A 55269-nucleotide genomic window follows, 5' to 3' on the forward strand; every position below is an offset into this window, starting at 1 on the left:
CCGAGTCGGGCTGGCGAATTCTCCGCACTCCCCAGCGGCGAGAACTGCTACCGCGGTGATCGCGCATGGCTCGATGCGCTTCCGGAGGTGCATGCGCCGACTCCCCACACATGGGGAGTCGGTGTTCAATGTCACGTCAATAGACTTCGACCCGGTGAGCGGCCCCCACCGTTGCCGACCCGGGGTCGGCGGGATGCACCCGGCATCCCAGAGCTGGCCAGATCGTAGGAGGCCACCATGAGAGCCGTCGAAAACGGTGCGCAGGTACTGGATATCGTGCGTGGCGATGCGGAATTGCTGGAAGCCGACCTGAGAGTCTTCCTGGCCGAGCTCACGGTCACAGCCGCTCGACTGGTCGGCTCGGTCGCCGGACCCGGCGAGCTGGACACCGCCGTGCGTCGGGCATTTCACGACCCGGTTCTCGACGCGCTCGGCTCGAAGGTGGGACAGGAGGCGCTGCGCCAGGCCGGAGGTCCCGGCTTCCGCCCCTCGCTGGTCTACTGGGTCTTCCGTAACTATCGTGGCTTCACCAACACCGGCGAGGCGGCCACCGACCTGCAGGTAATCCGCCGGGTGGCGGTCGCGGTCCGGATGCTGCTGAAGGCAGCGGTCGTCCTCGACGACATCGAGGACAGCAGCGCGGTGCGCTACGGCGAGCCTGCGCTGCACACCACCCACGGTGTGCCGCTCGCCCTCAACACCGGCGCCTGGATGGTGCTCGCCGCCCTGCGCCACGCCGAATCACCTGCCGTCGTGGCGTATCTCGTGCAGGCCGTGGAGAACGGCTTCATCGGTCAGGCACTGGATATGTCCACCCGGCTCGCCGAGATCCGGCGCGACCTGCTCGCGGCCGACGAACACGACCGCGTGACGTTCTGGGAATCGGTGGCCACGTTGAAAACCGCAACACTGTTCCGCATGCCTCTGCACGCGGCGGCAACTGCCCTGCGCGTGCCCGACGACGAGCTGGCCGTCCTGGACGACGCGATGCGACAGTTGGGTTCGGCGAGCCAGATCTTCAACGACCTCACCGATTTCGTCCCCGAATTCGGCGGAGCCAATACCCACGAGGACTTCGATGGGCTCACGAACCGCGTGTGTCTCGAACTGCTCGGCTCCGAGCCGACGGCCGCCGACCTCGTCGGCGACCGGTTGAAGATGTTCGCGCTCGGCCACCCTCGGCTCGAGGCGACGCTCGTCCGACTCGCCGGGCAGGCCGTCGAACTCAAAGAACAAGCCAAGAACCGGATACATGAGCTGTGCCGAACACCAGGCAGCGCAGCCTATTTCGATCTGACGATCGACCGCAAAGGCCACGTGATGGAACAGCTGTACAACGCGGTGCGCGCCAAGCACGTCGGCTAGGACCCGCACCATGATCATGCAACGGCTCCGTGCCGAAACCAGCACCTGGCACACCATGCTGGAGGCGACCCCGTTCAGCGTCGAACTCCTCAGCCGGACAATGCCATTGAGCAGATACGTGGGACAGCTGATCGCCTACCGGATCATCCTCGACGCCCTGGAGGCCGTCCTCACGGGCTCGGCGGACCCGACCGTCACCGCAGTCTGGCAACCCGACCTGGCCAAAGTCCCACTGCTGGAACAGGATCTCGAATTCTTCGACACCCTGCCCGTCGGCAACGTACCCACCCCAGCAATCCGGGCCGCCCAGCGATTCGCCACAGCGATCACTCGGCACGCCGCCACCGACCCGGTCTCCTCCCTCGGCTTCCTCTACGTAATGGAGGGCTCCACCATGGGTGCACTGCAATTGACCGCGCACATCCGTGCCACATTCGGGCTGACCCAAGACCGCGGCGTCGCCTACTACAGCTGCGGCGACCGCCAACGATGGACCGCATTCGCCCACCGCATGAACGACGCCATAGTCGACGAACCCCGACAACAACAAGTACTCGCGGCAGCAGACAACGCCTACCGAGCAATCACCGAAACCCTCGCCGCACTCGCCCGACCCGACCCACGGTGATCACCCGGCCGGTCTCCAGGGGCGCGGCATCGGACTGGCGAACCGAGCAGGGGTGCAGGGTCAAAGCCGCACGGCATCACAATCTCCGATCCGCGCGGACGCCATCGCCACCGCGGCGGTCTGTCGGCAATCCGCTGGTGCGCGATCCGATACCGGAGTCGTCGCCGTGCTCATCGCGCTCGTGGATCGTCGCCCGGTGTCGGCTGTAGGCGTGCGGCCCAGTCGTCGACGTCGTCGAGCAGATCGCCGGGCGGCGTCGTCCAGCACGCGGTCAAAAGACCGTAGCCCTGCTGTTCGAGCCGCAGGTAGACGAGCCAATGTTGTTGCGCCCAGGCGGGTTCGGTGTAGGCGGCGTCCATGCCCCCGTCCACCGCGGCGAGGAGTTCGTATTGCAGATCGCGCCGCCGTCGCAGTGCGCGCGGATCGTCGGGTGGTATATCGCGCAACAGCTCGAGCAGTCGCGCCGCCGCGGTCGCGACAGCTTGCTGCTGCCACAGCCATCGGCGTCGGTGCGCGCGCCGGTCTATCAGCCACAGCGCGGCGATGCCGACCAGCGCGCCGATTGCGGTCTCCAGCACGCGATCGCGGATCAAGGTGGCGAGGTGGTCGCCGACCACGTCGCCGCCGGCGCCGACCAGCAATGCCGCCGGGGTGATGAACGCGACAGCGAGGGCGTAGTTGCCGCCGGCGAGGAAGTCGATCAGGAACAGCAGGATGGCGAGCACGGCGATCAACCCGAACGCGGACGGCGAAAGGTAGGCCACCGCGGCGTACACACCGATGCCAAGCAGCGTGCCTACCAGTCGATGCAGGCCGCGGATCGTGCCGTCCATCCGGGCCAGCCCGGTGCCCACCACGAGGGCGACCGTCAAGATCGTCCAATCCGGTCGATCCAGCCGAAGGCTCGAGCTCACTGCGGCCGCGATCGCACCCGCGACGATCACTCGCACGGTCGTGATCATCGCCAGGGAGTTGGGCGACAGTGCGCGCGTCAGGCGGTGAGTCAGCGGCGGCCGCGACAGCGGAACGTAGTTGGATCCGAAATTCGTTGCGGTGGAAGCAGTTTCGACCATTCGGCGATTCGCGCCGAGTAGTTCCGCCGGGAGAGGGTCGTCGGCGCGGACAGGGCCGGCGTCATGGAGGGCCGCCCAGGCCGCCGCCAGGGCCGCGTTCGCGTCGCGTCGCGCCGTCAATTCCGTGCGGCCACCGTCCGGTTTCAGTTTCCGATACCGGTCGACCGCCGAAACCGCCGCGGCGACGGCATCGCGCTGCGGCTTGTCCCGGTCGTACAACCGGCCCGGCATCGAGACCGCCAGGGAACCGAGCATTCCGATGGCCGCCCAGACGAGCACGCCGACCGCCGACTCGCCCCCGGCCACCCCGACGAACCCGACATCGCCGAACATGACGGCCCACGCTCCGAGCGGCGGCGTCAGGGGCAGTGCGATGCCGATGTAGGTGGCCATCGCCGCCATGCACACCAGCAGCACGACCAGCACCGGCCGGGCGCCGCCGGACTCCCACGCCACGATCTCCCCCAGACACACCCAGGCCAGAAACAACCCACCCAGCATGCCGAGCAGCCGCCACCGCATCCGGTAGGGGCAGGTGTGCCCGTACATGGCCAGCCAGATGCCCGCCATGATGCCGAACACGTGCTCGCCCTGACCCAGCGCCTCAGCGATCGAAGCAGGCAACGCGAAGGCCGCCGCCAGCCGCAGAGCACTCGGCCAGCGGGGCCCGATACCCGTGACAGCAAACAGCTTCCGCAGCGGCGTCACCGGCTGCGGAATCGCCTGGGCTTCATCGCCAGGGCCGTGGTGGGTCATGAGCTTCATCCAAGCACCGAACGCCTTCTGGCACACTCTTGGCTACCCATGTTCGTAGCAGCAACTATCGCCACCGCGCCGACGCGGCCGCAGCGGAGATCGATCGAGAACGAACCGCTCGAACTCGCCCTGGCCGAAGTGGGTGCGGATGCGGATCTAATGGCCGACCTACTACTCCGCCAGGAGCGACGTTGCGGTGACCCACCAGATCACCACGCTCCGCACTCGCATCGACGAATTCTCCAGCACTACAAACGGTTCGGCTCCTGTGCGTCGCGCCAGCGGAGCGCGGCCTCGACCTCGGACAGGTCGTAATCCGGGCCGTTGGAGCTGATTCTGAACAGCGTCACGCCTGCCTCGACGAGGGCGGCTGCGGCCGCTGCGCCAGGCCAGTCGACCGACCGTTGAATGGTGGTCAGATCCCTGCCCACTTCGGCGCAGTGCTCGGCCAGGATCGTCGCCTTGTGTTCCAGCACGGCCACGTCGGCGAAGGTGTGCCAGACGTCGGCGTATTTGGCGACCAGCCGCAATGTCTTCTTCTCGCCGCCGCCGCCGATCAGGATCGGAATATGGCGCAGCGGTGGCGGATTGAGCTTCTTCAGGCGGGCGTCGATGCGGGCCAGATCTTGTTTCAGCAGCGCCAGACGTGTTCCGGGAGTACCGAATTCGTAGCCGTATTCGTCGTAGTCGCGTTGGAACCAACCGGAGCCGATGCCGAGGATCAGGCGGCCGCCGGAGATGTGGTCGACAGTGCGGGCCATATCCGCGAGCAGGTCCGGGTTGCGGTAACCGGCGCCGGTGACCAGCGCGCCGAGCCGTACGTGCTCGGTTTGCTCTGCGATGGCGGCGAGCATCGTCCAGCATTCGAAAGTTTCCCCCTCCGGGTTGCCGCTCACCGGAAAGAAGTGGTCAAAGTTGAATACGGCGTCCACGCCCATATCCTCGGCGCGGCGCACGGCGTCACGGATGAGGTCGTAGCGGGGTGCGTGCTGCGGCTGGATCTGGACTCCGATGCGAATCGGTCGACTCATGAGCACTCCTCGTCTGGGGTATGCGCCGCAGCGACCGGCGTCGTGTCATTTAGGGCGTGCTGCTTGTTCGAAGACGCGGCGTGGCACGTCGACGAGCATGGTGTCGATCTGGTCGTCGGTGACGCCGTGTGCACGCAGGTAGGGAACTACCTCGTCGCCGAGGTGTAGATAGCTCGAGTCGGTCAGCCGCGCGATCTCGGACGGGCTGGCCCAGTCGGTGTAGCAGCATTGATCGTGGGAGAGCACGATCTGGTCTGCCAGTCCGCGGCGACAGGCTTCGATCAAGGTGTCGGCATGAGATTGCCAACTGAGTGAGTCCAGGTGGAGCCCGAAACGGTCGAAGCCGAGAATGAAGCCCGCCTCGGCGAGTTCGGTGATGTGGTCGAGGTCAGTGGTGTCACCGGTGTGTCCGAGCACGACACGTTCGGGGGCGACGCCCATCTGGTCGACCATCACACGTTTGACGTCGAGACCACGTTGGTGAACGGAGTCGGTGTGCACGGTGATCGGGGTATAGGTTTCCAGATGCGCCTGGGCGACCGCCCGCATGACCCGCTCGACACCGTCGGTGAGACCGGGTTCTCCGATGGCACACTTGAGCATGCCTGCCTTGACGCCGGTACCCGCGATACCCTCGACGATGTCATGAACGAACATGTCCACCATCGGATCTCGGGTCCTGTGGTCGGCGAGCGTCGCGGAATCGAGCGGGCGCAGAGAGAAGTAGAACGGTACGTCGCGGTAGGTGTAGCACCCGGTGGCCACGATGATGTTCAGCTGAGGGACCCGCTCGGCGATCTTTTGGATTCGGGGGATGCAGCGGCCAAGGCCGAGCACCGTCATATCCACCATCGATGTGACACCTTGTTCGGTGAGCGCGGTGAGTTTCGCTACCGCGTCGGCGATTCGCGCGTCCTCGTCGCCCCACTCGTCGGGGAAATTCTGTTGCACCTCGGTGTTGAGCAGGAAGATATGTTCGTGCATGTAGGTGCGCCCGAGATCGATGGTCTCGATCGGGCCACGAACCGTCTGCACCACTGGCATCGAGACTCGTCCTCACTGTGCTACCGATATGGGAGAATCCTGAAAGAAACGACCCAGTTCGCTTCCTGGGGCCAGCGAGCGGAACCAGTACGGCACCGATGCCTTATCCGTCGGTCATGGGCCACCCTGGTGGCACGACCGGTCGGGGTCGCACAGTTCGTGGGCGTCAGCTGCGCACTCGCCCGACCCGATCCGCGGTGATCACCCCGGCCGGTCTCCAGGGACGCGGCATCGGACTGGCGAACCGAGCAGGGGTGCAGGGTCAAAGCCGCACGGCATCACCGCTATGACCGACCTCGGGTCTCAGGCTTGGCGCCACCATAGTCCGGGGCCGCGTACACGCCGCGCCTGGTGAGCTCTTCGACCATTTCGTGCCGAAGTTCGTCGTGGGCCGCGTGATTCGGCGGCGCCTCGTCCAAGCAACGGTTCTTCGGCCAGATCGGCTGGTCGTAGATCAGCCGGAACTGTTCGGTGCGCATGTCCTTGAGCCAGTTCGACCAGAGCGAGCGGGCGCGCAGATCTCGCAGACTCTCGATGTTGAAGATGGCGGCGGCGAAGGAAGGCGAACCGCTGTAGGGATGGTCGGTCATGACCTGGCCGTGGTAGTCGACGATCATCGTCTTGCCGCCGAAACCGTCGATGCTGCCACGGCTTTCAGGGGTGAGACGGTAGGACGCGACATTCGGGGAAATGACATAGCAGGTGTTGTCCAGCGCCCGCGCCCGATTCTGGATCTCCCACCAGCCGCTGCTCACCCAGGGCTCGGGGTAGCTCGGGCGGTAGATGATCTCGGCGCCGTTCATCGCGAGACCACGTGCCGTCTCGGGGAAGCTGCCGTCCTGGCACACGATCGTGCCGATGCGGCCGATGTCGGTGTCGGCCACCGGATAGAAGGCGTCAAGGCCGTTTCCGTACAGTTCGACCCAGCGATCCCAGACATCGTGCGGGACGGTCGAATGCTCGCGCGCGAACACCTGAAGCTTGTAGTACTTGTGAATGAGCTCGCCGTCAGGGCCGAGAATGAAGGCGGAGTTGAAGTATCGCCCCGGGAATTCGGGGTGCCGCACCTTGGCCTGGCACACCACATAGGCGTTGTGCTGGCGGGCTTTCGCACCGAGGAACCGGGTCTCATCCCCTGGAAGATCGATCGCCATTTCCTCGACATAGCGTTCGTGCGGCCAGTCGAAGACTTCGTCGGTGAAACCCTGCAGCGCACCCTCCGGGATGGTGATGAGCCGCACCGGCAGGTCGAATTCGCCGAACGAGACGGCGTAGTCCATCAATTCAGAGATGTGATCGAGGTTGTCCTTGATGTCGGCCCGGCTCTGGCAGCCCCGCATCGCGGGCTGCAGCGCAATCGCCGTGTACTGCTGGATCATCGGGTTTCTCCCTCATGGACCGCGTTGATGCCGTATCGACCGGGAGCGAGGATGTTGTTAGGGTCGAGCGCGGCTTTGATCGGTCCCGTGAGTGTCTTCAGCCCGGGTTCGAGATCCGAAAAGGCTTCGGCGCCTTGGAGTCCGGCTCGGTTCTGGGCGTAGCCCGCAGCCCAGGTGGCTTGGGCCACCGCATGGTAGGCCTGCAGTGCTCGGTCGGCCTCGTCCTGGTCTGCGGAGTTGTAGTGGATCGGGGTAAGCAGAATGTGGGTGCGTGCGTTCACGGGGATGAACGCTCCGCAGAATTCGAAACCGTGTTTGTCGTATTCGGCGGCGATGATCTGCACCAGCCGTTCGGCCGCGGCGCCGGAGGCGGGGGCGATGCAGTCGAACCAGATCAGGCCGCCGCCCTCCCGGACGGGATCCTGCATTCCTTGGTCACGACGGCCGCCCTTGAAGTACGCAGTGCGCAGAAAGCTCGGATTCGGTATGCCGCGGACCATGTCCCAGACGCGCTGCAGATTCTTCGGTATATCAGCCGTGTCCTTGTCGGTGTACAGACTCAATGTGCCGAGCGGGCCGAAGGCCTTTTCGACTTCCGCCCAGTCGACTCGGACACGGTCTGGGGAGCCGTAGAGGGCTCCGAAAGCGGTCCAGCGGGCAATCCCCTGCTCGGAACAGTAGCGGTCGACAGCGGGCTGCGGGATGTGCGTTCCCTCGCGAAGCTCGTAAGGATAGGGCTGCCTGACCGACAGCGTGCTCAGGTGGTTTGCGATGTGCCCGTGACTGACGTGAATGTTGCGGAGGGTGAGACCACGCCAGGTGTCGATGAGCCGGAAGAGGTCGGCGTCGGAGTCGAGCTCGAGAACGAACATGGCCGTGTGCTCGGGTGCGGGCATGAGCCAGATTCCGGCCTGGGTGACGACGCCGAGATTGGATTGGCTGAACATGCCATCCAGATAGGGGCCCATGCCCCAGTTGTGGGTGTGCTCGGTGTTGCACCCCGGTGGACGCATACCCGGGCGGCACACCCGCCCGGTGGGCAGGACGACCTCCATACCGCACAGATTGCCGAAATGATCCCCGTAGGGTGTCCACCCCTGGCCGCGGTCAAGGGCGTTGCCGATGACGCTGCCGTCGGCCGTCGAATCGGTGCAGTCGATCCACAGGTCGATATGGTGCTCATCGAGATACTGCCGCAGTTGCCGATAGGTGACGCCGGGTTCGATCACCGCGTACCCCAGCTCCGGATCAACCTCCAGGATGCGATTCATCCGCTCCAGGACCATCGTCAACGCGCCGGGCCGCAACGCCATCGCAGCCCCGTAACCCCAGTTGTTGCCGCGGCTCGACGGCCACAGCGGCATCTTCAGCTCGTTTGCCAGCTCCACCAGTGCGGCTACCTGTTCGACGCTGTCCGGATAGACCACGGCCGCGCACCTGGCGGACATCGGGACGATGTCCTCGGACCGGAGCTCGACCTCCGCGCCGTCGACGAAGACGTGCTTGTCTCCGACGATCGCACCCAAGCGTTCGCGTAACTCGTTGGCGCCCAGCTCGATTGCGTTCTTCACCAGAATATCCTTTCGAGTGTGTCAGTCCTGTCGGGTGCCTGCCGATGGCTCACATCTGGTCGGGGATCCAGGTGCCGTGGACGCCCATCGGCACGCGGTGCGGGATATGGACGCGGGCGACAGGCCCGTCCGCCAAGGCCGTGGCATCCAGCACCACCAGCTCCGATGGCGCGCCGCCAATGCCACTGACCAGCGATATCAGCCAGCCGTCGCTCTCACCGCCCGCGTTCTCGGCGGGCACGAACTCCGGTTCGCCGGGATTTTGACCAGAGGGGAAGTCATAGGCGGTCTGTGTTTCACGAACCAGGTCGTAATGCAGCAGCGAGTTAGCACTGCCGGTCTTGCCCGGGTAGCCGACCATGTAGAGATGTCGGTTCTCGCGCATGGTGAAGGCTTCATTGATGCTGGGGAACTCCACGCTGCGGTCATCGATGTCTTCCTCCCAGACCTGCCCGGTCCGCGGGTCGATGATCCAGCGGTGTAGTTGCGCCACCGTCACCGTTCCGGTCGGGCGCTGCCCTCGATCCGGTCCGGAAACCGCCCCGCCCAGGTGGGCCCAGTGCGGTTCCCAGTCTGCGCGTTGCGTTTGAGTGCCCTCATAGATGATGCGACCGGCGTTGTCTTCGCGACAGTTCGCAGTGTGGACGATCACGCACGGATCGATGTCGACCCAGCGGATCTGATCGGCCCCACCGTCCCGGGGCAGGATGCCGATCCGCGTCTGGACCCGATCATCCCAGATAATGGGATAGGTAGGCCGCTCGAGCAGGTCGAGCTGGTAGCGCATGGGGGTCTGATAAATCAGCACATAATGTTCGGTCAGACCCATGTCGTGCATGAATGTCGGGACATCTCTTGTCAGCTCGACGCTGTGCACGAGCTGCCCCTTTGGGTCGATGACGTAGTAGGTGACAGTTGGATCGGTGAGGCTGCAGCCGACAGCGTGTAGATCACCGGTATCGGGGTCAACCTTGGGATGCGCGGTGAGGTTTCCGCTCAATGCGCCGCCGAAATCGCAGACGCCGACAGTGTTCAGCTCCTGGTCCACCTCGTAAGGCAGGCCGCTTTCCTGCAACGCCACGATCCGATCCCCGTGCGGAATGACGTGCGTGTTCGCCTGCACCACAGTGCTGTCCTGGCTGCCATCGGGGCGAAACGCCATCGACGGTCCACCCTCGAGAGTGGGGGTACGCACCCACCGATTGCGGTACCACTCAGCCCGGCCCGCGCGCAGCCGTATCCCGTGGATCATCCCCTGGTCCAAGAACAAATGCCCGGTATGGCTGCCAGGAGGAGCGTCCGAGCCGTTGCGGAAGTAGCGCCCGCTCAGTTCCGGCGGGAGCGCACCGGTGACTTCCAGGTCGGCCACGGTGTACTCGTGTTCCGTCGGCTCCCAGACACCGGTTTTATACGTATCGGGCGTTATCGCGTCGGCCATCGCCTGTGCTCCTTTCGATCGTCAGCCTCGTGAACCCACCGGATCGCTGGCAACGGATCACATCGCCGAGGCTGCTACCCCGCTCTCCGTAAAGGCGGACAACGACATCGGCGGGCGCTACACAGCTGATGGATCGTCGGTCGACCATCCTGGCCTTCCACGAAATGCTGAACTAACCGGCGCCTTTACGTTGAGCTATTCAAATAATCAACATTGGCCGAAGCAATCCGAAATCAGCGGCAGCCTAACAACCGGTATGTCCATTGCCGCACCAAACTAACAAGCCTCGACCGAATCGAGACCTCGGAATGTCAACAACCCAACTTCCCTGTTCATGCTAGGAACGACGTCGAGGTCTGCGCAATGTGATAATCCGCTACGCAAATCCGTAGCGGCGCATGCCAGGCAAGCGTTCTCGATCCACCTGTGACGCCCTTTTCACCCACTGAATGCGGCGTGGCCGGTGAGGGCTCTACCAATGGTGAGGGCGTGTATTTCAGCGGTCCCCTCGTAGGTGAGTACAGCTTCCAAATTGGTGGCATGCCTCAGTGGCGAGTAGTCGGAGGTGATACCGCTGGCTCCGAAGATCGTCCGGCACTGCCGGGCGATGGCCAAGGCCGCTCGGACATTATTGAGCTTGCCCATGCTGATCTGCACAGGGCCGACCGCACCCTTGTCCTTCAATGTGGCCAGGTGCAGCGCGAGGAGCATGCTGTTGTTCAAGTCGATGGCCATATCGGCCAGCTTCTGTTGCGTCAATTGGAACGCACCGATCGGCCTGTCGAACTGAACCCTCGACTCGGCGTAGGCCAACGCGCTGTCCAGGCTGTCCCTACCTGCCCCGACCGCACCGAAGAGGATCCCGAAGCGGGCTTCGTCCAAACAGGTCAGCGGTGCGCGCAGACCATGTGCGTCGGGTAGGCGGGCGCTGTCCGGCAACCTGACGTCGTCGAAGGTCAGCTCGGAGGTGACCGACGCACGAAGGGCCAGCTTGTTGTCGATGTCCCTGGCCGAAAAGCCCGGAGCGCCACGGGGAACGAGGAACCCGCGCACGCCTTCCTCGGTCACGGCCCACACGATCGCGATATCGGCAATGCTGCCGTTGGTGATCCACATCTTCTCGCCGTGGAGAATCCAGTCGGCGCCGTCTCGCACCGCGCGGGTGCGCATGCCAGCGGGGTTGCTGCCGAAGTCGGCCTCGGTGAGTCCGAAGCAGCCGATGGCCTGGCCTGCGGCCAGCCGCGGCAGCCATTCCTGTTTCTGGTCCTCGGAGCCGAAGCGCCAGATGGCGAACATCGCCAGCGAACCCTGCACGGAGACAAAACTTCGCAGACCGCTGTCGGTCGCCTCCAATTCCAGACAGGCAAGGCCGTAGCTCGCCGCGTCGACCCCGGCGCATCCGTATCCGTTCAGATGCATACCGAGGAGGCCGAGCTTGCCCAACTCGGGGACCAGGTCGCGTGGGAAGTAATGGTTTTCGGACCATTGCCCGATGTGCGGACGCACTCGGTCAGCGAGGAACTCGGCCACGGTGTGCTGGATGTCGCGCTGCTCCTCGGTCAACAGCGAGGGGATGTTCAACAGTTCCAGCGGAGCACTGACCGACGGTTTTTCGATGGTGCTCATCGTGGGTCTCCTTCGTTTTTCGGCGTGCCGAGCCAGGCACGGATGTCGGCGCTGTCCGCTCCGAGGGCTGGAGGCGCGTTCCGATAACGGGGTGGACTCTGTGAGAGATCGATCGGGTTGGCGACCGTGGCCCATGACTGCCCGTCGGTCACGAGTTCCGGACGCGGCCGCAGCCCGAGTCGCGCCGCCAGATCGAAGGCGCCCGCCATGTCGTTGACCGGCCCGCATGGAACACCCAGTGGAGTGAGCAGGTCGCACCAGTGCGTCGCGGTTTGCGTGGCGAAGACCGCACCCAAGCGGGCAGCGAGTTCATCGACATGGGCCACACGGTCGGTGTTGTCGGTGAACCTTTCGTCGACGGCCAACTCCTCGGCGCCGATCCCCCGGCACAGCGCGGCGAACTGACGGTTGTTACCGACTGCCAGCGCCAGCGGCCTGTCGGCGGCGGCGAATATCTCGTACGGCGCGATGGAGGGATGCCGGTTACCCAGGATGCCCGGCACCGCACCGGCGAGCGCATAGCCTGCGCTTTGATTCACCATGCTCGACAGCAGCGAAGACAGCAGATTGACCTCGACTCGCTGTCCCTCCCCTGTCACATCCCGATGTCTCAGTGCCGCAAGCACTCCCACGGTTGCGTGCAATCCAGCCAGCACATCGACCACAGCCACGCCGGTCTTGGTCGGCGCACCGGAATGCGGACCGGTGATGCTCATCAATCCGCCGACCGCCTGGACCAGCAGGTCGTAGCCGGGCAGAGCGGCGCCATCGCCGGAACCGAACGCCGAGATCGAGCAATAGATCACGCGCGGGTTGATCTTTCGGGCCTGCTCGTAGGAAAGACCGAACTCGGCCATCGTGGCGGGCCGGAAGTTCTCTACCACCACATCAGCACGCCGCACCAATTCCCGGGCACACCGCTGATCGTCGGGGTCACGCAGATCGAGCACGATCGATCTCTTGTTCCGATTGACCGACAGAAAGTACGTCGCGTCTGCGCCTGCGAACGGTGGTCCCCACATTCGGGTGTCGTCGCCGGATCCGGGACGCTCCACTTTGATGACGTCGGCGCCCAAGTCGGCCAGCAACATGGTCGCATACGGCGCTGCCAGGACCCTGCCGAAGTCCGCGACCACGATATTGGACAACGTGTTCGATGAAATCGGTTCGCTGGCCATGCGTTTCATCCTCCGTGAGTGGTCGATCGAGGTCCTGTCGGTGTTCCGGCTATTCGGTGGGTGGCGCCGCGCGCTACCGCTGAGTGATTTTCTTGTTCGACCTGTGTCATGTCGTCATCTGCCCGCGGTGGCTCCAATCGCGGATGGTGTCGGTGAGCAGGGACGGCAGGGCGGTGTCCCCATCGGCTATTTGATCGTTGTCACCGAACAGAGCGATCGCGGCAGCAACGTTGCCGCGCTCCCAAATCGGTGCCGCGACCACGACGAGATTGTCGAACACCGGGCCGCTGCTACCGAGGTAATAGCCATTCCGTCGAATAGTGTCCAGCTCGTCCAACAATGCGAGCGCCGCTGTCGGATCACCACCGGTGTGAGCAGTCACGTAATTCGATCGCTCGTCTTCAGGCATGTAGGCCAGCAATACACGGCCTACCGCTACGTCCGACAGCGGCATCCGTGGGTGGCGCGTAGCCAAGTAGTCGATCGTGCCGACACCGGCGGGACCGGTCATATCCAGCGCGATCGCCGACTCACCCACCCGAATCGCGGTCGCTGCCCGCAAACCCGTGGCTTCGCAGAGTGCGACCAGATCGTCGGGCCGGACGGTTTCCAGCGGCCGATGCCCTGCCCGGATGGCGAGGGCCAGCGCCGCAGGCCCGAGGGTATACCGGCGATCCTGCTCGGTGAGATACCCGACCGCCACCAGCCCGTTGACCAGCCCTTGGGTGGACGACAGTGGGGCGTCCAGACGCGCCGCGAGCTCGGTCAGCGCCATCGGCATCGAGCCGATAGCGACGGCGTCGAGAATCACGGCGACACGATCCACTGTGCGATGATGAGGGCGCAGAGACGACACCCGCGCCGATCGATCGTCCATCGTGAACCTCTCCCCGCGAGATCGGGTTACCGATTTACGTAACCTCTTCTCACATTGCGATTGCAGTGACGATCAGCCTACGTTCGACAACAGAGCTTCGACGGCGACACCAAGCGTATCCTCCACCCCATCGTCGTAGTCCTTTTGCAAGTCGGCCCAGCATTTCTCCGGCACTGCGCAGTATCCGCGAAACCATGGTTCCGAAAGGAGTTTCGGTGGTTCGGGCAGACCTTTACTACTACGTCACTCGGCACCAGTCGGCGACCTCCGCGTGGTATTCATGTGCCCCGAAAGGCTGCGGACGATCGTTCGAAACGTGAATGGAAGGTAGGTCATGCGATACGACGAATACCGCTCCCACGACACCGTAGGCTTGGCCCAATTGGTCGCCAAAGGCGAGGTTCATCCGAACGAACTACTCGACGCCGCACTCGAACGGTGTGCGCGAGTCGACCCGGCGATCAACGTCATAAGCCTGCTCATGGCCGAGGTCGGTCGCGCCCTCGCAGACCGGCCTGCCGACGGACCGCTCGCGGGAGCGCCGTTCCTTATCAAGGATCTGAGCCAGGATTTCGCCGGGTACCCGACCAGCTCGGGTACCCGACCACTCCGCGACCTCCCAGTCGAGCACAACAGTCTCTTGGTGCAACGATGGCTCGACGCCGGACTGGTGGTATTCGGCAAGACCACTACACCCGAATTCGGCAGCAAGGGCGTCACCGAGACCGAAACCTTTGGCATCACCCGGAATCCATGGCACCTCGACCACACCTCCGGCGGTTCCTCCGGCGGCTCCGCCGCCGCCGTCGCGGCCGGAATCGTCCCGATGGCCGGCGCCAACGACGGGGGTGGATCGATCCGCATCCCAGCGGCGTGTACCGGCCTGTTCGGACTCAAGTCTGGACGAGGCCTGGTCCCTTGCGGCGTGGACGGCGGCGACGCCGTCCACGGGGCAGCCGTCGAAGGCGTGCTCTCGCGCAGCGTGCGCGATTCGGCCGTCATGCTCGACATCATGGCCGGACCGGATCCGGCGACACGGTACTACTCCGAAACACACCGATCCGCCTACGGCGAAGCGGTGCATACGACCCCGCCACGGTTGCGCATCGGGTTCACGCATGAATCCCCTTTGGGCACAACGGTTCACGAGGAGGCGATCCGCGCGCTCGAACACACCGCAACACTGTTGGAGTCATTGGGCCACCACGTCGAACCCAGTGCGCCGAACATCGATGGCCGCCAGCTGACGAAGGACTTCGCCACGGTCTGGCTGGCCCACAGCGCCTGCGACATCGCCGCGGCGTGCCACCGCACCGGTGCGACCCCGGCCGACTTCGATTTCGACACCCGGCTGATGGCCTCCATCGGGCGCGCGCTGCCTGCGACGTCGCTTGTCGAAGCGTACGAGCGATGGAACCTGCACACCCGGGCGCTGTCCGCATTCCACGACACCTACGACTTGCTGCTCACCCCCACTCTCGCCGAGCCACCACCGCGGGCAGGCACCCAAAACATTCCGGCGATGGCACGCGAGATACTCGGGCCTCTGCTGGAACACGGTGTCGGCGAAGCCATCACGGCCACCGACAACCCTTACGACAACATCCTGAGCAATCTGTCGTGGGCACCGTTCACTCAGTTGGCCAACGTCACCGGCAGGCCCGCGATGAACGTGCCACTGCACTGGACTGCAACCGGACTGCCGCTGGGAAGTCAGTTCGTCGGCGCACCAGGCAGCGAATTCCTGCTGCTACAACTCGCGGCACAGCTCGAGGCCGCACACCCGTGGGCCCACCGCGAGCCACCCGAACCGGTCGGACTATCCCCAGCCCCAACGTAATCCGGCACCCTCACTGCGAAACCCACCGCATCCGACCAGTGAGGTCGACCGCCCCACCCGTGGTGAACACCGGTGCAGCGGTGCCGCTTCGGCCACACAGCCGATTACCGGATGGCCGAACGAATCGCTGCCCGCTTCGGCGCACCCTACGCGACGCGAACCACGAACAAGTGCGCTCGTCGAACACCCATACCCGGCCGCCCTCACCAGGAATCGTCACAACGTCACCTTCCCGCAGCATCTCCTCGCCAAGAGCCTCGTAGTCAATGCACACGTAGTCCTGAAGTCCTTCAGGTGCAGCCCGTTTCAGCAGGTCCTCGATCTTCAGCGGCTCGAAAAACTGACGCACATAGGCGGCCAAGCTCTCGTGGTGGCCCTTGTAAACGGTGGCGAAGTTGTCGAGTAGGCGCGAGTCACCTTCGTGGGCGCTGGCGTACGCCGCATAGGCAGGACCGTGCTCCTTGATCCCGCGTGCCACTTGTGCCAGCAGTTCGATGCTGTCGACGCCCTCCAGCCCGATCGCCCCGGTCGTGATGCTGAAGGCGCCGAAGCCACGGTAGTCCCAGATGTAGAGCCGGTCGACTTCATAGGTTTCGTCTTGCCAAAGACCGCGTACATCTCGGCGTAGATGTCTTTCGGTTTGCGGCCATATCTAGCCATGTTCCGGCAGTGAGTTCGGCCCGCAGGGGCAGTCCCTTGGTGACGTAGATACGTGGGTTCGGTCCAGGTTCCTGCTCGTGGTTGGCTTCCATGTCGCCCACCACCGGTTGGACCTCGGGCGGGCACTCGCAATGCGAATTATGTTGTGGGGATTGTTCATTCATGACCACCTCCTTCGGTAATGGTTGAGTGTTGGGCGGTCGGACAGCAGAGAGCCGGAGCCCGATCTGCTATCCGCCGGCTGTATCACCAAGGTGCCGAGCAGTTCTCAGCTGTCTGGTTGCGCCTCACCCACCTGCTGCCCACCGCGGCGTTGCCGTGGACGGCGTCCACCGTCTGGCTGTTCCGCCGTGACCTCGGCTGCAGCAGCATCGGTCGCGGCTTCCTCCTCCTGTGCGGGCGGAGATGGTGGGGCGCCGGTGAACAGGTTGGCGATGGCCGCCTGACGGGCCTTGGCTTCGGCTTCGATCGCCTAGCGGACCGCCGTCGCCTTGGCCATCAGCTTCGGATCTTGCTTGGCGGCTTCGATGTAGGCATCGACGGCCCTGGAGCATTCAGCCTTGAGACTGGTGTCGCGTAGTTCAGCGATCCAGGTGAGCTGAGCATGCCTGGCGGTGTCGATCCGGATGGCAAGGGTGATTTCCTTGCCGGACCCTTCTGGTGTAGACATCGTCCTTCTCCTCGGCGCGAGCGGCCGGTAAGCGCTTGCTGCGCTTACGATTTGCGACCGCAGGACACTGACGAGGCACCTTCCGCAGGCGACCAACCCGATAGGGGATTCGGGCGGACCGCACCGCGGAAGCGTTGGTGGCTCCGGGAACCGTCCCTAGTTAATGACAGCCGTGCGGCAGGCTCAATAATCCGACCGGGCGACGGGTCGCGCGCTGCGATGCTCGGCCGGACACCGTTTGACCAGCGGAAACACGGCCCCGTTTACCTGGCCCGTGGCACCGTTTCTCGCGTTGTGGAACGCACAACAGCGGGTAGAAGCCCCACCTCCACACGGGCGACAAGGGGGCTGAATTTGGGCGGAAGACCAGGTTTGTGCGGTCCTACCTACCTCAGACGCATTGACTACGAATTATGCTGCAGCAGTGTTGATTCCAAGACGTCGATAGACCGAGAAGATGCCCATCTTCGGTCCCCGAATGAGATTATGGCGCGGCCGGTCAATCTACGAGTATGCATGCTCAGATCAGACTAGTGTCGATGTCGCCCGCGATCTGCTGGGACAATTCCGATGCTTTACCCTGGTAGGCCAGGTCACGTACTCCCATCAGGGACAACCGGAAGATCAGGGTCGGCCACAGGTATCGCCGCCGAAACTGCGCGGACAATGCGGTCATCTCGCAATGTCATTCAAACATTCGATAGACAGGGCACTCGGACACATCGCATGATCAAGCGACGACGTCGTCGACAGTCTCTTCGTGCGTGCCTGGCGGACCGCAGGTTTGATGTCCTGCTGGTGCCCGGCGAGGCTGGAGTCAAACATCCATCAGGCATCGACGGACTGGCCGTCACCCTGGGATCGAAGAGGATCCGATACCAGACTGTTCGGTAGACCATACTCTCGGAGGTTGGGGAAGGCCCCAAAAGTGACAAGATCAATTGCAGAGTCCGATAGCGAGTCTTCTGTCAGCTACATCTGGGCACATGCAGTGATAGCGCCGGGTACACTCCACGCCTATGGCGCGAACAACCGCAGCATGTCTGGGCGCACTGAGTGGTTCTTCCAGTTTCTCACACGATCAGCCGAAGCTGATCAAATGACTGATTGGCTGCAGTCGCGGGGCACGCAACACGGGAAAGAAATCGCCCACCGGGCAACGTATTATGGCGACAATTGGCCAACACCCCTTCGCGAGCTGGATATGCCACACCTCGGCCGCCGCGTGTACGTCAAGGATGAAGCGGCCAACGTTACGGGAACTTTCAAGGATCGACTCACCGCGACGTTAGTGCGAAGCATCAGCGAGCCAACACTGGTCGGACTGATCTCATATGGCAATACGGCACTGAGTCTCGTCAACCGCATCAAGACCTGCCCGGACTTCGGACAGCGCGTCCGCGTATTGATCTACGTCCCCTCCGACCTAGATTCTTGGACACTCGGACCCACTAGTCTAGGGACTACCGTTAAAGGCACGGAAATTCTGTCCGTCCTCTCTCGCCACGATTGCGTACGTCTTCTTCCCATCCCTGCGGACGGCGCGTTTCTTGACGATGCAGCGATCGAGAGAGCGGCCAGGACAGCATTCAACGACCGCTCGTCACCCTTCGTCAATATCACCGAAGGGACCGATACACCATCCTACGAAATAATCGGAACTGAGATAATTGACCAACTCGGGGCCGTCCCGGACCTGATACTAACGCCTTTCGGTGCCGGAATGCTTGCCAATGAGACGCGTGATCTAGTTGAAGATCCCGATCAGCGAGTCTTGGCTCTATCTGTCGGCAATCGTAATTCTCTCGCCAGGATGCTCTACGGACCTTTCTGGCTGGATGTGGCTGCACTGAATCAAATCGGCTACGGGACTACACGCCATAGTTCTCCGGACCGGCTAGGCCGAATACGCCAGCCGTATCGTGTCCATCGAGTGGACGAGGATCAGATACACGAGGCGCTGGCGCGATGCGCAAAGCACTCGGTTTGCGCTGAGCCGAGCGGCGCGGTCCCATTCACCTTTGAATCATCCCAAGATCTGCCGGTCGATTTCGCGAGGGATGAGCCGTACCAAACGGTCGTGTTGATCAATACCGGAAACTCAATTGATTATCTAAGAAGAAGCAGGGGACGTTCAGGTGAAGGATTTTCTCCGACGGTGGCTTCCTGAACTCAGAGCGAGAATTATCGATGTCTTCGTCATCCTTGTCGGATGTTACGTTCTCGGATACCAGCTCTTTATAGGGTGGAAACCAGGCCAGCTGCCAACACTTATATCGTTGCTGGTAACCCTCATCACCATGATGGTCACGTCCCAGTTCGTTGCATCCGTACAGGCCCATCGAGTGATTCAGCAGTCCCAAGAACAGGTGGCGCAGTCACTAGAGGACATGAGGTCTCTTGCAGAATCGTTCGGAAAATCTGTAATGTCACTACGCTCACCGCTGAACGATGACATGATCGCCGGCGCGGAGACAGTGTGCCTGATGGGGATATCATTAAGCCGAACCTTACTTAACCACTGGGGAAGCCTTCGAGAGAGGGTCATACATGGCGCAAACCTGACCATCGTTCTAGTTGATTGGAAGAATCCACACATCGAGCGCGAGTACTGCGATCGCTACTTGGCCTCGTACAACAAGGGCGAGCGTCGCAGGAAATATCGTGGACGCTTTGACTCAGTCGAGGATTCCATAAACCGAATAAAATCAAACTTGCCCGCCAGATCCGGTACCGTGACGGTAATAAAGAGTCCTTTTTTTCCCGCCTGCGGAATCACACTGTTGGATCCTCGGCAGAAATCCTGCCGAGGATTCTACGAGCTTTACCTCAATCGCCTGGATGGCTTCCAGCCGCACTTTACGCTGAATAGCGATTCAGGTAAAATTCTAGACATGGTATATAGCGAATTCGACGCAGTGGCAAATATTCAAATCCAAGAAGCCGAGGAGAGCTCGGCCGACCCCGATGGGAGTAAAACGTAGATGCGCCCCGATGAGACGCTCAAGGTGCGACAGCGGCGGTTTGAAGCAGATCTTCCCGACGAACTGCTGGAATGCCTGGAACGGTCGTACGCCAGGATTGATCATCCAGACGGCTACGTTGTCGTTGAACTCCTCACCGATAGCCCGCATCTAACGGCGTTCTTTACCGGGAACTGGGCCCGCGCCTCTCAGTCGCAACGAGGCACAGTTCAAGCCCGGATTGTTGCTTTGCGCGGCGATGCCATCTCCTACGACTTGCCCGCCAGCCTGGACGGCAGCCGTTGGTTTTCCCGAAAGACGAACTCCGCCCTGTACCTTGGCAACTCATCCTACACAAACTTGAAGATAACCGTACGTGGCCTGCTGGCGGCGATCAAGAATGACACTGTCATGTGGGTACACGGATGCACCCTTTCGATCCGCGACAACGACGAGGACTACGGAATCCTGCTGCTCGGACGATCTGGCGCAGGCAAAACAACCATCACCTCGAAGATCCGGCAACTCCTCGGTGACCACGTTCGAGTTGTGAACGATGACTACGGTGCCGTATCCCTCGCCACGCAGGAGGTCGCCTTCACTGGCGAGCGACGGCTCCATATGAAATACATGAGCGTGGCTACTCTGGCATCGCAACTACACCCGACGCCCGCCACTCATTGGAGTGAGGACTTTAACGGCGACCGCTTCGACGCAACTGCACGGCTGCTCATTGACCCCTCGGAAGTGTTCGGCCCGAGGGGATTCAAGGTCCGGAGCAACCTGCGGTCAATCGTAGTGGTTGGGCGAGATGTCGCCCGCATGTCGTCCGATATGTCCGCTGCCGACATCCTCGACCTCGTGGTGAACGGCGAGTTTTCGGAATACTACGGCGCACCCGAGCGATTCTTCAACGGAAGTTTGTTCTTGCTCGGAGAGACCGACGTCCGAACACACCGGGCGAAATACCAACAACTGTTCGACAACGTCGGAGTGCACTTCGTCAATAACGTAGAATCGAGCGACGCCGCAGCTCGACAGGTGTTGGAGACAGTCGTGCCAAACGAACGCCTAAAGCAGTTGATCGGGTAGAAACAGTTATGCCGATCCAGGGTGGTACGCAGCAACCCTGGGTGTTGATCCGACCGCAGGTTCTCGCACTAGACGCGGCCGCAACGCACAAGCGCTGTATGACCTTCGGTGCATGGCGGAGGCCGGGCTACGTTTTCGTGCCCGGTCTCTGGGATCACAGGCATAAGACCGCGGGGAACCACAGGCCATGTAGAAGAGCCAAAGTGCAATCTCTCGCCTGCGCTTTCACTGGTTGCCATTCGGCTACGATGACCACTCGGTACTTATCGCCATCAATCACGGAGGAAATTTCCTATGGCACGCCAAGTTGTTGTCACCCTTGTCGATGACTACGACGGCAAATCCTCGGCCGAAGAGACTGTCGTCTTCGGGCTTGATAGGGTGTCCTACGAGATCGATCTGTCAGTGCTCAACGCCAGCACGCTGCGTGACATCTTCGAGCAGTGGACACCACACGCCCGCAAGGTTGGACGTGTTCCGCGGGGCAAGCAGATCAACACCCGGCCGGCGCTTGACCGGGATCGCTCTGCTGCCATCCGTGAGTGGGCACGCAAGAAGGGCCACGAGGTGTCGAGCCGCGGACGGATCTCGGCGGAGGTGATTCAGGCGTACGAGAAGGCGAACGCGTAGGAAGTGATGGGTAGGCTGGCAAGATAGATTTCGCGGTCGGCTTATAGCGCTCACAACTTGCCGATTTCAATGGCCGATTCATCGGATGCGGATGCTTTTACTTGCTCGATGGAATCGGGTGCCCACATAGGAATGCTACGTCTCTGTGCAATATCTCTCGCCATCATCTCGAACTGGCAATAGATACGTGGCGATTGAAACTTCACGCGAGTCTTGGCTATCCATTCTCCGTAGTTATTCCATGTGGCAACGATTGTTCCGCCAGCGTAGAGTTCGATTACCTCGATATCCAAGACGCCCGAGTTAACGCCAGTTCCGAGCATCTCAAGGTAACTAAGATACGTCCGCACTGCAGAGTGTTTAGAATTGTCACTCTCGACATCTTCGAGGTAACGCTTAATCGCGACGCCGTCCCTGTCCGGCGGCAGCGTACTCATTCGATGTTCCCGCCGGTCAAGTGTCGACATATAGAACTGCATGCTCGCTTCTTTGCGTCGTCGGACCCACTCTTCTTGCCTTGCTTTGTCCACAGCGGCAGCATTTTGGACACCTTGCCGTACCTGCAGTCCCAAAAATAGTAAAGCCGCAATGTTGACAGCTATAGCTATGACCGCAATCGTCGATGATATTATTTCGAAGGGTGACATATGATATCCAAAGACTGTCGTGTTTAACATCGGCGACCACTAACCGCGTTGCCTTTAATGTCGCGAGCACACTGATTATTCCGCATCGTACAGGCGTTGTCTGTCGGCTAGACGGCCGACAGACAGAGGCCGACTCATGCGAGATCTTCCGATCCGTGACTCGCCAATGGCCTACGAAGTAGAAACAATTATCGGAAACCGACGCGGCGCGACCGATGCTCAACCCTTGAGTTACCGTCCAGTCTGTTACTTTAGCGTCTAAGCGTGTGAGCCGCCAATCGCAAGACCTCTAAACAAGTAAATCGCGCGGCACGCCGACAAGCATGTAACGAAACTGTCCCTTTACCGGACGTCCCAGTCATGGGACTCTTTCTAGCCCTCTCGGGGCTCCTTGTAGCGGTTTGTGGACTGATCTGGCAGGTACGGGTTTTCGCACACCAGGTCAGCGAGTCACGTCTAGCGCTCGACCGCGCGACTAAGGAAACAGTTGACGAGAACATTCGTCAACGCCAGCGAGCAACGCTGGACTTCATCGGCACCACGATCGAGCGACAGCATGCGCTATACACTAAGATCAATTCCGATTCCGGCTTCCTTAGCAAAGCGTCCGACCACGATCGCCAGGAGTTCTTGGACCTGCGGTCCTACCTCGGATATTTGGAGAACATCGCCGCAGGTGTCAACATGGACATCTTCGATCAGGATGTCGTCGACCGGACCGTCGGCAACCGATTGATTCGCGCATGGGAACGGTACGGTGAGTGGATAAGGCACGCCCGGCTGTTCCAGAACGACGAGCGGTTGTACGAGGAGCTTGAGAATCTCGTGAAGCGGTTGCCTCCGCTCGCGCGTGCGATGGAGCCGAACGCGGAGGCGTCCTGACGACCCGCGCTACGGGCATATGTGGAGGTCGTTCACCGCATAATTTGGCTTCGCCAGACAGAAGGGCCATAGGCAAGCACGTCACCCCAACAAAAGTGGCTAACTAGCTACGAAATTGCGATCCATCGCACCCCGACGATCACCCGTACGCAATGACGAGATCCGCACCTTCAGCTGTTCGGCCGCTGCAGGCTTCTCAGGGCCAGTCGGATATACGCACCAATCGAGTGCAGCTCGGCAATGTCACGAAGAAGGGGCCACTCCGGCCAGGCCAGCAAGTCGTACCCGTACGTGTCAAGGAACTGGCGCCGATCAGATTCCGGCGCGTGGAAGTGATCCGACAGTCCGCTGATGAGATCCAGCTCTCTCGGCCCGATGCAGCAACCATCCCAATCGATCAAGACGAACCCGCTGTCAGTCTGAACGGCGTTCTCGGAGTGAGCGTCCGCGTGAATCACGCCGTACCCCAACGGGAATCGCATGGCGTGGGCGGTGGCGTGCGCGTCGGCCGCGGCCCCGGACCAGCTGGAACTCGTACGCGACGCGCTCATTCAAGAGCTCGCGATCACCGCCGCAATCTCGGTCGCGAGCAGCTTCATCACCTTCGGGGCCGGCGCCGCTGTCGGCCTAGCAGGTGCCGCGGCGATCTGCGCCCGCTACGCGCGCCCCATGCGTGCGCTCATCGAAAGCTGGCGGACCAACCGCAACATTCGCGCTGGAGTGAAATTCGACCAGGACCTCGGGCGTGCGCGGCGTGAGTGCGAACGACTCGAAGCGCTCGGCCCTGCCGGAAAACTCGCGCCCAGGACAACCACGGCGGCCGGCCAGTCCCTCACCGATGCCGAGAAACGCCTACTCGAGCAAGGGGTGTCCGATTCTCGCGGCAACTCCCTGACCGCGGCCCTGCGCCGCGGTGACGCCACCCCTGAGCAGCAGCGCCAGGCCGACGCGCTCACCCAGGCTATGCAGAAACTGCCGACCCACGAAGGGCCATTGATCAGGCACACGAATATGCGCCCGGAAACCCTGGACGAAATCGTGCCCAATCAGCCTTACGCCGACAAAGGATTTACGTCCGCGTCCACGAATCCGGCAGGTAGCAACGAGTTCATTGCCAAGAATTCTAACGTCGAAATCCGCATGGTCAGCAAAACGGGACGCGATTACAGCGAATACGGGACCGCCGACGAGGTGCTGTTTCCGCCGAATACAAAGTTCTTTGTGCACAGCAAAACACCACCCGACGCGAACGGCCGTGTCATCATCACCATGTCCGAAATATAAGGAGAACCATGCCGAAAGAAGTGGGCGGGAAGATCTTTTACACCGCCGAAGAAGCAAAAGAGCTCGGTTTCATGCCGTCACCGGAAGAGATCGCCCGCAACGAAGCGATCCTAGCCGCATTCGACCAGACGATCCGCGAGACCGGACCCGCGCCCGAAGGTACCGCACCCGGATTCGGTGGCCGGTTCTCTGACGATCTGGACGGGACCGAGTGGGAGGGCTGGACCCAGGACGCCACCGGCCAATGGTTCGACCAGGACGGCAACCCCGTCAACGAGGGCAACCAGTGACTACCACCGACACACAGGCCGCCCCCGAAACCGAGACCAGCAATCAGACACCGGACAACATCGCAATCAACCTCACCGCTCGGCGGGAGGGGTGGGGTTGCCACAGTCAGACCGGACAGGGCGCGAACCGGCATCGCGCAGGTGACTTTTCGGTGGCAGGTGAAACGTAGGCGCACCCGAGATACTCGATCTGGTCTTTCCGTCGACGGTGTGGACATTGCGTGATCCGCAGAACGTCGGCCATGCACGGCAGCGGGTTCGGAAAGCTCTTGCTGTACCCGACGATGTCACCGCACACAGCTTCCGTGGTGCAGTCGCGACGATCCTCGATGATGCCGGACTCTCGGCTCGGGTGACTGCCGATGTTCTCGGGCACGTCGACCCGGCGATGACTCAACGCCACTACATGGCCCGCGGCCGGATCCACCCCGCCGCCGATGCGCTCGACAGAGCAGTCGGAAACGAGGCCAGCGGCGAATGACGCGCGCAGCGAATTTGTTGGGAGTTAGTTGGGAGTTCGGCCAATTCCAGGCCAGTCAGGAAAAACAAAAAACCCAGCTTACGCTGGGTTTTGAGTGGAGCTAAGGGGAATCGAACCCCTGACCTTCTCGATGCGAACGAGACGCGCTACCAACTGCGCTATAGCCCCGTGCGGTTCCGGGGAACCGCGCTGGATCACTGTAGCAAAGGTTGCTGCGAGACTCCGAATCGTGGGGTTGAGCTGGGGGTTTTCGGAGTTACGCTGGTGTGGTTATGCGCCGGCGGCGCGGCGCATGTCGCCGCCGCCGGTGCGGTCGCGGAGGGCGCGGGCGGTGGCGGGGTCGAAGGGGTCGAGGTGGTCGAACATGGGGTCTTCGTCGTCGACTTCGAGGAGGGCGGAGCGGCGGCGCAGGGCGCGGGCGGTGTCGCGGTCCATGCTGGCGCGGGTGACGGGGGCTTGGCGTGGTTCGCCGCGTTGTTCGGCGCGGCTGAGGCGGGCGGCCCTGCGGCGGCGGATGTCTTCTTCCATGCGCACTTGCTTGCGTAGGTAGGCGAGGTAGCCGACTGCGATGAGGCAGGCGAGGCCGGTGCCCCACCAGAACAGTGGGTTCATGGCGACGGCGAGGCCGCCGCACAGCAGGGCGGCGAGGACGAGGCCGAGGACGGCGCGTTGCCGGAAGGTGTAGCGGGCGGCGCGGGCGATGGCGTCGGCTTCGGGGTCGAAGCCGCCGCGCCCGCGCCGGGACGGGACGTAGTCGAGGTCGTCGTCGTAGTCGTCGGTGGGCGCGGTGTAGTCGTCGTCGAGGTCGTCGTCGTAGTCGAGGTCGATGGGGACGCGCGCGGGCGCTCGTGCGGGAGGTATCCGGGCCGCGGCCGGTTCGGTGCGCTCTTCGCCCACGCCGTCATCATCGGCCGCGTCGACGTTCTTCGCAGCCGCTTCGTCATCTGCGTCTTCGTCGTCTTCGTCGTCTTCCGGTCCAGCGCTTACCGATTCGGCCGCCACCTCGTCGAGGTCGGCGTCGTCGAGGTCGGCGTCGTCGAGGTCGGTGTCATCGAGTGCGACGTCGTCGGTTGTGGTGTCGTCGAGCTCGGCGTCAGCGATGTCGGGTTCGGGGGTGGTTGCCGCGGATTCGGCGATCGCGGGCAGTTCACCTTCGGTTTCGGGGTCGGCCGGTGTGGTCATCCGGTCCTCCGCATCATCGCTGTGGGCATACTTTCTCGGTGCGCGGCGTGGCCGCCAGTTCGGGTCGGTTTCGTGTCCGGCGGCGGGTCCACTCTTGGTGCGCCGCTTGGCGTCTCCGCGGTGCAGCACGCGGGTGGCGAGGGCGGCGTCGGTGGTGCGCCGGATCCTCGGGTGCCGGTCGGCGAGGATCGGGAACAGGACGAAGACCCAGAGCACGACCAGGCCGATCCACAGGATCGAATTCGGCATCGCGGTCAGCACCTCCGTCCCCGCCTGGATTGGTCCATTCGGCCGGCGAGCGGTGCGCAGCACGCCCCGCGTCCGCCCGGCTTCCATCCGTCGCTGCGGCGTGGACGCCGGTCGCCTCGCAGGCTCCCTGCCGAAGGCGCAAGACGCACCTCCGACGTCCGTAGGTTAATTCCGGGACGCGCCGAGATACGGCAGGCGCGCCGTGCACATCTGCCACACCTGTCACAACTTTCCTCGGCGGCTGTCCCATCGCTCCGCGTTTCTTACCGTTCGTAAGGGCTTGCGGCGGTATGTTTGCGGGCTGACTTCTTCGCGATCCGGACGGCGCCGGACCAACCGAGGTGAACTCAGGGCAGGCTGGCGCGTCCGTCACGCACCAACCGCTCGACCACGGTGCCCATGATCTCCTCGACGGTGATGCCGACGAGCAGGTGATCCCGCCACGCCCCGTCCACGTCGAGGTAGCGGCGCAGCATCCCTTCCTCACGGAATCCGACGTTGCGCAGGACCGCTTGGCTCGCCAGGTTTTCCGGCCGCACCGTCGCCTCCACCCGATGCAGGCCGACCTGACCGAAGCAGTGGTCGAGCCCGAGCGCCAGCGCCGCGGTCGCCACACCTTGGCCGCCGAGATCCTTGGCCACCCAGTAACCGATCCACCCGGAACGCAGCGCGCCGCGCACGATATTGCCGACGGTCAACTGGCCGCTGAAGGACCCGTTCACCTCGATCACGAGCGGAATCATCGCGCCGCGCCGCGCCTCGGCCTTCAAGCTCGACCACAGCGACGGCCAGTTGGACGCGTGGTTGCGCGCCTCCCACGTGCCACGGCCGGTCGGCTCCCACGGCTCGAGATGTTCCCTGTCCCGCAACCGGATTCGGCTCCACGCCGCGGCGTCGCGCAACCGCACCGGGCGCAGCGTCACCTCGCCTGCCCCGACGCGGACGGGGCCGAGTCGCGCGGGCCATCCCGGATGCTGCGTGACCCGGAAGACGTTCATGGTCTCCACGCCTCAGCCGCGCTGGGCGAGAAAAGCGACCCGTACTTCGTCACCGGTGCGGATCTCGGTGTCGTCGGGGTCGAGCACGATCAGACTGTTGGCCTCGGCCAAGGTCGCGAGCAGGTGCGACGAAGCGCCTGCGCCGGTGCCGAGTGGTTGCACGAGATAGTCGCCGGTCGCCTCGTCGCGCATGAGCTGCGCGCGCAGGTAGCCCTTGCGCCCGGCCATCGAGCTGATCGGCGTGATGGTCCGCGCCATGATGATCCGGCGCATGGGATGCCTGCGCCCCAACGCAATTCGGATCAGCGGGCGCACCATCACCTCGAACACGACGAGCGCACCGACCGGATTCGACGGCAGCAGGAAGGTGGGCACCTCGTCGCGACCGAGCCGCCCGAATCCCTGCACCGAGCCGGGATGCATGGCGACGCGGGCGATTTCGAGTTCACCGAGCCCCTCCAGCGCCTCCCTGACCTGCTCGGAAGCCCAGCCACCCACCGCGCCCGCGATGACGACGACCTCGGAGCGCACCAGCTGACCTTCGACCACATCACGCAGCCGCCGCGGATCCGCGCTCACGATGCCGACCCGGTTCACGTCCGCGCCCGCGTCCCTGGCGGCCGCGGCGAGGGCGTAGGAGTTCACGTCGTAGACCTGCCCCGGCCCTGGGGTGCGGTCGATGTCGATGAGCTCGCCGCCGACCGAGATCACCGAAAGCCGCGGCCGTGGATGCACGAGCACCTTGTCCTGGCCGACCGCGGCGAGCAGACCGACCTGGGCCGCGCCGATGATGGTGCCCGCGCGCACCGCGACGTCGCCGGGCTGCACATCGTCGCCGATGCGCCGCACGTAATCACCCGAGCGGACCGGCTCGTAGATCTTGATCTTGGCGCGGCCGCCGTCGGTGAAGTCCAAGGGCAGCACGGCATCCGCGAGCGTCGGCAACGGCGCACCGGTGTCGACCCGGACGGTCTGGCGCGGCTGCAGCCGGATCGGCTGCCGAGATCCGGCGATCACCTCGCCGACCACGGGCAGCACCAAGTCGACCAGGTCACCGTCCTCGTTGCGGATGTCGGACCCTGCGGCGGACACGTCGACGCTGCGCACCGCGTAGCCGTCGATCGCGGCCTGATCGAATCCGGGCAGCGGTCGTTCGGTGACGACATCCTCGGCACACAGCAGGCCCTGGGCCTCGGAAATCGCGACCCGGACCGGCCGAGGCGCGACCGCCGCGGCGGTCACCTTGATCTGCTGATCCTCAACCGAGCGCATCAAGCCCTTCCCTGATCTCTTCGCACTCCACCGATTTTCACCGCCGTTATCGCACGTCGGCACAATCGATTCGGCGCGCATGACGGTGAACCATCATTCGTACCCGACGGTCCACTATCAGCGAAACCCGACGCTTCGGCGCTGGCTAGGCGACTCCGTCGGCCGCCGACCCCTCAGTCGTAGGTCGTCAGCTGCGGATCCCAGTCGGGACTGAGCCGATGCTGCAGCCACTCCCGCAGGGCAGGGCCGTATTCGTCACGTTCCAAAGCGAAATCGACCGCAGCACGAAGATAGCCGCCCGGGTTGCCCAAATCGTGGCGCGACCCACGGTGGACCACCACATGAACAGGATGACCTTCGGCAATGAGCAGCGCGACGGCGTCGGTGAGTTGTAATTCACCACCCGCGCCGGGCTCGATCCGGCGCAGCGCGTCGAAAATGGCGCGGTCCAACAGGTATCGACCGGCGGCGGCGAAGGTGGATGGCGCGTCCGCGAGCGCGGGCTTCTCCACCATGCCTTTGACCCGGAGCACGTTCGGATTCACCGCGTCGGGCACGGTCGCCACGTCGAACACGCCGTAGGAGCTGACCTGGTCTTTGGGCACGTCGATGGCGCACAGCACGGTGCCGCCGCGCTTACGGCGCACCCGGCTCATCACGTCGAGCACGCCGGAGGGCAGCACCAGATCGTCGGGGAGCAACACGGCAATGGCGTCCTCGTCGGCGTCGAGTGCCGACTCGGCCTGGGCGACCGCGTGGCCGAGTCCGAGCGGTTCCTCCTGCACCACCGAGGTGACGTCGAGCAGGCCAGGGGCCTTGCGCACCTTCTCGAGTAGCTGGAACTTGCCGCGCTCGGCCAAAGTGCCCTCGAGCACGAGATCTTCGACGAAATGCGCGACCACGCCGTCCTTGCCCGGTGAGGTGACGATCACCAGCCGCTCGGCGCCGGAGTCGGCCGCCTCGGCGGCGACCAATTCGATGCCGGGGGTGTCCACCACCGGGAGCAGTTCCTTGGGCACCGTCTTGGTCGCGGGCAGGAACCGTGTTCCGAGCCCGGCCGCGGGCACCACGGCCGTGCGGAAGCACGACACCAGCGTGGCATCGCCGGGTTGTCCGGCCTTTGCTGTCATGCGCATACCCTATCCATCCGTCACAGCCCCTGACTCGGCGTCGAGCCGACCGGTATTCCGGTCAGCCTATGGTGATCGACATGGAGATGCCCGGTGAGCGCGAGAAACATGCATGGCGCACCGAAATTATTGCTCGACGGCGGGCGGAGACCCCCGAGGAGCACGCGGCGGACGCCCGCGCTCTGGTCGCGGCGGCCGGGCAACTCGACGTCGGCGCATGGGTCTGCGCGTACGTGCCGGTGCGGGGCGAGCCGGGGTCGACCGAGCTGCTCGATGTGCTCCGGACGGCGGGAGCACGGGTGCTGCTGCCGGTCACCGGACCGCCTGGTCCGCTGAACTGGGCCGAGTACACCGGAACAGACAGCCTGCGCCGGGCCAGGTTCGGCCTGCTCGAACCGATTGCCGAACCGCTGCCGACGAGCGCGATCGCCAGGGCCGAGCTGATCCTCGTTCCCGCGCTCGCGGTGGATCGGCGCGGCGTCCGGCTCGGGCGCGGAGCGGGGTACTACGACCGAACGCTGTCCGCAGCCGATCCGGGTGCACGACTGGTCGCGGTGGTCCGCGACGACGAACTCGTCGACCGGTTACCCGAGGAACCGCACGACCGGCGGATGGGCTGGGCACTGACCCCGAGAGCCGGGTTACAACGGCTTGGCGAAGATCACTCCACGGAATGAACTGCGGATTGGCAACGTTGGCACTGTCGGCTGTAGAGTGCCAGATGACGAAACCCGCGGAGGATCCTGTGCCAACTTACTCGTATGCGTGCACCCAGTGTGACAACCGCTTCGACATCGTTCAGTCCTTCTCTGACGAGTCGCTGACCGTCTGCCCGGAGTGCTCCGGGAAGCTGCGCAAGCTGTTCAACTCGGTCGGCATCGTGTTCAAGGGCAGCGGCTTCTACCGCACCGACAGCCGCGGCGGCGCGTCCACCGCGAGCGAGCCCGCGAAGTCCGACGGCGGTTCGTCGTCCACGTCGAGCTCGGATTCCGGCTCGTCCAACGGCAGCTCGTCCAATGGGTCTTCCACGAGCAGCAGCACGTCCACCAGCACCGCTGTGGCCAGCTGATTCGCTGAGTTATCCCCAGCCTCGACGTTATCCACAACTAGCCGTTTTCCCGGCCGGGCGGGTGCGATCACGGCCATAGGATCCGGCCATGACTCGATCCTTCGCCGACCTCGGCCGCGCCCGCTTCGACGGGTGGCAGCGTCCGCAGTGGGCCGATGCCCTGCTGGCGCGGCGCTTGCTCGCCGCGGGATTGGTGATTTTCGCGGTCATCCTATTCCTGCGCGGCGATCCGGACACCCAGCGGTCCATGGTGGTTGTCGCCGGACATGATCTTCCGCCGGGGCACGTGCTCATCGCAGACGATCTGCGGACCGCGCCCCGCGAATCCGCCGCCCTGCCCGACGGCGTCGTCCGCGACCCCGCCGCCGTGCTCGGCGCGACGGTGACCGGGGCAATGCGCGGCGGCGAGGTCTTCACCGATCTGCGCGTCGTCGGATCCCGGCTTGCCGCCGTCGCGACCGGCGCGCGCGACGCACGAATCGTGCCGATCCGCTTGGCCGACACCGCCGTCGCCGACATCCTGCGGGCCGGCGACCGCGTCGACGTGATCGGTGGCGAGGAACAGGGCGGACGACCCGCCCGCACCCTGGCGACGGACGCGGCCGTCGTGCTGGTGTCCGGGCCGGGCGACGGACGCGGCGCGAAAGACCGCGTTGTGCTCGTCGCGATGGACGCCGAACACGCCACGGTCGTCGCCTCGGCCTCGCTGCGCACCGCACTCGCGGTGGTCTTTCACTGAATTGTTTTCGGCGCCGCTCATCGAGTCGCCAGCTTTAAACATCAAGGTCAACTAGCATCGGCATACGGCAGCCTCGACCGCCGAGCACGACTGGTTCAGCTCCACACGCAGAGGAGACATCGGCAATGCTCAAGGGTTTCAAGGATTTTCTGTTCCGCGGAAATGTCATCGATTTGGCCGTCGCGGTCGTTATCGGCACCGCGTTCGTCGCGATCGTCACCGCATTCACCAATGGCATCATCAATCCGATCCTGGCCGTCTTCGGCGGCAGCAACGAACTGGGGCTCGGCTTCCAGCTCGTTGCCGATAAACCCGCGACCTTTGTTCAGGTCGGACCGATCATCACGGCGGCGCTCAACTTCGTGATCATCGCCGCCGTGTTGTACTTCGTCCTCGTCCTGCCTGCCACCCATGTGAAGAAGCGAGTCAGTCCGGAGGCCGCCGAACTCAGCGATACCGAAGTGCTGATCCAGATCCGCGATCTGGTCGCCGCGGGACAGCGCAGCGCGGGCGGCAAACACGAATCCTGAATGCCCTTGCGCTAGAACAACGAACGGGCCCGTCGCGATAGCGACGGGCCCGTTTGTCTTGCCTCAGTTGATATTCGGTGTCAGCCGAGGATGAATGGCTTGCCCCACAACGTCACCCAGGTGACGATGGAGTCGGTTTCCACGCTCAGGCTGACGAACGAACGCGCCTGCACATACCCGTCGCAGCCGGAAAGACCGATGGTCTCGTCCCACGCCACCGCGCCGCTGTTGCCCTTGAATGCGTTGATCGACTCGGTTCCCGTACTCACTGCCGCGTCGGTCTGCTCGAGATCGGCGACATAGAACGAAATAGCCTCGCCGAGACCGAGCGTCAGATGGCCACCGGTGGCCGGTTCGACCTTCGGCTGGATCGTCTCGCCGCCGCCGTCGACGGTGCCGTTCTGGGCGACATCCGCTTGGCAGGCCACGGTGTACCCCGGGAAGATCGAGCCGCCAGCACCTTTGGCGTCGCCGGAGAACTCGACATGTCCGCTGCCTGCCACCCGCGCGCTGCGCTGGTTGGGCGTCGCCACGACGGGTGGGCCGATGGCCACCGATTCGCCGACCAACCTGATCGTGACCACAGTGCCGTCGACGAGCGTCTTGGTGATCTCGCCGCCGGGCAGCGGGATCACGATGTCGGCCCGGGCGGGGCCGATCGCGAGCAGGCCAAGCGCGACAGTGGCGGCAAGTCCGGTCGCCCGCGTCAGCTGCTGACGGTTGATCATGGTGGAGCCACTCCTAGAGGTCTGAGTTCGCTTCAGCGAGTGGAGATTTGACGGCGCGAGACGCGCCAAAACGGGCCCGCCACCTCGGTGACGGGCCCGTTCGATGGATCAGCGTGGATCAGCCGAGGCTGAAGGGCTGGCCCCACAGCGTCACGTAGGACATGACGTTGGCGGTCTCGACCTTGACCTTGACGAACGCGCGGGCCTGCGCGTAGCCGGCGCAGCCTGCGAGGCCGATGGTCGAATCGGCCCAGGTGACCGAGCCGTTGGTGCCCTTGAACGTGATCTGGGTGGAGTGATCTTCGTTGCCGAAGTCATCCGCCAGCTCGCGGTCGAGCAGGTAGAACGACGCGGCCTGGCCCGGTCCGAGGGTCAGGTTGCCGCCGCTGCTGGCGCCGAGATCGCCGTCCTTGCCGTCCCACTGGACGCTGCCGTCGACACCACCGGTGACGCCGCCACCGTCGATGTTGACCTGGCAGCCGACGACGTAGCCCGGACGGATCTTGCCGTACTGGACGCCTTCACCGGACACCTCGACCCGCGCCGAACCGGACACCCACGCGTTGCGGTGTACCGGAGTCGAGCCCATGGACGGGTTGATGTTGGCCGACTCGTTGACCAGGTTGATCTTGACGACGGTGCCGTCGGACAGCGTCTTGACGAGTTCGCCACCGGGCAGCGGCACAAAGGTGTCCGCGTTCGCGGCACCGGTGGAGAAAAGGCCCAATGCGATGGTTGCGGCGGCGCAAGCACCTGCAGCGCGCGCCACATTCTTACGGTTGATCATGTGTTTAGTCCCTAAGGGGTTGAGTTCGTTTCAGCGAGAGGAATGTTCGACAGATTCGACAGACGTCAGCCAATGCTGAACGGCGCCCCGTAGAGGGTGGTCTTCGAGTAGTGGTCGCCGATGATCTCGACCACGGTGTAGGCACGCGCCTGCGCGTAACCCGCACAACCCTGGATCTCCATCTCGACGTCCTGGTACTCGACGGAGTAGGTGCCGGCCTTGGTGATGTCCTTCAGTTCGATCTGCACGAACTTGACATCGCCGGGGCCGAGGTTGAGGCCGACGGAGCCGCCGAGTCCACCCTGAGTGAGGTTGACCTTGGCGGAGACGCCGACGGAGATCGCGTCATCGGCGATGCTGACCTGGCAACCGACGATGTAACCGGTGTTCAGCTGAGACGTACCGTGCGTCGAGGAGTTGTTGCTGCCCGGCGCGTTCTTGGGGCCGTTCCAGGGGCCGACCGTGCCTTCGGGGGTAACGGCGACATCGGCCGAGGCGTTGCCGGAGACCCAGACAACGCGGCCCGCGCCGTTGGACGCGAGCGACGGAGAAACAATGGCGTGTTCTCCGGTGCGGGTAATGGTGACATTCGGGCCGAGCTTCTGTCCGTCCGGCAACGGGACAAAAACGTCAGCGCTGGCGGCACCGGTCGAAAGCAATCCCATCGCCATGGCCGCGGCGGCGCCGACGCCTGCGGCGCGGGCGCCACGGCGCAGACCGTTGGTGCGGTTCTCGCTCATACTTCCCCTCATCAGGTTAAAACAGTCAGCCTCGACCATCGAGGCTGGACAGTGGTCCTCGCAGGCCCAGCTCAGTGTGTCGACCCTTTGTTGCCGGTGTGTAACCGGCAATTAAGTTCGGTGCGACGGCCTGGCTGGCGACCGGAACCGAGCCGGGTTCCGCCGAGTCGACGCGTACGTGCCGTACCCGGGCCTTTCGAAGTCCAGTGTGGGTGGCTCGTGGCGAACATTAAACGCTAGATAACGGCGCTGCAACGTGAGCTTTCGTAAAGATCAATGTGATGTAGATCACAATCGTTAACAGGCTAATGGTGTTTGACATGCATTTTTACCTGACGCAGACACCGGGACCGACCGGCCGGTGCTGTCGAAGTCCCCATAGCGCCATGCGCTTAATACGGGACAAAGCCGTATGAAATAACAGGTGAATCTCGGGGATCTGAAACAGTCACAAGTATATTACGGGGCGCCAAACTTTTCGATACGTAGCTACTACGTAGATATGAGGCGCTCAGCCGTGATGCGGCGGAATCTGTGCGCGCAGCCAATCGTCGCTCGACGACTCGTACTCGGCGCCGTGGCCGCGCTCATCGCTCGTAGTGTCTGGGAGGGTGTCCCCGAAGATTTCGGCAAGACGTGCCGCATCCCTCGCCCGGCGAGCGGCCGGACGAGGGATGTCGTCGGAAGCGTTGGACGTCGAAATTATTCGACCAATCCGGAAAGCTCGCCGATAACTTTGCTGGCGAGCGGGCCGAGCGTCGCCATACCGTCGCGCACCGCGGCGCGGGTGCCCGGCAGGTTGACCACCAACGTGCTGCCCGAAACTCCCGCGACCCCACGCGACAGACCCGCGTCGAGCGAACCGGCGACCCGGCCGGAGGAGCGAAGCGCCTCGCTGATGCCGGGCAGCTCGCGATCGAGCACCTGCGAGGTGGCCTCCGGCGTGACGTCACGCGGAGACATGCCGGTGCCGCCGACCGAGATGACCAGATCGACACCGCCGATCACCGCGGTGTTCAGCGCGTTGCGGATCTCGACCTCGTCGGCCTGCACCGACACCGAGGCATCCACGAGGAAACCCGCCTCGGTCAGCAGCTCGGTGACCAGCGGGCCGAGCGAGTCCACACCTCCATGCGCCGTTCGATCATCGACGACTACCACCAGAGCACGCCCCGCCACCGGAGCATCGATTTCCATGTTGCTCACCGTAGCGCTTGCGCCGAGAACCTCTGCGGCCGTGTCGAGCAGCGGCGTCCAGCCGCCCTGCAGCACGCGCATCACCGTCCACCGTCCGCGGGCGCGCCGGTGAGGGTCACCTCGACGGTCTTGGGGTTGTTGCCTTGCTCATCGGTATAGGTGACCTTCACCTTGTCTCCTGGTTGGTGCGAACGGACCGCGGCGACGAGTGCGTCGCCGGTGTCGATGGTGCGGTCGTTGAGCTTGGTGACGATCACGCCTGCGGGGATGCCCGCCTTCGCGGCGGGACCATCCGGAGTGGCGTCGAGCACCCGCGCACCGTTGACCGTGTCCTGCGCCTGGATCTTGACGCCGATCTGCGCATAGGTGGCGTGGCCGGTCTTGATCAGCTCGTCGGCGACGCGGCGAGCCTGGTCGATCGGGATCGCGAAGCCGAGGCCGATCGACCCGCTCTGCTGGCCGACGCCCGGCTCCCCCGCGCCGAGGCTGGCGATCGCGGTGTTGATGCCGATGAGCTTGCCGTTGCCGTCGACCAGCGCGCCGCCGGAGTTGCCGGGGTTGATCGCGGCGTCGGTCTGGATCGCGTCGATCACCGGCTGCGGGGCGGCCGGGTTGCGCGGGCCCTCACCGCTGGTCGACACCGGGCGGTTCAGCGACGAGACGATGCCGGTGGTCACCGTGCCTGCCAGGCCGAGCGGCGAGCCGATTGCCACCACCGGCTGGCCGATCTGCAGGTTGCCCGAGGTGCCGAGCTCGATCGGGGTCAGCCCGGACTTGCCGGTGACCTTGATGACGGCCAGGTCGGAGACCGGGTCGGCGCCGACGATGGTCGCGGGCGCCGTGCTGCCGTCGGAGAACACCACGTCCATCTTGGCGTTCGGGCCGCCGCCCGCGGCGACGTGATTGTTGGTCAGGATGAGGCCGTCGGACGACAGGATGACGCCGGAACCCTCGCCCTCGGCGCGGCTGCTGGCCACCTTGATCATCACGACACTGGGCAGCACCTTCTGCGCGACCGCCTGGGTCGAGCCCGCCGGCGCGTTCGAGACATTGTTGACGTTCGGTTTCGGCTGTTCGAGCGCGTTGGTGATCGGCGAGCGCCCGTTGTCCGAGTGCGTCGCCAGCGCGCCGACCGCGCCGCCGACGCCACCGCTGACCAGCGCAAGCGCGATCGCGCCGAGCACGAGCCCGGTGCGGATCGGGCGCTTGGCCGCTGCCTGCTGCACGCCGAAGGGGGCGGGTTGCGGGTGGCCATGCGCACCGAACGCCGGATTGCCGTGCGGCGCCTGCGGATCGAACGGAGCGCCCGGCTGCGGATCGAAAGCGCCTGGCTGCGGGTCGAAAGCGCCGTACTCCTGGCCGGGGAACGGCTGAGTCTGCGAAGGCGGCGGGTAGGTGCCGAGCCCTGGCCGCCCCTCGTACGGCGCATACGGCGCCTGCGGCGGCACATAGCCCGCGTCGGCCCCGTGGGGCGCGCCTGCCGCCGAACCCGGGATCTGCTCGGTCGGCTGGGCCTGGCCGGGCGTGGCGTTCGCCGGCTCGTCCCGCCGGTCCTTCGAATCCTCGGTCATGGACTCCTCGTTTCTCCTCAACGTCTGCCGACCAGCTTGCCGACGACTACTGAGAGCGGACTGAGACCGTGCTTTCAATTGTCCGAGACTGCGTACCCACTTCTTGGGCAACCCACCACACCCCAGCCATACGATACGGCCAGGTGCCCGCTGCCGCGCGTCGACGTTTTCCCTGTCAGCGCAACTGTTATGGACACCACTGCCCTGGCCGGCGGCCGCCACGGTCAGGCGTCGACGGGCCGCCCGCCCTCGCCGGGCAGCACGATGCGGATCCGCGCGCCGCCCGAGGCCGAACTCTCGATCGAGATCGTGCCGCCGTGTTTCGTCACGACCTGCTTGACGATCGCCAGGCCGAGGCCGGAGCCGGGCATGGAGCGGGAGGCGGTGGTCCGGTAGAAGCGCTCGAAGACCAGCTCGCGTTCGCCGGGCGGAATGCCGGGTCCTGCGTCGTCGACGGTCAGCTCGAGCAGGCCTCGACCGGTTTCGCTCATGACGACATTCACCTTGGCGCCTGCCGGGCTCCACTTCGCGGCATTGTCGAGCACGTTGAGGACGGCCCGTTCCAGGCCTGCCTCGTGGCCGTAGACGAACCACGGCCGGATGTCGGCGACGAACTCGACCGAGCCGCGACGGCGCCTGGCCCGTTCCAGCGCGCGCTCGACCACGTCGCCGAGATCGACTCGCTCGTAGACGGTTTCGGGCGCGTCCTCGCGGGCAAGGTCGACCAAGTCGCCGACCAGGTTGGACAGCTCCTCGATCTGGGCCATCACGTCCGAGCGCAACTCGGCCATGTCCTCTTCCGGAATGCTCGGCGCGCCTGGCCGGCTGGAGGCCATCAGCAGCTCGGTGTTGGTGCGCAACGAGGTGAGCGGGGTGCGCAGTTCGTGCCCGGCGTCGGCGACCAGCCTGCGCTGCCGGTCGCGCGATTCGGCGAGCGCACGCAGCATCGTGTTGAAACTGTCTGTCAGCCTGGCGAGTTCGTCGTCGCCGGTGACCGGGATGGGCGTCAGGTCGTCGGTCCGCGCGATCCGCTCGGTCGCCGCGGTCAGCCGTCCGATCGGGCGCAGGCCGGTGCGACCGACCGCGGTGCCTGCCGCGGCGGCGAGCACAACGCCGCACCCACCGACGACGAACAGCAGCCAGGCGAGTCGATCGAGGACTTCCCTGGTTGGTTGCAGCCGCTGCGAGATGATCAGCGTCGCACCCAGATCCGAGCGCACGGCGAGCACGCGCTGTCCTTCGACGGTGCGCAATGACGAACTCAACGCGCCATTCGCCACATCGACTTCTTGTTGACCGACCGGCGGATAAGTCGACTGCGGCGGCGCCCACGGCTTGAGATCCGGCCAGATCAACGCGATGCCGGTGTCGGGGTAAAACGCGGTCGCCACCATCATGTTTTGGTAATTGAATCCGTAAGGATTGCTCGCGATCACGCCATTCGCCCTGCTGCGCAGTTGCGTATCCACGTTCGCGTACAACGCACGAGCGACCAACGCGTAGGCCGCGATCGATGTCACGGCAACCGCGATCGCCACGACGGACGCGGCGAGCAACGTCACGCGCCACCGCAGCGAAACAGACCTGGTGAGCGGGATGGGCGGCCGCATTTCGGCCGGGTCGGGCGGGCGCTGTTGCGGCCCTAGCCCGGCGACGACGGGTCGCTTCGGAACTGTTCGTGCCATCGTCATGCCCCTACGGGGGCGTCTCCCGCAGCACATAGCCGACACCGCGAACGGTGTGGATGAGCCGTGGCTCGCCTTCGGCTTCGGTCTTGCGGCGCAAATAGCCGATGTAGACCTCGAGCGCGTTTCCCGAGGTCGGGAAGTCGTAGCCCCACACCTCTTCTAGGATGCGGCTTCGGGTGAGCACCCGCCGTGGATTGGCCATCAGCATTTCCAGGAGTGAGAACTCGGTGCGCGTGAGACTGATCGCACGTTCGCCGCGAGAAACCTCTCTGGTCACCGGATCCAGCGACAAATCGGCGAACACCATTGCCTCGGATGTTTCCCCCGGGTCGGCGGTCGTGCGGCGCAACAGTGCTCGCAATCGTGCGAGTAATTCTTCCAATGCGAACGGCTTCGGCAAATAATCATCGGCTCCGGCATCGAGACCGGCAACCCGTTCCGACACCGAATCCCGTGCTGTCAAAACGAGAATGGGAAGATCGTCGCCGGTGCTGCGCAAGCGCCTGCAGACCTCGAGCCCATCCATCCGAGGCATCATGACATCCAACACCAACGCGTCCGGTCGCTGACTGGTTGCCTTGTCAAGGGCATCGACGCCGTCGACCGCGAGATCGACGGAGTAGCCGTTGAAGGTCAGCGACCGGCGCAAGGACTCTCGAACGGCGCGATCGTCGTCGACTACCAGAATGCGCATGCGACCAGTTTGACCGTATCGACTGAGAGGCAACTGAGAGGCACCGCCCGACACGCCGCGACGAGGTCGGTCCGGCGCGCTGGTGGACAGCAGCCGTTCAGCTATCGGCCACCGAGGGTCATCTTGATCATTTGTCCAGTTGTTCTGTAGACTCAGGAAGTCTCGCTGCGTGAAACCTGTTACGCGTAGCCATATTCGGGCACCATCCGACCTTGTCCCTCAGATTGCCGATGGCCAGTCGTCGCGGTATGTTCCGTGCGGTAAAAAGAAGACCTTTAGTTGGTTCTCGGCGGGTTAGATCCCACTACGTTGAACAGCACGTGCCATCCCGAGGGCCCTGCGCGGAGTGGAGGCGACGGAAGCGGAATGGAAAAGGCACCGCGTTCCTGGTATTTCAGCCTGTCCAACATGTCGGTCACGCGTAAGGTCGGCATCGTTCTACTGCTGCCCGTGCTGCTTGCCTCGACCTTCGCCGGCCTACGCATCAAGGACGAGCTCGGCGTGATCGCCAAGCTCGACACGGCCACCGAGCAGGCCCGCATCCTGCGCCCCATGCTCGTATTCGGTCAAGCCACCGAGACACTCGCCATCGCCGCGGTCAACGCGCGCCCCGACGACAACCTCGACCCGATCGCCGCCAAATTCGACCAGGCGGCAGCGAACCTGGAAACCGCGCTACGGTCCGGCAAGACCGAGGACAGCTTCACCAAGGAGCTCGGCGCGGCCATCGCGGTCGGCCGCACCATGCGCAACGGGCTGCGCACCGCCTCGCCGCTGACCATCGGCGAACAGGTCGGCGAGGTCGGCACCCGCATTGTCACCGCGACCTCGGTGTCGTCCTCGATCGAAGAGGTCGTCATCCAGCGCTACTTCCTGCAGCTCGGCCTCATCGCCAACGCCAGCCGCGTGCTCACGCAGGAACAGATCATGGTCGCCACGGCAGGTCCAGGCGCCAACCCCCAGGTGGTCGGCCAGATGCTGACCACGCTCGGCGCCGAGATCGTGCTGGTCAACATCTACGCGCAGTTGAACCCCGAATCCGCGACCAACGCACCGGCCTTGATCGAGGCGGTGAACGCCAGAATCGCCGCGTTCGGCCAGAACCCCGCCAACCCGAGCGCCAACCCGGCGATCACCGATTCACTCAAGCTCAGCACCGACAACTACCGCCAGGCCACCACCTCGCTGCTCGGCACCGTCGACGTCAAGCTCGCCGACCGGACCACCGAGCTGCGCAGCGCGGTGCTGCGTGACGTCGCGATCGTGGTCACCACGCTGCTCGCAGGCCTCGCGCTCGCGCTCGCGGTCGCCCGCTCGCTGGTCGTCCCGATTCGCCGCCTGCGCCACGACGCCCTTCAGGTCGCGCACGTCGACCTGCCGAAGGAGATCGAGGTGGTGCGTGCCGGTGGCGCGACCCCGGAGATCGCCCCGGTCGACGTCAAGACCACCGAGGAGATCGGCCAGCTGGCCCGCGCGGTCGACGACATCCACCAGGCCTCGCTGCATCTCGCCGCCGAACAGGCCCGACTGCGCCTGCAGATCGGCAGCATGTTCGAGACCCTGTCCCGGCGCAGCCAATCGCTCGTCGAGCAGCAGCTCGCCCTGATCGAGGATCTGGAACACGACGAGGACAACACCGAACGGCTGCAGAGCCTGTTCCGCCTCGACCACCTCGCGACCCGCATGCGCCGCAACGGCGACAACCTGCTCGTGCTCGCAGGCACCGCGCTGCGCCGCGGCACGCTGCACCCGGTCCAGCTCTCCGACATGCTCTGGAGCGCGGTCTCCCAGGTCGAGGACTACCAGCGGGTCGAGATCGGCGCCGTACCCGACGGGATCGTGGCCGGTGAGCCAGCGATCGACATCGAGCACCTGCTCGCCGAGCTGATCGACAACGCGCTGCGCTACTCGCCGCCGACCACCCCGGTCACCGTGTCGGTGGCCCGCGCGGTCGACGGCGGCTACCTGATCGAGGTCATCGACCGCGGCCTCGGCATGTCGGCCGACGACCTGACCGCCATCAACGACCGACTGAGCTCCGGTGGCGAGGTGACCGTCGAAACCGCCCGCCGCATGGGTCTTTTCGTCGTCGGCAGGCTGGCGAAGCGGCACACGATCACCACCAACCTGCGCCGCACCTCCACCATGGCGCAGCAGCCTGGCATCACCGCGAGCGTGCACCTGCCTGGTGCGCTCGTCTCGCCGCCGCTGGACGCCACCGATCCCCAAGGACAGGCGCCGCTGCACCGGACCGGCGACTACTCGATCATCGCGCCGCCCTCGCACAACACGCAGCCGCGCAATCTGGTCCCTGTCCCGAATCTGCCGCAGCACAACGCACCTCGGTTCGACGTGTCGAACACGGGCCTGCCGCAGCGCAGGCCGGCCATCCGGGTCGCCGAGGCGCCCGGCCAGCCCGCGATCTCGGTTCCGGCCCGCAACAGCGGCCGCGACAGCGACACCACCGACGACGCCGAGTCGCAGCCGCCGACCGAGCCGTGGTCGATCAATTCGCCGACCGACGACCGGTCGCCGTTCGGCCCGCCGACGGTGGCCGCCAGAAGCGCCGACGCCGACGAACGCGCCACCGACCTGTGGGCCGAGCCGTCCGCCGAACCTGACCGGTTCCCCGAACCGCTGCGCGACCAACCACCCCATCGCCCCAGCGTTTCGCGCGAACCCTCCAGGACCACCTCGCGGTCCGGGCTGCCGATCCGGCGACCGTCGACCGTGCCGGAGCCTGCCCCGCAGCCGCGGACACCCGAGCCGTCGATGGTCACCTCCTCCCGGCTGCAGCCGGTGGCTGGCGCCTCGCCAACCCCGATCTATCAGCGCATGGTGTCGGAATGGCTGGTCGAGCCCGCGACGTCACAAACATCCGAGGGCACCTGGACCTCACCAGCGGACGCAGGCTGGATAGCCGCCGAGGAGGCGACCCGGCCGACCCCGACGGGTCGCACCAGCGGCGGTCTGCCCATCCGCACGCCGGGCGCGCAGCTCGTGCCCGGCGGCCTGGCCCAAGCAGACGAAGCTGGAGCTCGTGATCCCGAAGAAATCCGCAACAACCTGACCAGGCATCTCAGTGGGGTCCGCAGTGGGCGGGCAAATGCGCAGTACAACGACGGAGGGCTTCCATGACCAAGGCGAACAACACCACGGATGAGAACCTGAACTGGCTGGTCGCCCGCTTCACCCGGGACGTGCCCGGCGTATCCCATGCGGTACTCGTCTCGGCCGATGGTCTGTTGCAGGCGACCAGCCCGCACCTGCCCGCGGATCGGGCCGAGCAGCTCGCCGCGGTCACCGCGGGCCTCGCCAGTCTGTCGATGGGCGCCGCGTCGCTCTTCGACGGCGGCAAGGTCATGCAGTCGATCGTCGAGATGCAGCGTGGCTATCTTCTGGTTATGAGCGTCGGCAATGGTTCACACATCGCCGTGCTCGCCAACAAGTCGCACGACATCGGCCGGATCGGCTACGAGATGGCGCTGTTGGTCGACCGGGTCGGCACGGTGGTCTCCGCCACCGCCCGTACCGCTGTTTGAGCGTGAGATGTCCAATCCATTCGGACCTGGACCTAAACCGACCACCCGCGTCCGGCCGTATGCCCTGACCTCGGGACGCACCGAGCCAGCGGTCGACCTGCCCATGGAAGCGGTCATCGAGACCCTGTCTTACACTGCGCATCTCGACTGGCCGACCGGTGATGTCCGCACGGATATCCTTAGGCTGGGTACACACCGGTTGTCCGTTGCCGAGATTGCCGCTCATTTGGATCGGCCGCTCGGCATGGTCCGGGTGATGATCGGCGACCTCGTGGTCGATGGGATCCTGCGTGTCCATTCGACACTGACCGACGAGGCGAGTTTCGATGAGCGCCGTTCTTTGATGGAGAGGACTTTGCGTGGACTCCGTGCCCTATAGGAAAATCGGGCCAGACACCAACCCCGGCCAGGCCGATTCCGACAACCGGATGGCCTCGACGAAGATCGTGGTCGCCGGTGGTTTCGGTGCGGGCAAGACGACGTTCGTCGGCGCGGTGTCGGAGATCGTTCCGCTACGGACCGAAGCCATGGTCACCAGGTTCTCCGACGGCATCGACGACCTCGCCGATACCCCGGAGAAGGAAACCACCACGGTTGCCATGGATTTCGGGCGCATCATCCTGCCGGGCAACCTGGTGCTCTACCTGTTCGGCACGCCGGGACAGCGACGCTTCTGGTTCATGTGGGACGACCTGATCCGCGGCGCGATCGGCGCCGTCGTGCTCATCGACACCCGCAGGCTGGAGGACAGCTTCGCGGCGGTCGACTTCTTCGAGGCACGCAATCTGCCGTTCCTGGTCGCGGTCAACCGTTTTCCGAACGCGCCGCGTTTCCCGATCGCCGAGCTGCGTGAGGCCCTCGCGGTGCGCGAGGGCGTGCCCATCGTCGACATCGACGCGCGCAACGCGAACGAGGTGCGCCAGTCGCTGGCCGCGGTGACCGAGTACGCCATCCAACGCCTCGCCGTCCAGGAGAAGGAACAGGCGGTCCTTTGAATTATTTCAGCATGGGGTACTGGCTCATCGGCCTCTCCGTCGCGGTGTCGGTGGTCGGCACACTCGTCGGTTTCACCTGTATCCGGCAGTCGGCGCGTTCGCTGACGACCCGGTTCCGGGTGGTGTGGCAGGTGTCGGCGGCGATCTCCATCGGTGGCGTAGGGGTCTGGCTACCGGTGTTCGTGTCGATGCTCGGTCTCACGGTGCGGGGCAGCCTGATTCGGTACGACGTGCTGGATGTGACCGGGGCCGCGGCGGTTTCGGTGCTCGGTGTGTGGGCCGCGCTGGCGATCGCGGGCCCGACGCTGCACGTGCTCCGGCTCGTGCTCGCGGGGCTGGTGATGGGCGGCGGTTTCGGCCTCATGCATTTCCTGGCGTTGGACGCCATACGGATTCAGGGTTCGACCGAGGTGCAGCCGCTGATGCTGGCAGGCGCGGTGGCGATCGCCGTCGCGATTTCGCTTGCCGCACTGTGGTTCACCAGGTCGTTCCGGCCGCTGGCCGCGTTGACCGGCGCGGCGGTGGTGTTCGCGGCCGGCGTGCTTGGCCTGCATTTCACCGATCTCGTCGGCCTGGAGAGCCAGCTCTCGATGAGCAGCACGACACCGCCCGGCAAGGACCTGTTCGGGTTCTTCGTTCCGGTGTTCGTGGTCGGCATGTTGTCGCTGGCCATCCCGATCAGCGCGATCCTGATCGCGCCCGATCGGCGCACCGTGGTCCCCGCGCGGATCGTCAAGGCCAACTCCACGTTCTGAGCGCCCGGGTTTCCCCCGATGCCGCCGAAATCCCTGATTGCCCGATTTACAGTGTGAGACATGCGTTTCGGTCTGGACTACGCCGGGGGTCGTCCGGGCGGCGCGGCGATCCGTGCGGCGGGTTTCGACTTCGTGGTGCGGTATCTGTCCCCGGGTGGCCCCACGCTGCCTGGCAAGCTGCTGACCCCGGCCGAGGCCGATGATCTTCGGGCGCACGGGGTGTCGATCGCGGCCAATTGGGAAACCACCGCGACCCGCATGCTCGACGGCTATGGTGCTGGCATCGTGGATGCGCGGGCCGGTCTTGCGCAGGTGTTGCGGTGCGGCGGGCGGGCCGATCGGCCCATCTATTTTTCCGCCGATTTCGATGCGACGCCGCAGGATCAGCAGCGGATCAATGCCTACCTCGACGGTGCGGCGACCGTGCTCGGTCTCGCGAATGTCGGTATCTATGGCGGGTTTTGGTCGGTGAGCCGCGCGCTGGATGCGGATAGCGCACGCTGGGCATGGCAAACCGACGCCTGGTCCGGCGGCAATATCGAGACGCGCCGCAACATCCATCAGACGCTGCGCCAGCAGACGGTCGGTGGCGTGGTCTGCGACGTGAACGTGGCCGAGACGACCGATTTCGGTCAGTGGGATTACTTTGCACAGGAGGACGCGGACGTGACACCGGAGCAGGACGCCGTGCTGCGCGATATTCAGGTCCAGTTGCGTGGGCCTGGCCTGGCGGGCTGGCCGCAGCTGGGCACCGACGCGGAGGGGCACTACCTTACGTTGGTCGACGGGCTGGCCTCGGCGCTCACCCGGATCGGCGAGCTGGAGGGCGAATGCGTCGAGTTACGCACCGAGATCAGCGAATTGGAGGCCACAACGGCCGATCTGGCGGCACAGGTCGAGCGGCTGAACGGGCGGCATTGGCCGTGGCCGTTGTCGTTGATCGAGGGGCCTGCGACGCTGGTCGGCGATCGGCTGGCACGGTTGGAGTCCTTGTTGTCGGACTTGCCCGGTTTGCCGGATCGCGGAGCGGGTATGCGGGACTCATCGAGTAGTGGTGCGCTGGAGTCGCGTTCGTCGCGATGATGGTCGGCTCGTGCGGTGGTGGTGCGTCGCGCCTGGTAGGCGGAGTGCCGCGGCCGGGAAGTTTGGCGATGAGCGGGTTCTCTCGGGAACCGGGAGAACCCGCCCTCTCGCACGAGGGTACCGGCGTCAGGACACGATCGCATCACTTCCGGGAGACTTTTCCGGCCCTCAAAAACCAACCCACAGTAGGTATTTCGCCCGGCAGTTACCCGGTCGCAATTACCTCGTGCGCGAGGATGCAACGTCATCCTACCTGTGTCGATAGCTAACCGATTGCCAAATGCGCAAGCTTTGTGCGAAAACCTGCCATCAACCCCGCGTGACGACTTGATTCGCCTCGCGGCGATTCGTTCCTACCCAAGACAGCACCATCCGAGTTATCGTCGGCTGGCACAAGGCGCTCGACAGGGTGCCAACACACAGGTTCGTTCGAAGAAGTTCGCATGGGGCCTAACTGGGTTGGACTGGCTTGAATTGGCCGACCGCCTCGGTGTTTGTCTCATTCCGTAGCGTCGAGCTCTTCGGCTCTCTGTCGGAGCCCTCCCGGGCAGGGGCGGCCTTTCTCAGGTATGCCATTCCCGGATCACGAAGACCGACCGCAGCGTGGTGGTTGCTACCCAAGACGGCACATCCGCGTTATCGTCGGCTGGCACAAGGCGCTCGACAGGGCGCCAACACACAGGTTCGTTCGAAGGAGTTCGTATGGCCGTCAACGTGGTGCTCGACAAGGCTCTCGATAAGGCGTATGAGAGCAAGTCGTTGAACGAAATTCTCGCCGCCCCGCCCTCGGCCCTCGCCGGTCTCACCGAAGCGCACGACAAGCAGCTGCTGGACGCGCTGAAGATCAAGACGATCGCCGACCTGGCTAACAACAAGTACTTCCGGTTGGCGGCAACGCTCGCCGATCTGGCCGCCAAAGAGGGCTAGCCAGCACGACAACCGACAGCGGGTCCGCGGAGCTTCCGCGGACCCGCTGTCGGCGTGATCGGACCTGTTGGACCGGTCGGACGTTCAGTTCTTGTCGAGGTCGACGAGACCACGCCGCACGGCCGCGACCAGGCGCCGGGGCACCTTGTGCACCACCCCGCCGACGGTCACCGGAACCAGGTCCGGCGGTGTCGCTTTCCACTGGGCGCGCCTGCTGCGGGTGTTCGACCGCGACATCCTGCGCTTCGGCACCGCCATGTCAGACCTCCCCGCGCCGGGTGCGCTTGCCGTACTTACGCTCGAATTTCTCCACGCGCCCTTGGGTATCCAGCACGCGGTGCGCGCCGGTCCAGAACGGGTGCGAATCCGACGTCACGTCGACCGTGATCAGCGGGTAGGTGTTGCCGTCGGCCCAGTCGACGGTGCGCGTGCTCGTCGCGGTCGACCTGGTGAGGAACCGCTTGCCGGTGCCTACGTCCTCGAACACCACCGGGTGGTAGTCCGGATGGATCCCTGTCTTCATTTCGCTTCTCCTCTCGGGCTTTTCACGTCTTCGATGGGCAACGCGGCGCTGTCGGTGTCGGCGCACGGGTCGGCGTGCCAGGAACCGAACGGGTCCTCCCACTGGGCAACTCGCTCCGGCGAGCGCTCGACCAGGCGCAGCTCGTCGTCCTCCACCAGCGCCCAATGCAGCGCGGTGCGGATCTCGGTGGGGTCGGCGTCGTGTACGAGGATCACCAGCGAGATGTCGCGATCGCCGAACTGGTCGTCCCAGCGCAGCGCCGCCATCGCGCGTCGGTCCGGATCAGCCTGCGCCAGTTCGGCTTCCGACATCGCCGCCAGCCAGCGCCCGGCACTGCCGACGCGCAGGCCGCCGCCCGCCGACTCCAGCCATGCGACCTCGTCGGGCTGGGTCGCCAGCCACATCCGCCCGCGCGCGGTCACCACGCCGTCGAAAAGCACGTCGAGCGCCTCGTGCAGGCGGGCGGGATGGAACGGCCTGCTCGCGGCGAATTCCAGAAGGGTGACGCCGTAATCGCTGGTGAGCGGCGGCTGTCCGCGCAGTAGCGGCGCGTGCGCGTCGAACACCCGCCCGCGGCGCGCATGGGCGGGAATGCGCGCGAGGAGCGCCTCGACCCGGAACGCAGTGAGCGCGTAGGGATCATCGGCCCAGAGCACCGGCGCGTCGGGCACGAGCCGGGCAAGCACCGCACCGAGCCTGCCGCGATCGGCCTCGGCTCCCGGCGCGACCGGCCCCAAAGCGATGACACCGTCGGCGAATTCGACCTGGCCGACGGCAACCTGGGCCACCGTGCGTTCGTCGTCGGCGCGGGCGAGGCCGCGCTCGGCCATGGTCTCTTCGCCGGTGGCGTCGGCGAGCCACCGGTCCGCGTCCAGGCAGCTGAGCACCGCGTCGACCCGCACGTCTCGCCCGGCGGGGGCGTCCACCCGGCCGAGGATGCCCGCGACCACCACGGTGTCGATGGCCTGGCAGACCGCCTCGGCTTCGAAGGCGGGATCCAGCGCGAGCACGATCCGGTCGACGGAGTCTCGCGCGGCCAGTGTGCGCAGCAACGGGAGCAGATCCATCCGCAACGTGCACGACACGCAGCCGTGCGCGAGCTCGAGCACGTCCGACGTCTCGTAGGTCGCGCCGCGCACCGTGCGGTGCACGATGCCTTCGCGCAGTTGATCAAGGTCATGGTGGACCACGACGGTGCCCGTCGCGTCCTGGCACAGTGCGTCGGCCACCTGGCCGACGCCGACGGCGGCGAGCCCGGCGAAACCCGCGAGCACCACGACGGGCGTCCTCCGGTCGGCCTCGGGTGGGAGCACTGACAGCACCTCTTTCGATAACGATTTTCATTTGCCGTAGGGCAACGCTACAGTGTCGATCAGCCGTTGTCGAAAATGATTGTCATCTACCGGAGGGAGCCCGCATGTCGGCGCACTGCCAGGTCACCGGGCGCAAGCCCGGGTTCGGCAAGTCCGTCTCGCACTCGCACAAGCGGACGAGCCGCCGCTGGAACCCCAACATCCAGCGCAAGACCTACTACCTGCCCAGCGAGGACCGACGGGTCACGCTGACCGTCTCCGCCAAGGGCATCAAGACCATCGACCGGGACGGGATCGAGACCGTGGTCGCCCGGATCAGGGCCCGCGGCGACAAGATCTGATCAGGGAGAAACCATGGCATCCAAGTCGACCGAGATCCGGCCGATCATCAAACTGAAGTCCACCGCAGGCACCGGGTACACGTACGTGACCAGGAAGAACCGCCGCAACGATCCCGATCGAATGCTGTTGCGCAAGTACGACCCAGTGATCCGCAAGCATGTCGATTTTCGCGAGGAGCGCTGAACACCATGCCGGACAACACCTTTCCCGGGGAGCGCTGACATGGCGAAGAAGTCGAAGATCGCCCGCGACGCGCAGCGCCGCGCGGTCGTCGCGCGCTACGCCGAACGCCGCGCCGAGCTGAAAGAGCTACTGCGCAAGCCGGGCACGTCGGCCGCCGTGCGCGCCGATGCCCGCGCTGAGCTGCAACGACAGCCGCGTGATGCCAGTCCGGTACGATTGCGCAATCGGGACGCCGCGGACGGACGACCGCGCGGTCATCTCCGGAAGTTCGGACTCTCCCGTGTGCGTGTGCGCGAGATGGCGCATCGGGGCGAGCTGCCCGGTGTGCGCAAATCGAGCTGGTAGAAGACCACCACCGTTCTCGTACGAAGGAACCGTCATATGGCAGTCAAGCGAGCACCGTCGAAGAAGGTTCGCGCCGAACAGGCCCGCCGCCCGAAGAAGAACCCGCTCATCGCCGCAGGCATCGAGCAGGTCGATTACAAGGACGTCAACCTGTTGCGCACGTTCATCTCCGATCGCGGCAAGATTCGCAGCCGCCGGGTCACCGGGCTCACGCCACAGCAACAGCGTCAGGTCGCCGTCGCGGTGAAGAACGCCCGCGAGATGGCTTTGCTGCCGTTTACCAGCCGGTAGGCACGGCACACCTGCCGATCGAACGACCGAGCCCTCGGACTCCGCCATCGCGATCCGGGGGCTCGTCGTATGTCCGAACGCCGCCGCGCAAGCCCCAAGTCCCTGCCCCGCAAGGACCCTTGACCGCAAGTACAGGACATGTCGTGCATCTCGGCTAAAGATGAGCAATCGATGATCAGATGACAATTCCGGGTCGAACATGTTTCACTTTGCCGCCTCCGGCCCGCTCCACGGCAGCGTGAACTGCACAGATAACGATTCGGAGAACAAACGTTCACCGAATCACGATGCAATCACAGTTGCATACAGCAAATGGCTCGTAATCTAAACACTTCAAAGACCGACTGGACTGTGACCTTCATCACACCACAATCTCTTCAGGTGTTATAGCTGCATGATATCACCCACGAAAACGGCCGCGGTGATACATTATTCAGCGCGAGAAAAACACATTCACCTCTCGGGGGTGGCAATTTATGGCCCACCAAGCCAGTATTACGATGATTGGTTCCTACAGACCCGATCGAATCGTATCCAATGCTGAATTAGCCCCCGAATTGGGTGTTGATGAGACTTGGATTACCACGCGCACAGGAATCGTCGAACGGCGCTTCGCCAGGCCGGACGAGTCCGTCACTTCGATGGCCGTCGAGGCCGCGCAATCCACGCTTTCCGCGGCGAAAGTCGCCGCAGCTCGGGTCGACGTCGTGATCGTCGCCACTTCAACGCATATGTTGCAGACTCCGGCCAGCGCGCCGATGGTCGCCGCCGCCCTCGGCTGTGCCGCACCCGCCGCCTTCGACATCTCGGCAGGCTGCTCCGGCTACGCGCACGCGATCGGTCAGGCGGCGGCACTCATCGACGCCGAGCAGGCCGACACGGTGCTGGTGATCGGCTCCGAAAAGCTGAGCAACAATATCGATCTGACAGAACGCACGGTTGCCCCGATCTTCGGCGACGGCGCGGGCGCCGCGCTCATTACGCGCACCGAAACGGGGAATATCCGCAAGACTGTCTGGGGCAGCCTCGGTGAACGCGCCGAGCTGATCCGGCAGGAACCCGACTGGGACACGCTGCGCAAGTACCCAGACGCGCCGGGCGGTGGCTACCTGAGGATGGAAGGCACGGAGGTCTTCCGCTGGGCCACCTCCGAGGTACCGAAGGTGGTCGTGCAGATCGCCGATGCAGGCGGTGTCTCGCTGGCCGACATCGAGGTGTTCGTCCCGCATCAGGCAAACACCCGCATCATCGACAACATCGCTCGCCAGCTCGGCTGGCAGAACAATTCCGTCGTGGTCGCAGACGATGTCCGACGAGCCGGAAACACTTCCGCCGCCGCCCTGCCGTTGGCTATTCACGACCTGATTTCCTCGGGTCGGGCACAACCAGGGCAGTTAGCGCTGCAGGTATCGTTCGGCGCAGGACTTTCCTGGGCAGGCCAGGTATTCGACCTTCCACCGGTTGCCTGACCCCGAATGCCCGACGCCCACCGGAAGTTGCTCTGGAGTTTTGATGCAGTTGAATGCCTTTTCCAGTTACGACGAACCACTCGGACCGCGCAGCGGTCGCTATTTCGGTTCCGGGTATAAGAATGTCGCGCAGGATATGTTCGAGCTGGAAATAACCAGGTCGACCGAGCCCGGTGCTAAACACAGCGCCGTCGGCAGGCTCAGCTATCCCGCGGATTGGTCGACCAAGAAACACCGTGAACTGGTCCCGCACGTCAGCAGCATCGACACCGTGATGCTGGCGGTATCGCTCTGTGATGCCGCCATCTCGCACACCAGAAACCTGAGCGCGGACCAGTCCGCGCACATGCTGGTCCGACATACCTCGGTGCGAGCGGGCACGACTCCGCACGAGAATCTGGACCGCATCCCGGTCGATGTGGAGGTCGTCTCGGTCGTCGCCGCAGAGGACGCGGAGGACGGCGAGCTCGAGACCACCTTCCGCTTCCAGGTCGGTAATCTGGCAGGCACGCTCACGATGGCGCATCCGACAGGCTCGGGCGCGACGGCATCGCAGGAGGTGGACCGGCTCGGCCACATCAGCGACATCTACGGCACGGTGCCGCACTACTTCCTCAACGGCCTGAAGAACCACACTCTTTCGGCCTCCGACCTCACGGTCAACGACGACGTCACCAGAATCACCGGCAAGCATTGGATCGCGGCAGGCGACAACGACGCCTACGCCGGCGCGGAATCCGCCTACTGGGACACGGTTTCGCCGATCGACGCGATCATCGGCGCCGCACAGCTCTCCCAGATCCTGCTGTACAAGCTGGACCACCTGGATCGCTCCAACAGCAACACCCTGTGGATGCGCAAACTCGAACTCGTCACCGTCGCACGACATCCGGCGCAGCAGTCGTTCGAGGGCACCATGGAGATCCGGCGCACCTCGCTGGTCGAACGCGGCGGCAAGCGCTGGCGCAGCGCCGACATCGTGCTCAAGGAGTTCGCGGGGGCGACGGGGTCCTGCCTGCTTGCCCATCAGCTACCGGACTGAGGTGGGTATCGCAACCAGGCCCGAACGCGCGGGCGGCGTTGGCCGCAAGCGCGGTCAGCGCGTGGTGCGCCGCACCGCGCCGCGTCCACATCTGCGGACCGCGCGCGAACACCGGATCGAATGCCGTGCGCACGGACCTGACCGTGTGCTGCCAAACCTCGCGGCACGCCGAGTCGAGAATCTTCTCGCGCCGTTCTACCGCGGTCAACCTTGTGCTCATTTATTTCTCATCTCGATGCGCAGCTCGCCCGAAACAGCGGGCGCGGAAGCGCTAGCCGAAGCGGCGGTTTCCGCAAAAGAACCGCCGCCGATATTGACAAGTTATCAGTTGATTACTAGATTTCCGAGGCGAGAAACACATTTGCCTGCGGATATGCTCACACCCGCACCAAGAGGATCTCTGATGAAGGATGTACCCGCGCTCCGACTAGCCGTCACCGGAGCGCCGCGCACTGGCAAGACCACGGTGAGCACCGTCCTTTCTCTCGTCACCGGCCTGCCGCACTCGGCGATCGAGCACAACGCGACCGTGCCGAGGACCGACCGCAAGCTCGCGGCAACCGTCGAGGTCTCGGTCCGCGGCTTCGAACGGCGGCTGGACTCCGAGGCCCGTCTGACCTCGGGTTTCATCTCCGATGGATCCATATTGAACGAGTGGGCCGTCGCCGAGACCCGGCGGCGCACCCGGCAGACCAGTTGGTGGGACTGGCTGCTGCGGCCACGCGAACTGCCCTACCGCGTCTTCGAACAGCGCTTCCTCGCCGCGCACGCGGGCATCGTCGCCCGGCGCGCGAATCTCAACTACGACGCATTCGTGCATTTGCGCATAGACCCGGAAACAGAAACCGAAGAAGACCTCGTCGAGCGGCGCACCGCCGATCGATTGTTGCTGGATATATTGCACCAATCCGACTTGCCCTGCCTGGTCACCGGCGGCACCGTCGACGAAATAGTCACCCAGGTGACAAGTTTATGCGGGCTGCCGCAAGTAATTTCCATTTCCGATGCGGTTTCGGCCGCACTACCCGCCGCTTGAATTCCGCCGACCGAACGCGTTTTCCGCTGATTCAGAAAGTCAGGCCCATGGCAACAGTTCGCATAGATCAGAAACCTCAGCAGTCCGAGAGCGCGGTATGGACCCTGGTGGTCGTCTCCGTCGCCACCTTCATGCTGATGCTCGACCTGACCGTCGTCAACGTCGCCCTACCCGATATCCGCATCGCCTTCGACTCGTCGTTCTCCGCCCTGCAGTGGATTCTCGACGCCTACGCGCTCGGCCTGGCCGCGGTGCTGCTCGCCGCGGGCTCGCTGGCCGACCGCATCGGCAGGAAGAAGGTGTTCGACGCGGGCCTGCTCATCTTCGTTCTCTCCTCGCTCGCCTGCGGTCTTGCCCAGAACGATGTGACGCTGATCATCGCCCGCTTCGTCCAGGGCCTCGGCGGCGCAGTGCTTTTCGCGGTCGGCCCGGCGCTGCTCGGGCACGAGTTCCGCGGTAAGGCGCGCGGCATGGCCTTCGGCGTCTTCGGCGCGGTGGCCGGACTTGCCATCGGCTTCGGCCCGCTGATCGGCGGCGGCCTCGCGGACAGCGCGGGCTGGCGCTGGATCTTCCTGATCAACGTGCCGCTGACCATCGCGGCGCTGATCATCGGCTTCCTGAAGATGCGCGAATCCCGCAACGAGTTCACCCCTCCGGTGGACTGGCCAGGCATGATCGCGTTCTCCGCAGGCCTGTTCTTCCTGGTGCTCGGCTTCATGCGCGGCCAGGCGGACGGGTGGACCAGCGTCCGGATCATCGGCTGCTTCGTCGCCGCGGTACTGCTCCTCGCCGGCTTCACCTTCCTGCAGATCAGCAGGCCGAGCCACGCGATGTTCGACCTGAAGCTGTTCCGCAACGACACCTTCAACGGCTTGTTCGTGGTGACCGCGCTGTGCGCGCTCTCGGTGATGCCCGCGATCTTCCTGCTCATCTCGTACTTGCAGAACCAGCTCGGCCACGCGCCGTTCGCCAGCGGGCTTCGGTTGTTGCCGCTGACGCTGATGCTGTTCGTCGCGGCGGCCATCGGCGGCAGCCTGGTGGCCAAGCTGCCGCCCGCCGTCCTGGTCGGCGGCTCGCAGCTGTTCATCGCCGCGGGACTGGCTGCGGTGCTACTCGTCGACACCGGATCCGGTTGGACCGCACTGATTCCCGCGTTCGTCCTGATCGGCATCGGCATGGGCATGTTCAGCCCGGGCCGCGCGGCCTTCTCCATCGCCGTCACCACCCCGGACAAGGCAGGCATGGCCTCGGGTGTCAACGAGACCGCGCAGCAGGCGGGCCTCGCCATCGGCATCGCGGCGATCGGCGCGTTCTTCCAGAACCGGGTCGGCAACTCCTTCACCAACGCCGAGTCGGCGCGAACCGCATTGGGTGACAAGGTCTCCGAGGTCGGGGACGCGATCGCCGCGGGCGGCGGCGCGCACGTGCCCGAGCCGATCAGGGC

Annotated in this window: 57 protein-coding genes, 1 tRNA gene and 1 pseudogene (1 of these 59 cut by a window edge); 30 read left to right on the forward strand and 29 right to left on the reverse strand. The window is 64.6% G+C overall.

Annotation, left to right across the window (positions count from 1 at the left end; translation table 11 throughout):
* The first annotated feature begins 237 nt into the window (after positions 1 to 237).
* Together ACGFNJ_RS40110 and ACGFNJ_RS40115 are read left to right on the forward strand one after the other, a co-directional pair.
* Positions 238 to 1365 (forward strand): polyprenyl synthetase family protein, encoded by a 1128-nt coding sequence (locus ACGFNJ_RS40110; RefSeq protein ID WP_393461180.1) that lies wholly within the window; start codon positions 238 to 240, stop codon positions 1363 to 1365.
* A gap of 10 nt (positions 1366 to 1375) precedes the next feature.
* A complete protein-coding gene (locus tag ACGFNJ_RS40115; protein WP_393461182.1) occupies positions 1376 to 1993 on the forward strand; it encodes a biliverdin-producing heme oxygenase in 618 nt (205 codons plus the stop codon).
* A 170-nt stretch (positions 1994 to 2163) separates the two neighbouring features.
* On the opposite strand, the gene ACGFNJ_RS40120 is transcribed toward ACGFNJ_RS40115, so the two are convergent.
* The 9 genes from ACGFNJ_RS40120 to ACGFNJ_RS40160 all read right to left on the reverse strand — a co-directional run bounded on the left by ACGFNJ_RS40120 (position 2164) and on the right by ACGFNJ_RS40160 (position 13915).
* Positions 2164 to 3831, reverse strand: a complete 1668-nt coding sequence (locus ACGFNJ_RS40120) for an FUSC family protein (RefSeq protein ID WP_393461184.1) — start codon at positions 3829 to 3831, stop codon at positions 2164 to 2166.
* Positions 3832 to 4070: 239 nt separating this feature from the next.
* Complete coding sequence (locus ACGFNJ_RS40125; RefSeq protein WP_393461186.1) at positions 4071 to 4853, reverse strand: LLM class F420-dependent oxidoreductase; 783 nt, start codon at positions 4851 to 4853, stop codon at positions 4071 to 4073.
* Between the two features lie 45 nt (positions 4854 to 4898).
* Entirely contained in the window at positions 4899 to 5897 is a 999-nt protein-coding gene (locus tag ACGFNJ_RS40130) for a phosphotriesterase (RefSeq protein WP_393461188.1), read from the reverse strand.
* Positions 5898 to 6181: 284 nt separating this feature from the next.
* Complete coding sequence (locus ACGFNJ_RS40135; RefSeq protein ID WP_393461190.1) at positions 6182 to 7276, reverse strand: nitrilase-related carbon-nitrogen hydrolase; 1095 nt, start codon at positions 7274 to 7276, stop codon at positions 6182 to 6184.
* Positions 7273 to 8847, reverse strand: a complete 1575-nt coding sequence (locus ACGFNJ_RS40140; RefSeq protein ID WP_393461192.1) for an FAD-binding oxidoreductase — start codon at positions 8845 to 8847, stop codon at positions 7273 to 7275. Before ACGFNJ_RS40140 ends, ACGFNJ_RS40135 begins: the two co-directional genes overlap by 4 nt.
* Before the next feature lie 49 nt (positions 8848 to 8896).
* The gene (locus ACGFNJ_RS40145; RefSeq protein WP_393461194.1) at positions 8897 to 10285 is read right to left on the reverse strand and encodes a carotenoid oxygenase family protein; all 1389 of its coding nucleotides are present in this window, start codon (positions 10283 to 10285) and stop codon (positions 8897 to 8899) included.
* Positions 10286 to 10723: 438 nt separating this feature from the next.
* On the reverse strand, positions 10724 to 11911 hold the full coding sequence (locus ACGFNJ_RS40150) for an acyl-CoA dehydrogenase family protein (RefSeq protein WP_393461196.1): 1188 nt from the start codon (positions 11909 to 11911) through the stop codon (positions 10724 to 10726).
* The gene (locus ACGFNJ_RS40155) at positions 11908 to 13089 is read right to left on the reverse strand and encodes a CaiB/BaiF CoA transferase family protein (RefSeq protein WP_393461198.1); all 1182 of its coding nucleotides are present in this window, start codon (positions 13087 to 13089) and stop codon (positions 11908 to 11910) included. The genes ACGFNJ_RS40150 and ACGFNJ_RS40155 overlap by 4 nt, the downstream gene beginning before the upstream one ends.
* A gap of 106 nt (positions 13090 to 13195) precedes the next feature.
* Entirely contained in the window at positions 13196 to 13915 is a 720-nt protein-coding gene (locus tag ACGFNJ_RS40160) for an IclR family transcriptional regulator (RefSeq protein WP_393461200.1), read from the reverse strand.
* 385 nt (positions 13916 to 14300) lie between these two features.
* Between ACGFNJ_RS40160 and ACGFNJ_RS40165 the strand changes: the two genes are divergently transcribed.
* Entirely contained in the window at positions 14301 to 15806 is a 1506-nt protein-coding gene (locus ACGFNJ_RS40165; protein WP_393461202.1) for an amidase, read from the forward strand.
* 10 nt (positions 15807 to 15816) lie between these two features.
* On the opposite strand, the gene ACGFNJ_RS40170 is transcribed toward ACGFNJ_RS40165, so the two are convergent.
* The 3 genes from ACGFNJ_RS40170 to ACGFNJ_RS40180 all read right to left on the reverse strand — a co-directional run bounded on the left by ACGFNJ_RS40170 (position 15817) and on the right by ACGFNJ_RS40180 (position 17812).
* Positions 15817 to 16458, reverse strand: coding sequence for an antirestriction protein ArdA (locus ACGFNJ_RS40170; RefSeq protein ID WP_393461378.1), 642 nt, complete (start codon positions 16456 to 16458; stop codon positions 15817 to 15819).
* A 480-nt stretch (positions 16459 to 16938) separates the two neighbouring features.
* Positions 16939 to 17136, reverse strand: a complete 198-nt coding sequence (locus ACGFNJ_RS40175; protein WP_393461204.1) for a hypothetical protein — start codon at positions 17134 to 17136, stop codon at positions 16939 to 16941.
* Between the two features lie 520 nt (positions 17137 to 17656).
* The gene (locus ACGFNJ_RS40180; protein ID WP_393461206.1) at positions 17657 to 17812 is read right to left on the reverse strand and encodes a hypothetical protein; all 156 of its coding nucleotides are present in this window, start codon (positions 17810 to 17812) and stop codon (positions 17657 to 17659) included.
* 423 nt (positions 17813 to 18235) lie between these two features.
* On the opposite strand from ACGFNJ_RS40180, the gene ACGFNJ_RS40185 reads away from it, so the two are divergent.
* The 4 genes from ACGFNJ_RS40185 (at position 18236) to ACGFNJ_RS40200 (ending at position 21821) form a co-directional block, all read left to right on the forward strand.
* Positions 18236 to 19306, forward strand: coding sequence for a PLP-dependent lyase/thiolase (locus tag ACGFNJ_RS40185; protein WP_393461208.1), 1071 nt, complete (start codon positions 18236 to 18238; stop codon positions 19304 to 19306).
* 109 nt (positions 19307 to 19415) lie between these two features.
* Positions 19416 to 20120, forward strand: coding sequence for a hypothetical protein (locus tag ACGFNJ_RS40190; protein ID WP_393461210.1), 705 nt, complete (start codon positions 19416 to 19418; stop codon positions 20118 to 20120).
* Positions 20121 to 21191 carry a hypothetical protein gene (locus ACGFNJ_RS40195; RefSeq protein ID WP_393461212.1) on the forward strand — a complete coding sequence of 357 codons (1071 nt, stop codon included), beginning with the start codon at positions 20121 to 20123 and terminating at the stop codon, positions 21189 to 21191.
* A gap of 294 nt (positions 21192 to 21485) precedes the next feature.
* Positions 21486 to 21821 (forward strand): Lsr2 family protein, encoded by a 336-nt coding sequence (locus ACGFNJ_RS40200; protein ID WP_393461214.1) that lies wholly within the window; start codon positions 21486 to 21488, stop codon positions 21819 to 21821.
* A 50-nt stretch (positions 21822 to 21871) separates the two neighbouring features.
* On the opposite strand, the gene ACGFNJ_RS40205 is transcribed toward ACGFNJ_RS40200, so the two are convergent.
* A complete protein-coding gene (locus tag ACGFNJ_RS40205; RefSeq protein ID WP_393461216.1) occupies positions 21872 to 22468 on the reverse strand; it encodes a DUF4760 domain-containing protein in 597 nt (198 codons plus the stop codon).
* A gap of 360 nt (positions 22469 to 22828) precedes the next feature.
* Here ACGFNJ_RS40205 and ACGFNJ_RS40210 point away from each other — a divergent pair, with 360 nt between their 5' ends.
* The gene (locus tag ACGFNJ_RS40210; protein ID WP_393461217.1) at positions 22829 to 23350 is read left to right on the forward strand and encodes a DUF4760 domain-containing protein; all 522 of its coding nucleotides are present in this window, start codon (positions 22829 to 22831) and stop codon (positions 23348 to 23350) included.
* A 170-nt stretch (positions 23351 to 23520) separates the two neighbouring features.
* On the opposite strand, the gene ACGFNJ_RS40215 is transcribed toward ACGFNJ_RS40210, so the two are convergent.
* On the reverse strand, positions 23521 to 23901 hold the full coding sequence (locus ACGFNJ_RS40215) for a phosphotransferase family protein (protein ID WP_393461219.1): 381 nt from the start codon (positions 23899 to 23901) through the stop codon (positions 23521 to 23523).
* On the opposite strand from ACGFNJ_RS40215, the gene ACGFNJ_RS40220 reads away from it, so the two are divergent.
* From ACGFNJ_RS40220 to ACGFNJ_RS40230, 3 genes and pseudogenes are all read left to right on the forward strand, one after another.
* Entirely contained in the window at positions 23831 to 24634 is an 804-nt protein-coding gene (locus ACGFNJ_RS40220) for a hypothetical protein (RefSeq protein ID WP_393461387.1), read from the forward strand. The genes ACGFNJ_RS40215 and ACGFNJ_RS40220 overlap by 71 nt on opposite strands.
* Before the next feature lie 8 nt (positions 24635 to 24642).
* Positions 24643 to 24924: a hypothetical protein gene (locus tag ACGFNJ_RS40225; RefSeq protein WP_393461221.1), complete on the forward strand. Its 282-nt coding sequence runs from the start codon at positions 24643 to 24645 to the stop codon at positions 24922 to 24924.
* A 187-nt stretch (positions 24925 to 25111) separates the two neighbouring features.
* Positions 25112 to 25405 (forward strand): annotated as a pseudogene (locus tag ACGFNJ_RS40230) (tyrosine-type recombinase/integrase); the annotation flags it as partial.
* A gap of 95 nt (positions 25406 to 25500) precedes the next feature.
* Here ACGFNJ_RS40230 and ACGFNJ_RS40235 read toward each other — a convergent pair.
* The 5 genes from ACGFNJ_RS40235 to ACGFNJ_RS40255 form a co-directional block, all read right to left on the reverse strand.
* Positions 25501 to 25573: transfer RNA gene (locus ACGFNJ_RS40235), tRNA-Ala, on the reverse strand.
* A gap of 102 nt (positions 25574 to 25675) precedes the next feature.
* Positions 25676 to 26836 carry a gephyrin-like molybdotransferase receptor GlpR gene (glpR, locus tag ACGFNJ_RS40240; protein WP_393461223.1) on the reverse strand — a complete coding sequence of 387 codons (1161 nt, stop codon included), beginning with the start codon at positions 26834 to 26836 and terminating at the stop codon, positions 25676 to 25678.
* A 347-nt stretch (positions 26837 to 27183) separates the two neighbouring features.
* Positions 27184 to 27834: a GNAT family N-acetyltransferase gene (locus ACGFNJ_RS40245; RefSeq protein WP_393461225.1), complete on the reverse strand. Its 651-nt coding sequence runs from the start codon at positions 27832 to 27834 to the stop codon at positions 27184 to 27186.
* A 12-nt stretch (positions 27835 to 27846) separates the two neighbouring features.
* Positions 27847 to 29106: a gephyrin-like molybdotransferase Glp gene (gene glp, locus ACGFNJ_RS40250; protein WP_393461227.1), complete on the reverse strand. Its 1260-nt coding sequence runs from the start codon at positions 29104 to 29106 to the stop codon at positions 27847 to 27849.
* Between the two features lie 173 nt (positions 29107 to 29279).
* Positions 29280 to 30236: a UTP--glucose-1-phosphate uridylyltransferase gene (locus ACGFNJ_RS40255; RefSeq protein ID WP_393461229.1), complete on the reverse strand. Its 957-nt coding sequence runs from the start codon at positions 30234 to 30236 to the stop codon at positions 29280 to 29282.
* A gap of 80 nt (positions 30237 to 30316) precedes the next feature.
* Between ACGFNJ_RS40255 and ACGFNJ_RS40260 the strand changes: the two genes are divergently transcribed.
* The 4 genes from ACGFNJ_RS40260 to mscL all read left to right on the forward strand — a co-directional run bounded on the left by ACGFNJ_RS40260 (position 30317) and on the right by mscL (position 32574).
* Positions 30317 to 30913, forward strand: coding sequence for a 5-formyltetrahydrofolate cyclo-ligase (locus tag ACGFNJ_RS40260; protein WP_393461231.1), 597 nt, complete (start codon positions 30317 to 30319; stop codon positions 30911 to 30913).
* A 68-nt stretch (positions 30914 to 30981) separates the two neighbouring features.
* A complete protein-coding gene (locus tag ACGFNJ_RS40265; protein ID WP_393461233.1) occupies positions 30982 to 31305 on the forward strand; it encodes an FmdB family zinc ribbon protein in 324 nt (107 codons plus the stop codon).
* A gap of 88 nt (positions 31306 to 31393) precedes the next feature.
* Positions 31394 to 32044: an SAF domain-containing protein gene (locus tag ACGFNJ_RS40270; RefSeq protein ID WP_393461235.1), complete on the forward strand. Its 651-nt coding sequence runs from the start codon at positions 31394 to 31396 to the stop codon at positions 32042 to 32044.
* A 125-nt stretch (positions 32045 to 32169) separates the two neighbouring features.
* The gene (gene mscL / locus ACGFNJ_RS40275; protein ID WP_393461237.1) at positions 32170 to 32574 is read left to right on the forward strand and encodes a large conductance mechanosensitive channel protein MscL; all 405 of its coding nucleotides are present in this window, start codon (positions 32170 to 32172) and stop codon (positions 32572 to 32574) included.
* A gap of 80 nt (positions 32575 to 32654) precedes the next feature.
* Here mscL and ACGFNJ_RS40280 read toward each other — a convergent pair whose 3' ends face one another.
* The 7 genes from ACGFNJ_RS40280 to ACGFNJ_RS40310 form a co-directional block, all read right to left on the reverse strand.
* Positions 32655 to 33302 (reverse strand): MspA family porin, encoded by a 648-nt coding sequence (locus ACGFNJ_RS40280; RefSeq protein ID WP_393461239.1) that lies wholly within the window; start codon positions 33300 to 33302, stop codon positions 32655 to 32657.
* A 118-nt stretch (positions 33303 to 33420) separates the two neighbouring features.
* Complete coding sequence (locus ACGFNJ_RS40285; RefSeq protein ID WP_393461241.1) at positions 33421 to 34089, reverse strand: MspA family porin; 669 nt, start codon at positions 34087 to 34089, stop codon at positions 33421 to 33423.
* A 65-nt stretch (positions 34090 to 34154) separates the two neighbouring features.
* Entirely contained in the window at positions 34155 to 34829 is a 675-nt protein-coding gene (locus tag ACGFNJ_RS40290; RefSeq protein WP_393461243.1) for an MspA family porin, read from the reverse strand.
* 702 nt (positions 34830 to 35531) lie between these two features.
* Positions 35532 to 36026, reverse strand: coding sequence for a molybdenum cofactor biosynthesis protein B (locus ACGFNJ_RS40295; RefSeq protein WP_218471713.1), 495 nt, complete (start codon positions 36024 to 36026; stop codon positions 35532 to 35534).
* A gap of 80 nt (positions 36027 to 36106) precedes the next feature.
* Positions 36107 to 37597, reverse strand: coding sequence for a trypsin-like peptidase domain-containing protein (locus ACGFNJ_RS40300; RefSeq protein ID WP_393461245.1), 1491 nt, complete (start codon positions 37595 to 37597; stop codon positions 36107 to 36109).
* Between the two features lie 224 nt (positions 37598 to 37821).
* Positions 37822 to 39282, reverse strand: coding sequence for an ATP-binding protein (locus ACGFNJ_RS40305; RefSeq protein ID WP_393461247.1), 1461 nt, complete (start codon positions 39280 to 39282; stop codon positions 37822 to 37824).
* Positions 39283 to 39292: 10 nt separating this feature from the next.
* Positions 39293 to 39979: a response regulator transcription factor gene (locus ACGFNJ_RS40310; RefSeq protein WP_069161642.1), complete on the reverse strand. Its 687-nt coding sequence runs from the start codon at positions 39977 to 39979 to the stop codon at positions 39293 to 39295.
* Between the two features lie 366 nt (positions 39980 to 40345).
* On the opposite strand from ACGFNJ_RS40310, the gene ACGFNJ_RS40315 reads away from it, so the two are divergent.
* The 7 genes from ACGFNJ_RS40315 (at position 40346) to ACGFNJ_RS40345 (ending at position 47281) form a co-directional block, all read left to right on the forward strand.
* Positions 40346 to 43117, forward strand: a complete 2772-nt coding sequence (locus ACGFNJ_RS40315; protein WP_393461249.1) for an ATP-binding protein — start codon at positions 40346 to 40348, stop codon at positions 43115 to 43117.
* Complete coding sequence (locus ACGFNJ_RS40320) at positions 43114 to 43521, forward strand: roadblock/LC7 domain-containing protein (RefSeq protein ID WP_069161644.1); 408 nt, start codon at positions 43114 to 43116, stop codon at positions 43519 to 43521. The genes ACGFNJ_RS40315 and ACGFNJ_RS40320 overlap by 4 nt, the downstream gene beginning before the upstream one ends.
* Positions 43522 to 43528: 7 nt before the next feature.
* On the forward strand, positions 43529 to 43900 hold the full coding sequence (locus tag ACGFNJ_RS40325) for a DUF742 domain-containing protein (RefSeq protein ID WP_029900002.1): 372 nt from the start codon (positions 43529 to 43531) through the stop codon (positions 43898 to 43900).
* 49 nt (positions 43901 to 43949) lie between these two features.
* Positions 43950 to 44516 carry an ATP/GTP-binding protein gene (locus tag ACGFNJ_RS40330; protein WP_069161716.1) on the forward strand — a complete coding sequence of 189 codons (567 nt, stop codon included), beginning with the start codon at positions 43950 to 43952 and terminating at the stop codon, positions 44514 to 44516.
* Positions 44517 to 44527: 11 nt separating this feature from the next.
* Positions 44528 to 45271 carry an MHYT domain-containing protein gene (locus ACGFNJ_RS40335; RefSeq protein WP_393461252.1) on the forward strand — a complete coding sequence of 248 codons (744 nt, stop codon included), beginning with the start codon at positions 44528 to 44530 and terminating at the stop codon, positions 45269 to 45271.
* A 60-nt stretch (positions 45272 to 45331) separates the two neighbouring features.
* On the forward strand, positions 45332 to 46354 hold the full coding sequence (locus ACGFNJ_RS40340; RefSeq protein WP_393461254.1) for a DUF1906 domain-containing protein: 1023 nt from the start codon (positions 45332 to 45334) through the stop codon (positions 46352 to 46354).
* A 702-nt stretch (positions 46355 to 47056) separates the two neighbouring features.
* On the forward strand, positions 47057 to 47281 hold the full coding sequence (locus tag ACGFNJ_RS40345) for a hypothetical protein (RefSeq protein ID WP_069161647.1): 225 nt from the start codon (positions 47057 to 47059) through the stop codon (positions 47279 to 47281).
* 84 nt (positions 47282 to 47365) lie between these two features.
* On the opposite strand, the gene rpmF is transcribed toward ACGFNJ_RS40345, so the two are convergent.
* From rpmF to mrf, 3 genes are read right to left on the reverse strand one after another with little or no spacing between them, the layout of a single operon-like run.
* On the reverse strand, positions 47366 to 47539 hold the full coding sequence (rpmF, locus tag ACGFNJ_RS40350; RefSeq protein WP_393461256.1) for a 50S ribosomal protein L32: 174 nt from the start codon (positions 47537 to 47539) through the stop codon (positions 47366 to 47368).
* A 1-nt stretch (position 47540) separates the two neighbouring features.
* Positions 47541 to 47804 (reverse strand): type B 50S ribosomal protein L31, encoded by a 264-nt coding sequence (locus ACGFNJ_RS40355; protein WP_069161649.1) that lies wholly within the window; start codon positions 47802 to 47804, stop codon positions 47541 to 47543.
* Positions 47801 to 49126 (reverse strand): ribosome hibernation factor-recruiting GTPase MRF, encoded by a 1326-nt coding sequence (gene mrf, locus ACGFNJ_RS40360; protein ID WP_393461259.1) that lies wholly within the window; start codon positions 49124 to 49126, stop codon positions 47801 to 47803. The genes ACGFNJ_RS40355 and mrf overlap by 4 nt, the downstream gene beginning before the upstream one ends.
* A gap of 95 nt (positions 49127 to 49221) precedes the next feature.
* Between mrf and rpmB the strand changes: the two genes are divergently transcribed.
* From rpmB to ACGFNJ_RS40400, 8 genes are all read left to right on the forward strand, one after another.
* On the forward strand, positions 49222 to 49458 hold the full coding sequence (gene rpmB, locus ACGFNJ_RS40365; RefSeq protein ID WP_393461261.1) for a 50S ribosomal protein L28: 237 nt from the start codon (positions 49222 to 49224) through the stop codon (positions 49456 to 49458).
* Positions 49459 to 49471: 13 nt separating this feature from the next.
* On the forward strand, positions 49472 to 49642 hold the full coding sequence (rpmG, locus tag ACGFNJ_RS40370) for a 50S ribosomal protein L33 (RefSeq protein WP_069161652.1): 171 nt from the start codon (positions 49472 to 49474) through the stop codon (positions 49640 to 49642).
* Between the two features lie 39 nt (positions 49643 to 49681).
* Positions 49682 to 49987, forward strand: a complete 306-nt coding sequence (gene rpsN, locus ACGFNJ_RS40375; RefSeq protein ID WP_393461263.1) for a 30S ribosomal protein S14 — start codon at positions 49682 to 49684, stop codon at positions 49985 to 49987.
* 36 nt (positions 49988 to 50023) lie between these two features.
* Positions 50024 to 50278, forward strand: a complete 255-nt coding sequence (gene rpsR / locus ACGFNJ_RS40380) for a 30S ribosomal protein S18 (protein WP_069161654.1) — start codon at positions 50024 to 50026, stop codon at positions 50276 to 50278.
* Between the two features lie 476 nt (positions 50279 to 50754).
* Positions 50755 to 51747, forward strand: a complete 993-nt coding sequence (locus ACGFNJ_RS40385) for a beta-ketoacyl-ACP synthase 3 (protein ID WP_393461265.1) — start codon at positions 50755 to 50757, stop codon at positions 51745 to 51747.
* A 43-nt stretch (positions 51748 to 51790) separates the two neighbouring features.
* Positions 51791 to 52789 (forward strand): AvrD family protein, encoded by a 999-nt coding sequence (locus tag ACGFNJ_RS40390; RefSeq protein WP_393461267.1) that lies wholly within the window; start codon positions 51791 to 51793, stop codon positions 52787 to 52789.
* 1 nt (position 52790) lies between these two features.
* Positions 52791 to 53825 (forward strand): hypothetical protein, encoded by a 1035-nt coding sequence (locus tag ACGFNJ_RS40395; protein ID WP_393461269.1) that lies wholly within the window; start codon positions 52791 to 52793, stop codon positions 53823 to 53825.
* 47 nt (positions 53826 to 53872) lie between these two features.
* On the forward strand, positions 53873 to 55269 hold the 5' portion of the coding sequence (locus tag ACGFNJ_RS40400; protein WP_393461271.1) for an MFS transporter. The gene runs 220 nt beyond the window's last position; 1397 of the gene's 1617 nt are visible here — the first part of the coding sequence; it begins with the start codon at positions 53873 to 53875; its stop codon lies off the right edge, out of view.

The sequence above is a fragment of the Nocardia sp. NPDC049149 genome, assembly GCF_043197455.1.
Taxonomy (GTDB): Bacteria; Actinomycetota; Actinomycetes; order Mycobacteriales; family Mycobacteriaceae; genus Nocardia.

What these genes read in the sequence shown, in the direction of transcription:
- ACGFNJ_RS40110 (WP_393461180.1), top strand. Translation starts at nt 238, where the DNA reads ATGAGAGCCGTCGAAAACGGTGCGCAGGTACTGGATATCGTGCGTGGC.
- ACGFNJ_RS40115 (WP_393461182.1), top strand. Translation starts at nt 1,376, where the DNA reads ATGATCATGCAACGGCTCCGTGCCGAAACCAGCACCTGGCACACCATG.
- ACGFNJ_RS40120 (WP_393461184.1), bottom strand. Translation starts at nt 3,831, where the DNA reads ATGAAGCTCATGACCCACCACGGCCCTGGCGATGAAGCCCAGGCGATT.
- ACGFNJ_RS40125 (WP_393461186.1), bottom strand. Translation starts at nt 4,853, where the DNA reads ATGAGTCGACCGATTCGCATCGGAGTCCAGATCCAGCCGCAGCACGCA.
- ACGFNJ_RS40130 (WP_393461188.1), bottom strand. Translation starts at nt 5,897, where the DNA reads ATGCCAGTGGTGCAGACGGTTCGTGGCCCGATCGAGACCATCGATCTC.
- ACGFNJ_RS40135 (WP_393461190.1), bottom strand. Translation starts at nt 7,276, where the DNA reads ATGATCCAGCAGTACACGGCGATTGCGCTGCAGCCCGCGATGCGGGGC.
- ACGFNJ_RS40145 (WP_393461194.1), bottom strand. Translation starts at nt 10,285, where the DNA reads ATGGCCGACGCGATAACGCCCGATACGTATAAAACCGGTGTCTGGGAG.
- ACGFNJ_RS40150 (WP_393461196.1), bottom strand. Translation starts at nt 11,911, where the DNA reads ATGAGCACCATCGAAAAACCGTCGGTCAGTGCTCCGCTGGAACTGTTG.
- ACGFNJ_RS40155 (WP_393461198.1), bottom strand. Translation starts at nt 13,089, where the DNA reads ATGGCCAGCGAACCGATTTCATCGAACACGTTGTCCAATATCGTGGTC.
- ACGFNJ_RS40165 (WP_393461202.1), top strand. Translation starts at nt 14,301, where the DNA reads ATGCGATACGACGAATACCGCTCCCACGACACCGTAGGCTTGGCCCAA.
- ACGFNJ_RS40175 (WP_393461204.1), bottom strand. Translation starts at nt 17,136, where the DNA reads ATGTCTACACCAGAAGGGTCCGGCAAGGAAATCACCCTTGCCATCCGG.
- ACGFNJ_RS40180 (WP_393461206.1), bottom strand. Translation starts at nt 17,812, where the DNA reads ATGACCGCATTGTCCGCGCAGTTTCGGCGGCGATACCTGTGGCCGACC.
- ACGFNJ_RS40185 (WP_393461208.1), top strand. Translation starts at nt 18,236, where the DNA reads ATGACTGATTGGCTGCAGTCGCGGGGCACGCAACACGGGAAAGAAATC.
- ACGFNJ_RS40195 (WP_393461212.1), top strand. Translation starts at nt 20,121, where the DNA reads ATGCGCCCCGATGAGACGCTCAAGGTGCGACAGCGGCGGTTTGAAGCA.
- ACGFNJ_RS40200 (WP_393461214.1), top strand. Translation starts at nt 21,486, where the DNA reads ATGGCACGCCAAGTTGTTGTCACCCTTGTCGATGACTACGACGGCAAA.
- ACGFNJ_RS40205 (WP_393461216.1), bottom strand. Translation starts at nt 22,468, where the DNA reads ATGTCACCCTTCGAAATAATATCATCGACGATTGCGGTCATAGCTATA.
- ACGFNJ_RS40210 (WP_393461217.1), top strand. Translation starts at nt 22,829, where the DNA reads ATGGGACTCTTTCTAGCCCTCTCGGGGCTCCTTGTAGCGGTTTGTGGA.
- ACGFNJ_RS40220 (WP_393461387.1), top strand. Translation starts at nt 23,831, where the DNA reads ATGGCGTGGGCGGTGGCGTGCGCGTCGGCCGCGGCCCCGGACCAGCTG.
- ACGFNJ_RS40215 (WP_393461219.1), bottom strand. Translation starts at nt 23,901, where the DNA reads ATGAGCGCGTCGCGTACGAGTTCCAGCTGGTCCGGGGCCGCGGCCGAC.
- ACGFNJ_RS40225 (WP_393461221.1), top strand. Translation starts at nt 24,643, where the DNA reads ATGCCGAAAGAAGTGGGCGGGAAGATCTTTTACACCGCCGAAGAAGCA.
- glpR (WP_393461223.1), bottom strand. Translation starts at nt 26,836, where the DNA reads ATGCCGAATTCGATCCTGTGGATCGGCCTGGTCGTGCTCTGGGTCTTC.
- ACGFNJ_RS40245 (WP_393461225.1), bottom strand. Translation starts at nt 27,834, where the DNA reads ATGAACGTCTTCCGGGTCACGCAGCATCCGGGATGGCCCGCGCGACTC.
- glp (WP_393461227.1), bottom strand. Translation starts at nt 29,106, where the DNA reads ATGCGCTCGGTTGAGGATCAGCAGATCAAGGTGACCGCCGCGGCGGTC.
- ACGFNJ_RS40255 (WP_393461229.1), bottom strand. Translation starts at nt 30,236, where the DNA reads ATGACAGCAAAGGCCGGACAACCCGGCGATGCCACGCTGGTGTCGTGC.
- ACGFNJ_RS40260 (WP_393461231.1), top strand. Translation starts at nt 30,317, where the DNA reads ATGGAGATGCCCGGTGAGCGCGAGAAACATGCATGGCGCACCGAAATT.
- ACGFNJ_RS40270 (WP_393461235.1), top strand. Translation starts at nt 31,394, where the DNA reads ATGACTCGATCCTTCGCCGACCTCGGCCGCGCCCGCTTCGACGGGTGG.
- mscL (WP_393461237.1), top strand. Translation starts at nt 32,170, where the DNA reads ATGCTCAAGGGTTTCAAGGATTTTCTGTTCCGCGGAAATGTCATCGAT.
- ACGFNJ_RS40280 (WP_393461239.1), bottom strand. Translation starts at nt 33,302, where the DNA reads ATGATCAACCGTCAGCAGCTGACGCGGGCGACCGGACTTGCCGCCACT.
- ACGFNJ_RS40285 (WP_393461241.1), bottom strand. Translation starts at nt 34,089, where the DNA reads ATGATCAACCGTAAGAATGTGGCGCGCGCTGCAGGTGCTTGCGCCGCC.
- ACGFNJ_RS40290 (WP_393461243.1), bottom strand. Translation starts at nt 34,829, where the DNA reads ATGAGCGAGAACCGCACCAACGGTCTGCGCCGTGGCGCCCGCGCCGCA.
- ACGFNJ_RS40295 (WP_218471713.1), bottom strand. Translation starts at nt 36,026, where the DNA reads ATGGAAATCGATGCTCCGGTGGCGGGGCGTGCTCTGGTGGTAGTCGTC.
- ACGFNJ_RS40300 (WP_393461245.1), bottom strand. Translation starts at nt 37,597, where the DNA reads ATGACCGAGGATTCGAAGGACCGGCGGGACGAGCCGGCGAACGCCACG.
- ACGFNJ_RS40305 (WP_393461247.1), bottom strand. Translation starts at nt 39,282, where the DNA reads ATGGCACGAACAGTTCCGAAGCGACCCGTCGTCGCCGGGCTAGGGCCG.
- ACGFNJ_RS40310 (WP_069161642.1), bottom strand. Translation starts at nt 39,979, where the DNA reads ATGCGCATTCTGGTAGTCGACGACGATCGCGCCGTTCGAGAGTCCTTG.
- ACGFNJ_RS40315 (WP_393461249.1), top strand. Translation starts at nt 40,346, where the DNA reads ATGGAAAAGGCACCGCGTTCCTGGTATTTCAGCCTGTCCAACATGTCG.
- ACGFNJ_RS40320 (WP_069161644.1), top strand. Translation starts at nt 43,114, where the DNA reads ATGACCAAGGCGAACAACACCACGGATGAGAACCTGAACTGGCTGGTC.
- ACGFNJ_RS40325 (WP_029900002.1), top strand. Translation starts at nt 43,529, where the DNA reads ATGTCCAATCCATTCGGACCTGGACCTAAACCGACCACCCGCGTCCGG.
- ACGFNJ_RS40330 (WP_069161716.1), top strand. Translation starts at nt 43,950, where the DNA reads ATGGCCTCGACGAAGATCGTGGTCGCCGGTGGTTTCGGTGCGGGCAAG.
- ACGFNJ_RS40335 (WP_393461252.1), top strand. Translation starts at nt 44,528, where the DNA reads ATGGGGTACTGGCTCATCGGCCTCTCCGTCGCGGTGTCGGTGGTCGGC.
- ACGFNJ_RS40340 (WP_393461254.1), top strand. Translation starts at nt 45,332, where the DNA reads ATGCGTTTCGGTCTGGACTACGCCGGGGGTCGTCCGGGCGGCGCGGCG.
- ACGFNJ_RS40345 (WP_069161647.1), top strand. Translation starts at nt 47,057, where the DNA reads ATGGCCGTCAACGTGGTGCTCGACAAGGCTCTCGATAAGGCGTATGAG.
- rpmF (WP_393461256.1), bottom strand. Translation starts at nt 47,539, where the DNA reads ATGGCGGTGCCGAAGCGCAGGATGTCGCGGTCGAACACCCGCAGCAGG.
- ACGFNJ_RS40355 (WP_069161649.1), bottom strand. Translation starts at nt 47,804, where the DNA reads ATGAAGACAGGGATCCATCCGGACTACCACCCGGTGGTGTTCGAGGAC.
- rpmB (WP_393461261.1), top strand. Translation starts at nt 49,222, where the DNA reads ATGTCGGCGCACTGCCAGGTCACCGGGCGCAAGCCCGGGTTCGGCAAG.
- rpmG (WP_069161652.1), top strand. Translation starts at nt 49,472, where the DNA reads ATGGCATCCAAGTCGACCGAGATCCGGCCGATCATCAAACTGAAGTCC.
- rpsN (WP_393461263.1), top strand. Translation starts at nt 49,682, where the DNA reads ATGGCGAAGAAGTCGAAGATCGCCCGCGACGCGCAGCGCCGCGCGGTC.
- rpsR (WP_069161654.1), top strand. Translation starts at nt 50,024, where the DNA reads ATGGCAGTCAAGCGAGCACCGTCGAAGAAGGTTCGCGCCGAACAGGCC.
- ACGFNJ_RS40385 (WP_393461265.1), top strand. Translation starts at nt 50,755, where the DNA reads ATGGCCCACCAAGCCAGTATTACGATGATTGGTTCCTACAGACCCGAT.
- ACGFNJ_RS40390 (WP_393461267.1), top strand. Translation starts at nt 51,791, where the DNA reads ATGCAGTTGAATGCCTTTTCCAGTTACGACGAACCACTCGGACCGCGC.